The following is a 55,627-nucleotide window of genomic DNA, read 5'->3' on the forward strand; positions in this document are numbered from 1 at the left end:
GATGAGCACCGCTGCTGTGGAGGGGCAACCTGACACGGTAAGTGCTGTCGCAGAACCAGGAACCAGAATCCCCTGCCTTTAGGCAGGGGAGTATGTCAAGGCTCAGGGAAAATAATGGTTTAATGGTGGTTTGACAGCCAAAACTTCCTGGCCCAGGCCGGAACTCTCTTGGCAGGGCCCCTTGATCTTGAGTTTGGGATCCCTTCTCACCTTGTCTATGCTGAAAACCACTCGTCGCTTGGCCCTGCTAGCCCTGTTGGGGCTGGCGGTTCTTGTTCTCGCTCCCCAGAGGGGCCTCGCCAGGCCCATCATCGTCGGCTCCAAGGACTTTACCGAGCAGTTTATTCTGGGGGAAATGTACGCCTTAGCCCTGGAGGCGGCAGGGTTCACGGTGGAGCGCAAGCTCAACCTGGGGGGCACGCCGGTAGCTCATGCGGGCTTGTTGAGCGGCGAGATCGATCTCTACCCCGAGTACACCGGCACTGGCCTGCTGACAGTGCTCAAGTTGCCCACCAGCGGCGACCCGGCAGAGGTGTACGCGACGGTGGCCCGCGAGTACGAGAGCCGGTTCCGATTGATTTGGCTGGATCCCGCCCCCATGAACAACACTCAGGCCCTGGCCATGACCCGAACTAGAGCGGCTGAGCTGGGCATCGCCACCATCTCGGACATGGTGGCCAAAGCGGGCGAGCTGGTGATGATCGGGCCGCCGGAGTTTCAAGCCCGCGAAGATGGACTACCCGGGATCCAAGCAGCTTACGGCAATTTTCGGCTCAAAGCCTACAAAGCGGTGGATCCCGGCCTGCGCTACCAGGGCTTGGTCAATGGGGAAGCGGATGTGGCGGTGGCCTTTGGCACCGATGGGGAAATTGCCGCCTTTGACCTGGTGCTGCTGGAGGATGACAAGCAGCTTTTCCCCCCCTACCAGGTGGCGCCGGTGGTGCGCAAGGATACCCTGGAGGCCAACCCGGGCATTGCTGCTGCTTTGAATGCCCTCTCCCCTCTGCTGACGGATGAGGTGATGCAGCGGTTGAACTACGAGGTGAGCGGCAACCGCAAGGAGCCGGCGGAGGTGGCCAGAGCCTTCTTGGTGGAAGCCGGCATCCTGAAGAAATAATCTTGCCCTTGCACGAGGCCCTGAGGTGAGCACCGTTGAGTTCGAGCGGGTGTCGCTGCGCTTTCCCCACAGTTCCCAGCCGGCTGTGGACGAGTGCAGTTTTTCCGTGGAGTCGGGCCAGTTGGTGGTCATTTTGGGGCCTTCTGGCTGCGGCAAAACCACCCTTCTGAAAATGGTGAATCGCCTACTGGATCCCACCCAGGGGCAGATTCGCTTGGACGGGCGGGATATCCGCCAGTTTCCCGTCACGGCTCTGCGGCAGCGGATCGGCTATGTTATCCAGCAATCGGGGCTGTTTCCCCACATGACGGTGGCCCAGAATGTGGCGGTGGTGCCGCGACTTTTGGGATGGGCGAAGGAGCGCATCCGCGAGCGGGTGGACGAGCTGCTCAGCTTGGTTAATTTGCCCCCCCATGAGTACAGAAACCGCTACCCTGCTCAACTGTCGGGCGGACAACAACAGCGGGTCGGTCTGGCTCGGGCCCTGGCCGGGGATCCAGGGCTGCTGCTGATGGACGAGCCTTTTGGGGCCATCGATGCCATTACCCGCAGCAAGCTGCAAGATGAGATCCTGCGCCTGCAACGGCAATTGAAAAAAACCATCCTGTTCGTCTCCCACGATGTGGAGGAGGCGCTGCGCCTGGCGGATCGCATTTTGGTGATGCAGAAGGGGCGGGTGGCGCAGTTCGATACTCCCTTTCGGCTGCTCACCCAACCGGCTACTCCCTTTGTTAAGGAACTGCTGGGGGCAGATGACATGGTGCGGCAACTGAGTGTGCTGCGGGTGGAAACGGCGATGGCCGGGATCCCGCACAACCACAAAATCCAAGAGGGAGCGATGGTGAGGCCCCAGGCCACTTTGCGGCAAGCCTTGTCCCTGCTGTTGCGCACAGGGGCGGCAGCCCTGACGGTGTGGGAGGACGGGCGGGCCATCGGCGTTTTGACCTTGGATCACATTCGCAGCTTGGCCATGCTGGAGGGGGGATCCGCGTGAGCTATCTCCTCAGCCATCCCGGCCTGGTGTGGCAGCTCACCCAAGAGCATTTGGCGATGGTGGGGATGACCCTGGGCGTGGCGGTGGTGCTGGCGCTGCCGTTGGCCCTGCTGATCCATCAGGTGCGCTGGTTGGCCCTGCCGGTCATGGGGATCCTCAGCATCCTGTACACGGTGCCCAGCCTGGCTTTGATTATTTTGTTGGTGCCCTGGTTTGGCCTGAATGCCCGCTCGGTGGTGGTGGCGATGGTGATCTACACGCAGGTGATCTTGGTGCGCCACTTTTGCGTGGGCCTGCGCTCGGTCGAGCCTGCCATTCTGGAAGCGGCCAAGGGCATGGGGATGAACTTCTGGCAACGGTGGTGGCAGGTGCAGGTGCCGCTCATGCTGCCGATTGTCTTGGCAGGGCTGCGCTTGGCGGCGATTGTGGCCATTGCCATTGCCACCGTGGGGGCCAAGTTTGGGGCGGGAGGACTGGGCACCCTGCTGTTCGATGGCATTGCCCAGGCCGGTCGCTACGACAAGATCTGGGCCGGATCCCTGGCGGTGGGATCCCTGGCCTTGCTGGTGAACACAGCCTTGCTCAGCCTGGAATGGGCGGCCCGTCGTGGCTGAGGGGGTAGACTTAAGGACTCCGTCCCGCTGGCGCGATCGGGCAGGTTTATCCTCTAGTTGTGTGGGGCGAAACTGGGTGTAGCATGGGTGAGCAACCAGGGACTCCGTCCCGCTGGCGTAAGCGGGTGAGAGATTGGTCATCCCGCGCCGATTGGGAGCTGATGGAAGCGCTCAAGGCGGGGCAACCTGCTGCTCTGGCTGCGCTCTACGATCGCTATGCCGGCTTGGTCTATGGGCTGGCCTTCAAGATCCTGGGCCACGTGGCCGAGGCAGAAGACCTGACTCAGGAGGTGTTTGTCGAGCTGTGGCGCAAGGCCGGCTATGATCCTCGGCGGGGATCCCTGAGCAGTTTTTTATGCGTGCTGACCCGTTCGCGGGCCATTGACCGTCTGCGTTCTCAGGGCAGCCATCAACTTCTGTTGAAACGCTGGCAAACCCTTCTCAGCGCCGTTCGTGTTGACGGAACGGAGTCCCATAGCAAGATCCCGCTCCCTTTTGAGCAGGTTTCCATCGAGGAGCGGCGGCAAGCGGTGCAAGCGGCCCTCAGCCAATTGCCCGAAAACCAACGGCAGATCCTGGAGTTGCTCTATTACCAAGGGTTGAGCCAGGCGGACATTGCTCGCCAATTGGGGATCCCGTTGGGGACGGTTAAGACCCGCTCTCGCCAAGCTCTCTGCAAATTGCGGGGATCCCTGCGCGCCCTTCTGGGTTTCTGCTCGCGTTAGCGGGACGGAGTCCTAGGTTTGGAGTTGAGTTCTGGTGTCGGGATGGCCATGTCTGATTGCGTCAGCGGGACGGAGTCCTTTCGCGTCGGCGGGACGGAGTCCTTATCCACCTCGCCCCCTTTAACAGAGGAACGGGAAGAACTGGCCGGCTATCTGCTGGGGGACTTGTCTCCCGAGCAGGCGAGTGCTCTAGAGGCACGCCTAACTCAAGACCCTCGGCTGGTGGCCGAACTGCAAGCCTTGCAAGAAACCTTGGAATTGTTGCCCTACGGATTGCCAGGAGTACTCCCGCCTGCCAGCTTGCGCGATAAGGTGATGGCAGAGGTGGGGGCTATCGGCTTACGCGAGCAGGAGATGGCAGTCCCCCTTCACTCTCCACTGCCTGCTTTTGGGGTGGGGTGGCGCTGGTTGGGAGGCTTGGTGGCGGCAATTTTGGTTCTGCTCAGCTTGGACAACTGGCGACTGCGGCAAGCTCTGCAACTGGCCCAGCTAGAATCGGTGCGGGCATTATCCCATCTCTTGCAACAGCCGGGATCCCGTCTGGTGCATTTGCAGGGGGAGGCGGGGACGGCCAACGTGCTGTTTCGCCCAGGAGACTGGCAGGAGGTTATCTTGGCCGCACGGGATCTGCCCCAACCGGTGGCGGGGGAGCGCTACTCCCTCTGGCTCAAGCTGGACAATGGCGAGTTCCTCTACTGTGGCGACTTTCAGGTGGATGCCCAAGGCTCTGCCCTGGTGGCCCTACGCCCATCCCGCACGCTGCCGACAGGTGCCCGTGCCCAAGAGCTGGTGATTGCGACCGGCTCCCGTCAACTGCCCGCTCGCGCCAGCGGGACGGAGTCCTTGAAACCCCTTCTGAAGGGCAAAGTGTGAGGTGAGAGGAAAGGTTGGCCTGCAAAGGTTAGCTGTGTTGGTGGGGGTGCTGCTGGCCCTTCTGGCTTTGTGGTGGACGGATCCCACGCCAACAACCCTAAGCCACTACGTGACTTCTTTGCGGGAGCGTACCCCTTCTCAGCTCCACAACATTCGCCAAGCCGCCCAAAGCCTGGATGGGGTTTACATCATGCCTGCAGCACGCTCACGGGAACAGGCAGGAGCGATTTTTTCCTTCAACCAAGTGGTGGGGCCCCGCAGCCTGGAACGAGGCTATGTGCCCGCGCCGGTGTTTATGGTGGCCGAAACCCTGGATTCGGTTGGGGGAGGAATCTGTCAGGTGTCCTCTAGCCTTTACAATGCTGCTCTGTTGGCAGGGCTGGAGGTGGTGGAGAGGCACCCCCATTACCGGCAGGTGGAATCGGTGCCCCCTGGCCTGGATGCCACCGTTTGGTACGGCTTGGCCGACCTCAAGCTGCGCAACCCTTTCCCCTGGCCGGTGCGCTTGCGAGTTCAGATCCGCGGCCAAAATCTGATCGTGTCCGTGCTGGGACGGGGATCCCGCCGCGCCCTGAGGATCCCGCCCATCCGTGTAGAGCGGCACCGGCTGGATCCCCAGCATTTGCAGGTGAGCGTGTATCGGGGCAACGAGCGCCTCTCCCAGGATCGCTATGTCGTCGCTCCCTAGCCTCTCATCTTGCCCTCATTGGCCCCCTGCTTCCGCTTCTCAGAGGCAGCTCCCCAGCAACCTCAAGGGGGGCAGGAGGATCCATGTCAATTTCTACACCAACCCAGTTAGCGACAGGGTCGGCGACAAGCCTCAAACCCTGATTCTTCCGTTGACCCGGTCGATCCCGCTCTGGGCAAGGGTTTCAGGCCCCTCGGCGGGGAAAAACAAGGGGAAATTGCAGCCGTTCGCGCCAGCGGGACGGAGTCCTTTCGCGCCAGCGGGACGGAGTCCTTAAACGAGACCCTGTCGATCTAGGCCCCTGGATCCCGCTCTGGGTAAGGGTTATAATGGGGGGGGGTCGCTTCCCTTCGGGGAAGTGGAATTAATGGAAACGCTGTAATTAAATTTCAACCCATGAAGTTTTTTGAAAAATACCTTACCGTTTGGGTCTCGCTATGCATTGCTGCAGGCATTGGTCTTGGGAAAATACTGGGGAATTCTGTTTCGGTGCTTGAAAGCTGGCATATATATACCATCAACATTCCGGTAGCGATGTTGGTTTGGATGATGATCTACCCGATGATGGTACAGATTGATTTTTCATCGATAGGCGGTGTTTCAAAAAATTGGAAAGGGCTGGCGCTGACAGTTACTGTAAACTGGCTGATCAAACCTTTCACCATGGCATTGTTTGGATGGATTTTCTTTAAAAATCTGTATGCTACCTGGATCACTCCGGAAGATGCAGACCAGTACCTGGCAGGTGCCATTCTGCTGGGTGCCGCACCCTGCACAGCCATGGTGTTTGTGTGGAGTTATTTGGTAAAAGGCGATGCCAATTATACGTTAATACAAGTTTCAGTCAACGATCTTATTCTGCCGGTTGCATTTGTACCCATTGTAAAATGGCTGCTGGGAGTAACCAACGTACAGATACCGTATGAAGTACTGATTACTTCGGTGGTTGTTTTTGTTGTTATACCGCTAACTACGGGCTATCTGACCAATCGGATATTGCTTCAACGAAAAGGAAAGGATTGGTTTGAACAAAAATTTCTTCCGGCACTTCGTCCTGTTTCCATACTAGCATTGCTTTCAACCCTGGTTTTACTCTTTGCCTTTCAGGGCGAACACATACTGGATCATCCATACACCATTTTGTTGATAGCCATACCACTGACCATTCAAACCTACTTCATATTTTTTATAACCTGGCTGGGTGGAAAATTGCTCCGTTTATCACATCCGGTTTGTGCACCGGCTGCGATGATTGGTGCCAGTAATTTTTTTGAACTCGCAGTTGCCGTGGCCATATCACTTTTTGGTCTTAATTCAGGTGCGTCGTTAGCCACGGTGGTTGGTGTACTCATAGAAGTACCCATCATGTTATCGTTGGTAGCCATCGCTAACAGTTGGAGGTATTAAATTAAAAAATTCATAGCATGAAAAAAATCTTGGTTTTATGCACAGGTAATAGCTGCCGTAGTCAAATGGTACATGGTTATTTAGAAAATCTGTTACAAGGTAAAGCTCATATTTACAGTGCCGGTATTGAGATGCATGGCGTAAATCCGAGAGCCATACAAATCATGAAGGAAGATGGAATTGATATCAGTCATCATACCAGCAACCATGTAAATGAATACTTAAACATACCCTTTGATTACATCATCACGGTATGTGATCATGCCAGAGAAAACTGTCCGTACATACCAGGTAATTCCATTCGCATACATCATAGTTTTTCTGATCCTGCCAAAGCAACCGGAAGTGAAGAAGAAATTATGCATGCATTTCGTATGGTTCGAAATGAGATACGCACATTCTGCGAAGAATTTTCAAAGACTATCATTGCTTAATCCTAGTAAGAAAACACAAACAAAAAAGCCCCGGTTACGGGGCTTTCTGATTTATTTTACAACCATGATGCGTTGTGTTATCGCTTGTTTTCCGTCAGATATTCTAAGAAGATAAATTCCAGAAGACAATCCGTCTGTGATCAAAGTTATTTGCTGCTGAGATGGAGCAATGGTAAATTGCTGCAACACCTGACCCAGTGTTGTCATCAGTTCTCCTTTCAACGGTTCGGCAGAAGCCAATTGCAGAGCAATGGTAATCATATCAGTAGCCGGATTGGGATGCACCAAAAAGTTGGAGGTATTCATCACTTCATCCAGCGAAGAACAGTTAAGTACTGTAACCGATGCAGTGGCAGTTGCTGTACATCCGTTAGTAGCTGTGGCTGTAACGGTATAGGTAGTAGTGGATGCAGGGCTTACATTGATGGAAGCAGTATTAGCACCTGTATTCCAAGTAAAACTATTACCACCAGAAGCAGTAAGATTTACAGAGCTTCCCTGACAAATAGTACCGCCACCACTTATAGTAGGTGTAGGCAAAGGATTCATCACAATACTGGCTGTTGCCGTGTTTGTTCCGTTTAAATTGCTAGCTGTTAATGTTACAGTATATGTCCCCGCTGAATTAAATGTTACAGTAGGGCTGGCAGCCGTACTTGTTGAAGGAGTTCCGCCGGGGAAGGACCAGCTATAGGAAGTAGCATTGGTAGATGTATTGGTAAATGTAATACTTTGCCCTGCACAGATGTTAGTTGATGAAACATTAAAAGAAGCGCTTGGTGGTGTATTGGTTGCAGCACTAATGTTTATATCATCCAGATAAGTAACATTTCCCCATCCACTTCGCAATTGGAATCTGATTCTGGCGGCGGTTTGAGAAGCATACGGGCTTAAATCTATTGTCTTGGTTGCCCATTGTGATGGGGTAGGTACAAATGCAGTGGTCATATCAGGTGCTGTAGCCAATGGACTCGGGCCTGTATTATTACCATAAGATGCTAATCGTATCCAAGTATTGCCACAATCAGTGGTGATACTTACTATTAATGAATCAGTCGCTTCCCTTCGGGGAAGTGGAATTAATGGAAACAGCCATGCGTGATTGTGGATGAACAGCAGATCCACGTCGCTTCCCTTCGGGGAAGTGGAATTAATGGAAACAGACAGGCTGACAGATCGGCGTTGGGCAGCGTCGCGTTGCTTCCCTTCGGGGAAGTGGAATTAATGGAAAAATTAATGGAAACATTAATGGAAACAAACCAAGTGATCCCCTTTCACTTCCAGCCAGTGCCCACCTGGATAATCGGGGCTACGGCTGCCTCGGTCTGCTTTTAAGAGCTGGATCCCGGCTTCTACCTGTTCAAAGGTGGGGTGGTGGGGCAACACCAAAGACAAAAATTGAAACATCACCTGCCGCTGCAGAGCCAAGGGGGCAGCCCGCAAGGGATCCCGTCGCAGCCCTGGCAAAGCGGGCTCATATACCTGTGGCCATAGCTGAGCTGCTTGAGCTACCACCAGCTCATGTTCTGCTTGCAGCAGTGTGGCAGCCCGATTCAGGGCCGCTTCCAGTTGCGGGTTGAAGTGCTGTTTCAAGTAAGGCATCACCTCCAGGCGGAGACGGTTGCGGCCATGGGCCAGATCTTGGTTGCTGCGATCCGGCCAGACCGGCAATTGGTGCTGCTGGCAAAATTGCTCGGTTTCCCAACGGTATAGCTCCAGCAGGGGTCGCACCACTTGGGCAGAGGTGGGATCCCGGTCGTCTAGGTGCCGCTGCCAATCCAGGCTGCTCAGCCCGGCGGCTCCTGTTCCCCGCAACAAGTTCCACAAAAACGTCTCTGCTCGATCCGTGGCCGTATGCCCCATCACCACGGCGCTGCAATCCCAGATGCGGGCCCATTTCTCCAGTTGTTGGTAGCGCCAAGCCCTGGCCCCTGCTTCGTCTCGGCGGATGGGATCCGCAGTCTCAACAGCATGAGGTAGTCCCTGCTGCTGCAGCCACCCCTGCAAAAAGCGGGCACACTCCGTTTCATCTGCCGACCAGCGGTGATCACAATGCAGAACAAATATCTGCCAGCCCCAGCGAGGCTGTAGATCCCGCAGGATTTGGAGCAGGCAAAAAGAATCTTGCCCGCCCGAAAAAGCCACCAGCAGCCGCTGGCCAGGGTGAAGAAGTTGCCGCTGCCGAATGGCGCACTGTACCCGCAGGTGGAGAGGAGAGAGCCTGGCCACAGCTTGCTATTGCTCACGTACAACCCAGACCCTGCCTGCCTTCATGGGATCCCTTAGGCAAGAGCCCGGGTCAGATGAGAGGCCACCGCCTGCACAGCAGCAATGCTGCGTTCGTAGGCCATTCGGGTCGGCCCCAGCAAGGTGACGGTGCCCAGAGGAGCCGAGCGACGGTGGTAAGTGGAGGCGATAACCGTGCAGTGGTGCAGAGACTCCAGTGGATTCTCGCTGCCAATGTAGATGATCACCGGGATCTTGGGGGCAGGCTGTCCTGACTCTTGATCCATCTCCGTTGAGCTCGGCAGAGGAGGCAGATGCGCCAACTGCGGATCACCCCCATCGGCAAAATGGAGCCCGATCATCCCCTGCAGTTGCTTGGCTCCCTCCTCGATCAACTGCATCACCGCCTGCACCTGCCGGGCCTGGGAAAACTCCGGCTGACGCATCAACTCGGCCATGCCGGCACTGAACACCTGTCCCAGCGAGGGCTGCAGATACCGTTGCACCACCGAGCGCAGCAGTTGCTGCAGCCAATGGCTGTAGGTACGAAATTCTTCATCCAGTTTTAGCCAGCTCAGATCTTGCAGCTCGGCAAAGGTTTTGCCCCGCAGCTTCAGGGTGAGAAAGTTGCTGAGCAATTGCAGTTCATCTTCCAAATCCTCGCGGGAGTCGCTGGGCCAGTCGGGGGGGCTGACCAGAGCCGAATGGGTTTGATAAGAGTCGGTCACCACCAACACCATCACCCGCCCTGGCGCTACCGACACCAACTGCACATGATGAATGGCTACCACCGGCCCCTGAGGAGGGGTGATAAGAGCAATGCAACCGCTCAGATGGGCCAAAAGCTGGGCCACCCTTTGTAGGAGACTGTCCAAGTCATCTCCCAGCTCACGGCCAAGCTGATCCATCAACTGTTGCAGAGCGGGATGGGGATCCGGCTGAGGAGCATCGTGAGGGATCCCACCGCTGTTGGCGGAGGTCAACAAATCGTTGACATAAACCCGATAGCCAAAGTCGGAAGGAACCCGTCCGGCGGAGGTGTGAGGCTGAAACAGCAATCCCACTTGCTCAAGGGTGGCCAAGTCGTTGCGAATGGTGGCCGTGCTCACCCCAAAGTTATAGGACTGGGCCAAGGTTTTGGAACCGACAGGTTCAGCCGTCGCAATGTAGCTACGCACTGTCGCCCAGAGAATCTTCCGCTGGCGGGGAGTCAGTTCGAGTTTCATAGCCGATCAAAAGAACCCAGTCAACGCCTATCAAAGGAAACTGTTAATACAGAGCCGGTAAATTGCTCCAGGATAAACCAACTCAGAGCTGAGATAGGAATCCAGACAGACTTTTACATCTTCTAATCTATATGCATCTATTGTTACTCTTTATATAGCGGGTTGCCTAGGAAGGAAGTTGCAAAACCCGATGTCGGAAGAGGTTGAGACTGCTGCTTGTGCAGGAGAGAGTGAAATCTCTTGTAGCCTGGGCTCCCCTTTTTTGCCCAGAGGTGGTAGAAGATGAACTACGGCTAGCCACCTTGTTGCGTAGCAACAGTCCGCTGCGCCAAGACTGGGGATTTCTGCGCATGAGTTCGGTCAACTCTAGGCCAACTGGGCCTGCTGCTGTCCTCTTTGTATCCTTTTTTATCTTTGAGGTTGCCCCATGTACTTATCCCCCCAGGAGAAAGACAAGTTGTTGATCTACCTGGCTGCCCAGTTGGCTCGGGATCGGCGGCAGCGGGGCCTCAAACTCAATTACCCTGAGGCAGTGGCCTACTTGAGCGCAGCGGTTTTGGAGGGGGCGCGGGAAGGGAAAACGGTCGCCCAATTGATGAGCGAGGGGCTGACGTGGCTGACCCGCGAGGACGTAATGCCCGGGATCCCGGAGATGATCCCCGAAATCCAAGTGGAAGCCACCTTTCCCGACGGCACCAAGCTGGTTACCTTGCACCATCCCATTCGCTAGCGTCGGGGCTGCCCGCTTTCAGGGATCCCCCAGATGCTCCAAAGACCGAAAAACTTCAGGAGGTTGTCCCCATGCCCTCTGGCCGCAAATCCAAAACCACGCCTGGCGCCAACGCGGAGCCAGCCCTAATCCCAGGGGAACTGCTGCTGGCAGAGGATCCCATCCAGGCCAACGTCGGGCGGGCCACCGTGACCCTGGAGGTTACCAACCGAGGGGATCGGCCCATTCAGGTGGGATCCCATTTTCACTTTTTTGAGGTGAACCGAGCCCTGGTTTTCGATCGCGCCGCCAGCTTTGGCATGCGCCTCAACATTCCTTCCGGCAATGCGGTGCGTTTTGAGCCAGGCCAAACCCATCGGGTGACGCTGGTGGCTTTGGGGGGCAAGGGGTTGGTGCATGGCTTCAATCGGCTCACGGAGGGTACGGTACGCTCTGCCGCCCAAAAGCGGCTGGCCCTGGCCCGATTGCAGGAGTGGATGGGTCAAGCAGCCAATCCCTAGGGAGTACCGCCCCCCCCAAGTGTGCAGCTTTGGGCAGCCGTGCCAAGGTTCAACCCCATCCCCGTCTCCGCTCAGATTCAGGACAGTAGGGCTATCCTATTTCTCCCCTAGGAGCGGGCAGATGTCAGAACGCGAGACTATCTTGTGGATGTGGGTGCAAGGCTTGGGGCTAAATCTTTCTGGGTTGGCGCTGTTGGCAGCAGCAGGCACCGCCTTTGGGCCTCTCAGTTGGACAGGTGCGACGGTGGCGGTGATGTTGAAGCTCATTGGAGATGGCCAACTGCTGCGGAGCTACTGGCTCTGGCGAAGCCGGCGACAACAGAGGGGATCCCAGCCCGTCAGCTCGGCAGCGGCAGTGCTCCAGAGTCAGGCTTGAGACAATCGCCAGCCCTTGTTCGGTCTCCGACCCAATAAAGCCAACTTAACCCTCCCTAGTCTCTCTTCCGAAGGGGGGAGGGAAGCTTGAGCTCACGGCTGTCTGGAGATGATAGCCCTCGGAAACCCTGTGGATCCTTGGGGCCCGGAGCTTTATCTCGGCTTTGGATCTGATCTGGATCTGAGTCCCCTCCGGCACCGGTAAGCCTCATTGCAGGTGAGCCACGGTCACTCCAGTACCGCCGTCTTGGGGATCAGCGGCTGAAAAACGCTGAACGCGGGGGTGATTTTGCAAGTAAGCTTGTACGCCGGCCCGCAAGCGCCCTGTGCCGTGGCCGTGGATGATCCAAACCGGGCCGGGAGGAGCTTGGGCAAAGTGCTGTTCCAAAATGGCCTCAGCATCAGCAACGGTTTTCCCCCTCAGATCGAGAGTGTTCTGACTGGTGCGCAGGTTCAGGGGAGCTGTGGCTGCAGGGGAGGGAGGTGGGGCTTTGGGGCGTTGGCGCTGCTTGGCCTGGTGTTCGTCAATGGGATCCAACTGCCCCCGTGGCACTGTGAATTTGAGGATGCCGCTGCGCACTACATATACATCTCCTTCGATGGCGATCACCTCTCCCGTCTGCCCCAAGCCTCTCAGCCGCACCCGATCTCCCACCTCTGGCACAAACTCCATATCCACAGGCGGCGGTGGGGGAGAGTAGCGCTGCTGGATTTGCGCCAGCTCGGCAGTAATGCGTTGGGGATCCTCTCCCTGCTGCAATTTGCGGATGGCGGCAGCCACTTCCTGACGGGCAGCAGCCAACAGGGCTTGCAGTTCTTGGTTTTGCTTCTGCTCCAGCCGGGCTTCTCGCTCGGCGATTTGGCGGCTACGCTGTTGCATTTGTTGATGTAGGCTCTCCAGCTCTCGATGCAGGGATCCCACCTGGGCCGCCCGCTCTTCCAATTGAGCTCGCTGCGCTTCCAGCCCGGCAATCACCTGATCCACCTGGCTTTCCCCCTGCAGGTGCTGCTGGGCCCGCCGCAGAATCTCTGGATCCAACTGCAGCCGTTGAGCAATGGTCAAGGCATTGGAGCGGCCTGGGATCCCCCACAAAAGGCGATAGGTGGGGGCCAGGGTGACCTCATCAAACTCCACCGAGGCATTTTCAAAGCAGGGATGTTGGTATTTCAGGGCCTTCAACTCGCCGTAGTGGGTGGTGGCCAGGGTGAGCAGCGCCTTTTCCGAGAGATACTCCAACAGCCCAGCCGCCAGGGCAGCGCCTTCGGTGGGATCCGTGCCCGCCCCCACCTCATCCAACAGGACAAGGGCCGGCTCTGGAGTGGACTGCAGGGCCTGTACCATGCGGCTGATGCGGCGGATGTGCCCTGAAAAGGTGGAGAGATTTTGTTGCAGCGATTGTTCGTCCCCAATGTCGGCGTAAACCCTGTCGAACCAAGGCAGTTGGGGCGGATCTTGAGCCGGCAGGAAGATCCCCGCCTTGGCCATGAGCACCAACAGCCCCAGGGTTTTCAAGGCAACGGTTTTGCCGCCGGTGTTGGGGCCGGTGATGACTACGACCCGAATCGAGTCCGAGAGGGTGAAGTCGATAGGGACAACAGCAGAGCCTTGACCCTCCGAAGGGGCAGCGGCGCGAGATTGCCAGAGCAGCAGGGGGTGCTTGGCCTGACGCAGGCGCAATCCTGCCGAGACAAACTGGGGACGATTGCCGTCCAGCCAGAGGCTGTAGCGACCCCGAGCCAGAGCCACATCCAACCCCACCATCACCCCCTGCAAATGCTCCAGATCGGTGGCGACGGAGGCCACCTGAGCCGAGAGCGCGGCTAAGATCCGCTCTTCCTCCGCCTGAATCTGAACTTGGGTTTCTCGCCAGCGGTTGCCCAGTTCCACCACGGCGTAGGGCTCCACATAGAGGGTGGCCCCACTGGCAGAGCTGTCATGCACAATGCCGCGGATGAGATCCCGATGGGTGGCCTTGACCATCAGGACAAACCGTCCCTGCCGCTGGCCGATCAGGTTGTCCTGCAGCGCCTGGGGGTACTGGCTCATCAACTGTTGCAGGCGCTCCTGGATCTGGCTGCGCTGTTGCCGTTGCTGCTGGCGCAGATTGGCAAGGGCAGGGCTGGCGCTGTCCCGCACCTCGCCATGTTCCTCCAGGCAGCGGAAGATCTCCTGCTCCAGCTCCGGGTAGGTGCGCAGGGTGCTCACCCAAGTTTGCAAGCGTGGCAGATGGTCGTGGTCGTCGATCAGACGACGAATGCGGCGGGCCGCCCCCAGAGTTGTAGCAATCTGCACCAGCTCTTCCCCGCTCAGGATCCCCCCCCGTTCAGCCCGTTCCAAAGCCGGCAGCAGGTTGTGGATCCCTGCCATGGAAAGGCCCCCCGCCTGTGTGCGATCGAGGCGGATCGCTTCCTCAGTCTGATCGAGGTAGGCTTCGCTATCGGCGCGGCTCTGCCAGGGATCCAGCTCTAGGCAGGCACGACGGCCCAAGGGTGTGGCAGCAAAGGTGGCCAAGTGTTGACAGAGGCGGGGCCACTCCAACAATTCCAAGGTTTCTTGCCCTTCGTCTTGGCGGGCCGTAGGCCCTGGGGAGGGATCGGGCTTGGAAAAGACTGGCAGCGGGTGCAAGGTGGGGACGGTGGGCATTAACCATTCAGCGATGCAAAGAACCCTGGAGACGCAGTTGCTTCATCTCCTGCAAAAACTGCTGTTGATACTTGAGGAAGGCCGTGTGCCACTCGCGGAAGCGACGTTCGCCATCCCGCACCAGCATCTGGCGGTACTGCTCTGAGTTGAGACGGGGCTGAGCAAAAGATGGGTTCATAGGGATCGGGGACGCTCTCCATCCTATTGTGGCAGGCTCTGGGTCGGCTTCCACAGATAGCTTTTGGTGAGAGGGGCACGCTGATAATGGCGCCGTTGTCTCACGCGCTGCCTCTGGTGATCTTCCCAAGAAGCTGAGCTCACCGAAAAACTGGGTTCAAAGCCCCGCCTTACCGCTGTGGGGTTCGCCTTGGGTGTCCTGTGGAGGGTGGAAGTGAGCTGCATTCACGGCCAAACTGAACCTCACAAGCCTGCCATACTGAAGGAAGTTGCTGCACTCAAAACACTCAAGATCCGTGCGCAAACGAGTCACCCTCATTTTCCCCCGCCATTTGGTGAATGTGCCTCTCACCTATCGGTTGGCCAAAGACTTCGATGTGGCTGCCAATATCGTGCGCGCCAGGGTAGCCCCCAACGAAGTGGGTACTTTGGTGGTGGAGCTGTCGGGGGATATCGACCAGGTGGAAGCAGGATTGGAATGGGTACAGTCTTTGGGCATTGAGGTGACTGAACGGGCCAAGGAAATTCAAATCGACCCAGACTTGTGTGTGGACTGTGGATTGTGTACGGGAGTTTGCCCAACCGAGGCCCTGAAGATTTCTGCTCCCAGCTGGAAGCTGGAGTTCTCCCGCAACCGCTGCGTCATGTGCGAACAGTGCGTACCCACCTGCCCCGTTGGGGCGATCAGCACCAGCTTGTAGTCAGTTGGCCGAGTTACCGACTTCCTTCAGCCGACAAATCTCTTCACAATGCCGTTAACAATGCTGTTAGACTTGTTGGACACAGGTCAAATAGCTGCAGGACGCACTCGACATGGCTTCTACTCCATCGTTGATCGGGTTAACTTATGCCGGTTTGGCTGTTCTCTATCTGCTGGTGCTGCCTCTGTTGTCTCTGCTGTATGTGGACAAACGCTGGACTTCAGGCAGTGCTTGGGAAAAGGTGTTGATGTTTTTCTTGGTCTTGTTTTTCTTTCCCGGCATGGTGCTCTTGGCTCCCTTCATGACGTTCCGGCCCAAGCCCCGGTCGCTGTAAGGTCAGCCGTTTGTCGATCCACTGAGCCATGCGCAGATTGGACGTTCTTGGCATAGGCTTGGCCCTGCTGCTGGGGGGAGGGATCCTCTATGGCCTGCTGCTTTGGGCGGGCTTGGATACGGGGGCTGCGCAGCAGATATCGAGCGTGGTGCTCCTGCTGGCTTGCTTGGGGTGGACTTTTGGCTACCTGAGGCGGGTGCTGCGGGGGGAAATGACCCTGAAGGCTCAGTGGGCCAGCTTTGAGACCCAGCAACTTCAAGAGAAACTCCACTCGCTGTCTCCGGAGGAGTGGCAGGCCCTGCAAGCTGAATTGGAAAGCGAGAAAGAAGGGATCCCAGATTGAATTGAGCAAGACAAACGTTGAGGCCGTCGGACAGGCCGCACCCAGAAATGGGCTGTCGGCTGCTGGGGATCCGGATTTAATCCGGATTTAATTTGTAGAGTGTTGGGCCTAAACAGCAGCACTTGTATATCCGGTCACCATTTGCTCCTCTTAAGGATGCTACATTGCGCCTTGCACAAGATTCTGACGTATAACGGATCATCAAGTGGTGCAAGCCTTCGCCTTCCCTTCTACTCACATCTCTCCATCTACGGTGAGCAAAACCATACTGCTAGCTCAGGGCCAGCCCTCGCAAATTCATCTCTGGAAGTTGGCGCTGGAGTCTCAGGGGCACTCTGTGGTGCTGGTTTCCCCGCGTGAAGATCTGCTGGAGGTGGCAGCAAGTCAGCCTCTGGATTTGGATCTGATGGTGGTGGACATGACGACGGGGCTGTTTAACCCCTATGCCTTTTGTCGAGAGTGCCAAAGTAAGCTGCCCAACATCCCTGTGATCCTGACTCATCACCCCCGTCGCCACATCGAGCCTGCAGAGCGGCGCTGGGCAATTTATCAGGGGGCAGCAGATGTGATCCCCGGCTTGGCAGAGGCCGACGATATTCTCCACTCCCTCGAACGAATTTACGAGGCTGCCAGGTGGTTTTTGCCTATTGACACGGCGGCACTCTACAGGGCTCTGGAGCAAGCGGGCGTATGGCCTGGGGAGGTCAGCCGTACATCTTCTTCCACCACTCCCCCGCAGCCGATCGCGCACTCCCCCACCGCCCCTCCACAACCCATCACGGCGGAAGGGGATCCAGGGCAGAAAGACTTGACCCCGCAGGTGAAGTACCGATTGATGTACCGGGGTCGCCCTGTCGGTTGAGCACGTTTTCTCGCACTGTCTTGCTCTGCCAGGGTTGAACTGCTAAGAGAAGGTCAGCGCAACACTAGGGCTAGAGTAGCCCCTTGGGATCCCGTCTCGACCAACCGCAATTCCCCTCCATGGGCCTGCAGGATACGCTTGGCGATGTATAGCCCTAGACCTCCTGAGCCGGTTGGGTAGTGGTGGCCGGCAATGTGAATGGGCTGGGTCACATAGGGTTGGGCCAACTCTTCCAGAGGGGCGGGTAGGCCGGGGCCATCATCCTGCACCTGGATCTGGCGGGGGCTGACAGTGAGCACCACTGCATGGCGTGCATAGCGCAAGGCATTGTCCACCAGATTCGCCAGCGCCCGCTCCAGCTCTGCCTCATCGGCGTTGCCCCACCCTTCCCCTTCCACTCGCAGGTCGATCCCCCGTTCTTGGGCCAGGGATCCCATGCGCTCGGCCACCCTTCTGGCTAGGGATCCCAGATCGCAAGGCCGAGGATGCAGCTCGATCTCTCCCCGCTCCAGGCGGTGGGCCTCCACCATTTTCTGCACCAGCGAGAGATTGTGTTGGTTTTCCTGCAGGATGCGATCCAGCAGAGCGCGACGTTGCTCCGGATCGAGCTGTTGATCCTGTTTGAAGGCGCTCAGCAGGTGCCCAAAGGCGATGAGGGGAGTTTTCAGGTCGTGAACCAGGGTGGCGGTAAAGGCTTCTCGCCGCATTTGGTCGATCTGGATCTGGCGCAGCAACTGGGCAAAGGCCTGCCGCAAGATCAGGGCTTCCTGGGGATCCCCGGGGCGGAGCAGCAGATTCCAACGGGCAGGCTGGTTGATCAAGGTTTCCAAATGGGCCAACTCGCGGGCCAGCAGGGTGAGGGGGCGCAAAATCATGGAGGACAGAGCATAGCCCACCACCGCCGATAGCACCGCCAGCAACGGGATCCACAGCAGCAGCAGAAGGATCCCTTCAGCGCTGAACTGCGTGTCGGGCCAGATCCACTCCACTGACAGGATGAAAACCAAGTTGGGGACAAACGAAAGGCTGGCAATGACCAATGCCACCTGGGTGCGCAGGCTGTGGGGAAAGCGGCGGCGCCAAAACTCAAGTAGGCGGAGTAGTTGCTGTTTCAAACTCGGTGTGCTCGCTTTGACAAGACCTGCTTGAATAGTGAACCAACCGTAGGCAAAGAATAAACATCCCCTCACGGTCAAGGCTGAAGAGTTCTTTCCTAGGTCTTAGAATGACCGTTATGTCTTGAGCCACTTCATCCCCATGAATAAAGAAGGATGCCGTAACCCCAGCTTTTAGGATACCCAGCTACCCCATTCTTTAGAGAAGCCGCGCCGTATTCCGGTTGGCAAAGCTGTGGACATCACGGCAAAGAAAGACAGCTTGATCCCCAGGCGTAACCAACGTTGAGCAATCATAGTCGTTTCAGGTTAGGGTGAGGCGCCTGGGCCATTGAGAAAAGCCTTTGGCCGCATGCATTATTGCTCGGCAACGCTGACGCGACGACGCGACCAACGTTTTGGGTGTAGTGTCCCAGTTTGGGTCAAAGGACTACAAGTTCAACAGATCAAGATCGAGGGGCAGAGCGGAGCTCTCAAGCTCCTGAAGCATGAAAAAACCTCTGGGAGTCTGTCCGTGTTTCGACCCCAGAGGCTTCTTCTCTTCACTCCTCACCACTATTGAGCGTAGCCGCCCTTCCAAAGGCTGTCAAGCACTTTCCCATTGGGGTTGGCGTGTGGGAAATTGCGCTAGGGTGGCACTGCCGTACAGGATCATCTGCTGGGGCTGCAAGTTCACCCGGTCTACCCGCAGCTCAGTGCCTCGCAAGGCGAGCCGATCCAAATCCAGAAGCTCATTCAGGCAGCGTACCAAAGCTTGGCTCAAGGCTAGCTCCTCTTCTGTACCGCTTTCAAACACTGGATCTGTAAAGCGGATGCGACGCCGCTCCAGCACCTCAACCTGGGCGGAAAAACCGACGCAGAAAGCCCTGGCTTCTCCCTGCTGTACATTTGCCTGGAATTGCAGTCGTCGCGCCGGGGTGATGCTGATATGGACGTGATGGAAGGATAGGGGGCTATCATCCTGCTTTCCTAAGGCCAGCCTATTCAGCACAAAAGGTGTGTTAAACGATTGCGCCAGATCGTCTTCGCTCAGCACCACGCGCATTGTGGCCTGTACTGGCTGGCGCAGCTTGATCTTCCCCTGCCAAATTTGGCTGAAATCGATGGCCACCGCATTGCAGAATAGCTCCAGAGCCGAAAGCCTCAGGCCGTTGTACATCTGCAGATGCTGGCCCAACAGTTCAAAGCTGTCGATACGACCCTGCAACAATTTGGCAACAGGCTCCACTCGCACGCGCGCCTCCAGCCGCTCTGCATGCTTAAAGAGGGCGCGAATGGCTGCGCTTACCCCCCGACTGACCCAATCGACAGCCATGGGATTCTGGAGGGAAAGTTGGGGCAGGAGTCCTGTAGCCATGGGACAAGGTGAAGTTCGCCTACAGGGATCATAACCAACCATTAAGAAAAGTTACAACCTCCGCCGACGGAGAGGCTGTTCTCTCAGGAGTAGGTGCGTCCTTCCTGCATGGCCGAGCGGGCCACGGCTGCGATCCCCTGGTCAGTGGCGCGGGGCAGATGAAAGTACCGTCCGCCCGCCAATTCCGCCAGTTCGGCGCTGAAGCCGGTGGTTACAAAGCGGCTTTGGGAGTCGATCAAGAGCAGCTTCAACCCCAGGGCGCGGATGCGCAGGGCAATCTCCCGCAGCTCCTGCTTCAGGTCGATGGGATCCGTTCCCGACTGGGGTTTGCCATCGCTCCGTCCCAAAGAGCGGCTGAGGGGGATGTTGCCCCGACCATCGGTGAGGGCCACCAGCATCACCTGGCCCACGTCGCCGGCAGCACGGGCATTGACTCCCATCCGCACGGCTTGGGTGAGGGCATGGGCAAGAGGGGATCCCCCGCCGCAGGGCAGAGATTCCAAACGGCGGCGGGCCAGCTCAATGGAGCGGGTGGGGGGCAGCAGCACTTCGGCAGTTTCTCCACGAAAGGCGATGAGGGCCACCTTGTCGCGGTTCTGGTAGGCTTCTGTGAGCAGGCGCAGGGCCGCTCCTTTGGCCGCTTGCATGCGGTTGAGGGCCATGGAGCCGGAGGCATCCACCACAAAGATCACCAGGGCTCCGGCCTTGCGAACCAGCTTTTTGGCGCGGATATCGCTCGGTTCCACGACGACGGCGCGTCCCGGTTGTCGCTGGCGGCGGCTCTTCTGGTAGGGAGCAGCGGCTCGCAAGGTGGCATCGACGGCAATGCGGGGGTTGGATCCCTGGGGCAGGATGGGCTTGATGTAACGGCCCCGGTCGGCGCTGAACACCAGGCTGCGGGATCCCGTTTTCCCCTGTTGGTTGAGGGACTGGGCAAAGGCCAGCAGGCGCGGGTCGAGGGCAATGCGCTCCGGCTCGAAGAAAAACTCTTCCGGCAGACTCAGGTTTTCCGGTTGGGGATCCGTTTCCTCTCTATCTTCCCCATCCTTGTCGGGATCCGGCGGCGGGGGATCCGACTGTTGGGATGGTGGCGGGGGGGGAGGGGGGGGCTGGTCGGGGTCGTATTGGGCGCGGGGCAGCAGCACCAGTTGCACAGCCTGCTGCAGATCCTCGGCCAACAGGCGATCCCGTCCTTCCAGAGCTGCCAGGGCACAGGCGGCCCGTAGGGCAAACTGCTCTCCCCGATGGCCTTGGACATTGCCGCGGATGGCCTCTTGCACCAGGTAGTGGATCTGTTCCCGCTGGGGTTTGACCTGGGGCAGCCACTCTCGGGCCAGGACAATCTGGGTGCGGATTTCTTCCAGTTCTGCTTGGTGTTGTGCCAGAAAGGGTTCGGGGGCATCGCCGAATTGGCTGGCTCGCTGGGCAATCTCCCGCCGCTCCTCCAGGCTCAGATCCCGCTCCAGCGGCACCACCATGGCCATGCGATCCAGCAAGTGGGGGCGCAGGGATCCCTCCTCGGGGTTGTAGGTGGCCACCAGCAGGGGCCGACAGGGGTGTTGCAGGCTGATCCCTTCCCGCTCCAGGCGATTCACCCCATCGCCCACCACCGTCAGCAGCAGATCGGCAATTGAGTCATCCAGCAGGTTGATGTCGTCCACGTACAGCACACCCCGGTGGGCGGCAGCCAGCAGCCCCGGCTGAAAGACGGTTTCTCCCCGCTCCACCGAAGCTCCCACATCCACGGATCCCAGCAGCCGATCTTCGGTCACGCCCAGGGGAATCTGGACAAAGGGGGGCGATATCACTTGGGTGGGCGGCACCTCTCCGGCTGGGTAGCGAGCCTTGGCCCAGTCCGACCAGGTGTCCGGTCGCGCCGGATCGTCGTTGCAATAGGATCCCGCAATCACCTCGATGGGCGGTAGCAAGGCGTGGATCCCTCTGGCTAAAACCGACTTGGCCGTGCCACGCGGCCCCACCAGCACCACCCCCCCTAGGCTGGGATCCACCGCTGCCAACAGCAGAGCCAGCTTGGCCGCCTGCTGCCCCACCACAGCGGTGAGGGGAAAGGTACAAGGGGCGGATAGAGTTGCGGATCCCATGGGTAAAGCTTGGCGATCAAGATCCAATCGGGCCGATTCGCAGCGGACAGGGAGCTGCACACCCCAGTCTATCGCTTTAGGGAGTTCCCCGAGCGCTCCGCGCCGCTGACGCGACCACCCTAAATCCCTCTCCCAAGGGAGGTGGGCCGGAATCCAGGCCGCCAACGGCTTCACGGCGACTGGGAATGCTCCGGGTGGGCTACTGCCGTTTGGTGGTCATCTCTGCTCAAGATGGGCATTGCTTCAGCGGGTTGCAATCATCACGTGCTTGGTGATTTGGTAGTCGCGCACCGCCTCTGCCGAGAGATCTTTGCCAAATCCCGACTGCTTGAAGCCGCCATGGGGGGCCTCAGAGGCAATGGGAATATGGTCGTTGATCCAGACGGTGCCGAACTCTAGATCGGCGGCCAACTTCATCGCTCGTCCGATGTCCTGAGTCCACACAGAAGCCGCCAGCCCGTATAGGACGTCATTGCCCAGGCGTAGCGCTTCCGCTTCTTCACGAAACGAGCCGAGCGTGAGAACCGGCCCAAAAACCTCACTCTGTACGATCTCCGCCTTTTGATCAACATTGGCAATCACCGTGGGTTCATAGTAGTAGCCTTGGGCAAACTGGGAAGGGATCCGACCGCCGGTCAGCACCTTGGCTCCCTCTGCTTTGGCCCGCTCCACAAATCCCATCACCCGCTCCCGCTGGACTGCCGAGACCAAAGGCCCCATCTCCACCCCGGCCTCAAAGGGGGATCCCACCGTCACTTTGCGCATGGCCTCTACAATGGCCTCTTGTACCTGCGCCAGCTTGCTCTCTTGCACGTAGACGCGGGTGGCCGCCGTACAGTCTTGGCCGGTGTTGACGGTGGCAGCAAACGTGGCCTTGGCAGCAACGGTCTCTACGTCCGCATCCTCGAAGACAATAAACGGCGCTTTGCCCCCCAGTTCCAAATGCACCCGCTTCAGGGTCTCTGCTGCTGTCCGCATCACCTGCTTGCCGGTGGCGGTGGAGCCGGTAAGGCTGACCATTCGCACCTGCGGGTGCTCTACCAGGGCTTGGCCGGTAGCATTGCCCCCGGTAACGATGTTGACCACCCCTGGCGGGATCCCGGCCTCGGCGATCAGTTCTCCCAGCATCAGGGTGGTCAGGGGGGTGGCAGGAGCGGGCTTGAGCACCACCGTACAGCCGGCGGCCAGGGCGGGGCCGATCTTCCAGACGGCCATCATCAGCGGATAGTTCCAGGGGGTAATTTGAGCGCACACCCCCACCGGCTCTTTGCGAAAGAGGGAGGTGTAGCCCTTGGCATATTCCCCGGCGCTAAAGCCATGGATGTCGCGGGCGGCAGCGGCGAAGAAACGCAGATTATCCACCGCAAACGGCAAATCTCCCCCTAAGCTGAGGAACTCGTAGGGCTTGCCGGTGTTTTCCGATTCCACACGAGCCAGTTCTGGGGCACGAGCCTCGATCAGATCTGCCAATTTCCAGAGGGCCAGGGATCGCTCGCCGGGGGTAAGTTTCGACCAACGGCCATCGTAGAAAGCGGTCTGGGCAGCTTGCACCGCCCGATCCACATCGGCAGGGCTAGCATCCACCACCTCTGCCAGTTTCTCGCCGGTGGCCGGGTTCTCGATGGTCATCAACCCCCCCCCTTGGCTATCGACCCATTGGCCGTCGATCCAGAGTTTGTAGGCCATAGCGATGTCCTCAACAGCTTGGTGAAATGGCTCTCCCCATTGTGCCGAATCTTTTTGGCTCGGCTTGAATCATAAGCTTCAATGAACTACCCCACCGCATAGGCGGATGGGGTTTCTGATGCCCCATTCGCTTGACGGCAGGATTTTAGTCTCTTCCTCTGCCCCAGGTGCTTCATAGCCCTGAGCATCAGGACTTTGAAGTAGTGCTGAGACATCCAAGACTCACGGGGCCGGTTCCCAACCCCGGTTGCTTGTTTATTGCAACATTGTGCATCACCATCACCGAGCCCCGATCCCTGGGGATTTCAAACCCACAACCAGAGCAGACATGATAGCGGTTGCTCAAGTCCGCCCACTCCTTGTGGACTGCCCCACATTGGGGACAGCGTTGGCTCGGTTTGAGGGTCTGAGTGGGAAGCATGAGAACTAAACCCCCTTTCTGCTCGATTTTGTAGGTAATCATTCGGTTGAGGGTACCAAACCCCACCGACAGAATAGACTTGTTTAGCCCTGCCTTGCGCTTCCCACCCTTGCGGGTCATCCCTTTGACATGCAGCTTCTCCGTTACGCCGTTCGCCTATGGCGGCGCGGAGCGCTTTGTCATAACGACAAGCTATCTCTGACGTAACTTTGTGTTGCCAGTCTTTGCGCTGACGGGCAACTTTGGCTTTGAGTTGCGCTTCCCACCGGTGGATTTTCTTCCACCTTCTGGAAGCCTTTATGCCCTTTTTAGGGGCACGCTTTCTCCGCTTCAACTTGGCAAGCTTGCGTATTTTCGCCTCACTTCTCTGAGTAAAGCGAGGGTTAGTAATCTCCTGAAACTCCGCCCCATCAAACAAAGTCAGGGCGGTCTCTGTACCCAAGTCATAGGCAACGATAGATTCGTACTGCAAATCCGACTGTGAACCAAACTTAGGTTCAGGTATCGCCACCTCGACCGTGAACGAGGCAAACCACTGCCGCCGGGACGGCTTGTAGACAAGGGTCAGCGTTGTTGGCACGCCCCAATGCTTGGCTTGACCGCGCATTTTCAGGGTCATGCCCAAGTCATTGAGTGTGACCGTGCCATGCTTTCCCGTGCTGTTGACCTTCCACCCCGACCGGGCAGGATACGTCCAGCCTGAATACCGGCGAATGGACTTGAACCTCGGCTTCCTACTCAGTCCTTGGAAAAACCGTTGGTAAGCATAATCCACCCGCTTGACGGTAGCCTGCAAAGTTTGGGAGTTCAGTTGGGCAAACTCCCCCCACACCTGCTTGAATTCGGGGAGTAGGTTCTGCTGTTCCAGGTAGGTCACCGTTCGGCGGTGGAGGTGGTACTCGGTTTCCCGATGGGCAATGCAAGCATTGTAAAGATAACAATGCAGGCGACGGGCCTCGAGCAAAGCTTTTTCCTGAGCTTTGCTGGGATACAGTCGAAAGGTCTGCCTTCTGGTTGCCATATGCGTTATCCTACCCCCACCTGTCCTAGTTCTGAGTGCTCCACAAATCCAGTGGCGCTATCCATCCCCACCCTACAGAGGGTGGGGAATTCCGGGCGTTTTGTTAACTTTCGAGCGCAGAGATTTTGAGCTGGCGGGGAACCCTTTGGGATTGGAAGGGTCAAAATGGATGCTCGCGAAGCGGGCCGTAGGTCGCTGGGGATCCGGCATCTGTTAAGGTGCTTGAAGGGTGGGTTCTTCTGCACAAGCATTCTTCGTGAGGTTAGGCTCATGTCTCCCGTGCTGTGGCAAGCGATTGGGTACGCCTGTGGGATCTCGCTGGGGATCCTGGGGTTGATTGTCCTTGTCAACGTTCTCGTGGAATGGCTGGATCGGCGAGAGACCCCGGCGAAGCCGACCGAGCCGCCAGAACCCTGCAGCACACCGGAGGGATCCCAGTCGGCATGAGTGACAGGGTTCGCGTTCACGTCTGGATACGGGGGCGGGTTCAGGGCGTGGGGTTTCGAGCCCACACCGAAGCGATGGCTCTCCATGCGGGTGTTCAAGGGTGGGTGCGCAATTTGCGGGATGGTCGTGTAGAGGCTGTTTTTGAAGGATCCCCTGCCGCAGTGGAGGCGATGCTGCGCTGGTGCCAACAGGGCAGCCCCGGTTCGGTTGTGGAGGCCGTTGAGCAACGTTCTGAGCCGCCGGAAGGTCTAGCCACCTTTGAGATTCGCCCTACCGTTTGAAGGAGTTTGGCTGTTCCAAGGATTTCTTTGACCTGCAGCACTTCAGCTTCGTCCGCTGGTTCTGAGCTGCCGTCCTCAGAAACTGCCCATGAGCTGGGATCCCCCAAGGTCGCACTAGAATGGTTACACCGCAAGTTTTTCCCATCCCATGACTGTTGCTGCCCCCGCCAAAGTGCAATATGAAGCTGTGATCGGGTTGGAAGTTCACTGCCAGCTCAGCACCCGCTCCAAGATCTTTTCCAGCAGCGCGACGGCATTTGGCGCTCCCCCCAACACGAATATCGACCCGATTTGTATGGGCTTGCCCGGCACCCTGCCGGTGTTGAACGAAAAGGTGCTGGAGTACGCGGTCAAAGCCGGTTTGGCCTTGAATTGCACCATTGCCCCCTACAGCAAGTTCGACCGCAAGCAATACTTTTACCCCGACTTGCCCAAAAACTACCAAATCTCGCAATACGACCTGCCAATTGCCACCCACGGCTGGATCGAGATCCAGCTCAGCGACGGTCGCACCAAGCGCATCGGCATCACCCGTCTGCACATGGAAGAAGACGCGGGCAAACTGGTACATGCTGGCAGCGATCGCCTGTCGGGATCCAGCTATTCTTTGGTGGATTTCAACCGAGCGGGGGTTCCCCTCATCGAGATCGTCAGCGAGCCGGACATCCGCAGCGGGGAAGAAGCGGCAGAGTACGTGCAAGAGCTGCGCCGCATCCTGCGCTATGCCGGGCTGTGTGATGGCAACCTGCAGGAGGGATCCCTGCGCTGTGATGTGAACATCTCGGTACGTCCGCTGGGGTGCGAGACCTTTGGCACGAAGGTGGAAATTAAAAACATGAACTCCTTCAACGCCATCCAACGGGCCATCGAGTACGAGTTCAACCGCCAAGTCAAGGCTGTGGAGGCAGGCGAGCGGATCGTGCAAGAGACCCGCCTCTGGGAAGAAAACAGCCAGCGCACCATCAGCATGCGCAAGAAAGAGGGATCCAGCGACTATCGGTATTTCCCGGAGCCGGATCTGCCGCCGATTCGCGTTACCGAAGCGCAAAAGGCCCGCTGGAGGGCAGAGCTGCCGGAATTGCCCGGTGTGAAGCGGCGACGTTATCAGGAGGTGTACGGCCTCTCGGTGTACGATGCCCGCTACCTCAGCGATGAACGCAACACCGCCGAATACTTTGAAGCCGTGATCGCCGCCGGTGCCGACCCGAAAGCAGCCGCTAACTGGATGATGAGCGACATTGCCAGCTACCTCAACACCCACAAGCTGGACTACCCCGACATTGCCCTGAAGCCGGAAACCCTGGCCGAGCTGATCGGTCTCATCGAGCGGGGCACCATCTCCAGCAAAATCGCCAAGGAGATCCTGCCGGAACTGCTGGAAAAAGGCGGGTCGGCCCGCGCCCTGGTGGAAGCCAAAGGCATGACCCAAATCTCGGATAGCAATCTTCTGGAGCAGATAATCGCTGAGGTGTTGGCGGAGAATCCAGAGCAACTGGAGCAGTATCGGGGGGGTAAAACCAAGCTCTTCGGCTACTTTGTCGGGCAATTGATGAAAAAAACCCAGGGACGGGCGGATCCAAAGCTGGCCAACGACCTGCTCAAGCAACACCTCGACGGCTAGCTCCAAGCATCGGTGAGGGAATAGCCCAACTCCTGGATCATGCGCCGCAGCAGGGGCAAACTCAGCCCGATCACATTGCCAGGGCACCCCTCGATCCGCTCCACAAACAGGCTGCCACGACCATCGATGGCAAAACAGCCGGCACAGGCCAAAGGCTCACCGGTGGCCACATAGGCGCGGATCTCCTCGTCGCTGGGCTTGGCAAAAAACACCCGCGTCACCGCATAGTGGGTGAGGCGACGGTTCTGCTTCGTGTCAATTAAGGCATGGCCTGTGTAGAGCTCTCCCACTTCGCCCCGCATTTGCCGCAAGCGCCGTTCCGCCTCTAGGGCATTGGGCGGCTTACCTAGGATCTCGCCATTTAGGTAGAGCACAGAGTCGGCCCCCACAACCAAGACGGGCTCCCGTTGCTGGGCCGCCACCACTTCGGCTTTCGCCGAGGCCAGCTTCTGCACCAGCTCCACCGGATTAGAGCTCTGGATTTGGCTTTCGTCGAAGTAGCTGGGTTGAACGCGATGGGGGATCCCGGCAGCCTTTAACAATTGGCGGCGGGCAGGGGATTGCGAGGCCAGTACGATAGGAGGCAACATCGACTCAACACCTAATTAACACCCAAAGCCTGGACGTTTGCTTAGGGGAAGTTCGCTCTGTGAGCTAGTTTCCATTAGCTTAGTTAGTATGCGCCTGATGGGCGTTGAAAGGAAACTCTCTCGATATCTTCCCAGCTGGATCCCGTTTGTGACCACTCTCCCCACCCAAGCTGATCTCGATCTTGCCCGTTCCGGGATCCTTCAGCGCTATTGGGGGGATCAAGACACCCCGGAAAGCCGCTGGGTGAATTTGTTGGTGGCGGTGTTGGTTTTCTGTTCATCCACCTTCTTTGTGGTGGAAACCTATCCCATTCCCCCTGAGGTACGTCTTTGGCTGGAGCGGGTGGATCGCCTCATTCTCGGCTTGTTTGTGGTGGAATATCTGCTCCGACTGGCAGCGGCCCCGCAGAAGTTGCGCTATGTCGTGAGCTTGTATTCGCTCATCGATTTGCTCGCCATTTTGCCTTTTTTTGCCGGGCTAACCGATATTCGCTTCATTCGCATCTTCCGTTGGTTTCGCATTTTGCGGCTGCTGCGCCTGGTAGAGGGCAAAACCCTGTTTGGGCAAGTGATCTCCGCCGATAGCCGCATTTTGCTGCGCATTTTCTTCACCCTCTTTGCCATTGTTTTCGTCTACTCTGGGCTGATCTATCAGGTAGAACATCCAGTGAATCCTGGTGTTTTTGCCACCTTTTTGGATGCTTTCTACTTTTCCGTCGTTACCATGACCACGGTGGGGTTTGGGGATCTCACCCCCAGTTCTGAGCTGGGTCGGTTGCTGACGGTGCTGATGATCCTGACGGGGATCGCTCTAATTCCCTGGCAAGTGGGGGAGCTGATCAAACAATTGGTGAAAAGCGGCAACTCGGTGCAATGGGCCTGCCCAGGGTGCGGTTTGTCCCAACACGATGGGGATGCCCAATTCTGCAAACGCTGTGGCACACCGCTCTACCTAGGCAGTTAAGCCTATCGGGGTTGGCCCGGCATTTTCAGAAAATTTCCTGTGCCAAGGCAACAACAGGTTGACCAAGAAAACTGGGTTGCAGGCCCCGCCCTTGAGGTCGGCTTTGTGCTGTGGTGCTGAGCAAACTCCGCCAACTTGAATAGGGCGTAGTGTCAACAGAAGAAGTATCTGGGAGTTCATCCCAGTGGTTGGGGTCATGGCATCCCCCTTCATCCGTAAGGATGAGGTAGCCCAGGAAGTGGGAGTCATCCTGCGACCTGGGAAAGAACCCTTGCCCTCCGGGGCAGGGAGAATGTCAACCAATCCCGAACCTGCCGTTAGACCCAGTTGGGGAAAGCTGAGAAATCGTTTAAGATCGTTAACGGTAACCCTCTGAACAACTGGGTGGTGCTCGGCATGGCGGTGCAAGAGGAGGTTTTTTTTGAGGGTGGCCCCCACAGCGGCGATTTGGTGCTGAACTCCTTCATTGGGGCTACGCTTGTCGGCTTGCCTCTGTTTGTGGGGGCACTGGTGCGCAAGCTGTGGGTACACTATCGGATTACCAATCGTCGCATCACCGTGATCGGGGGGTGGGGCGGCAAGGAGCGCTCAGACGTGATCTACAGCGAGATCGCCAAAGTGGTCATGGTGCCACGGGGCTTGGGCGTGTGGGGAGATATGGTGCTCACCCTCAAGGATGGCAGTCGCCTGGAGATGCGGGCCTTGCCTCGCTTTCGGGAAATCTACAACTACATCAACGAGCGGATTGACGAGAAGGCCAAGCAGGTGAGCGGCCCAATTGGCAAAAAACGCCGCTCTGCCCAGTCCTGACCGTGCCTGACCCTTGGGGATCCCTTCCTGTGGCTGTCCCCACTCTTCCCAGCCGGGATCCCGCTTGGCCTGAGCGCCTGGCCCTGGTGCACGAGTACCTGATCTGGCCGGGGGGATCGGAAAAGGTTTTGCAGGAGCTGGTGGCTTTTGCCCCACAGGCCCCCCTTTACGTTAGTCTCTTCTCGGCTCACACCCTGCCGCCGAGCTGGCAGGAGCTGTCGATTCACACCTCTTTTTTGCAAGGCTGGGCCAAGTGGCTGGGGGTGTTGCGCCCTGACTATCACGCCCGCCTCAAGTATCTGCTGCCCTGGATGCCGTTGGCCTACGAGAGCTTCGACTTTTCGGGGTATGACTGTGTGATCTCCAGCAGCCACGCCTTTGCCAAAGGGATCCTGACGGGAGCCTCTACCCTGCACCTGAGCTATATCCACAGCCCCACCCGTTACCTGTGGGAGAACCGGGAGCTGTATCTGCAGCGAGAAGGGTTGGGGGGAATCGGGCCCATTCGCACAATTAGCCAATGGCTGCTGCACCGCCTGCGCCAGTGGGATTTTCTGGCAGCTCAACGTCCAGATCTGTTGATCGCCAACTCCCAGCACATTCGCCGCCGCATTGCCAAGCTCTACCGCCGCGAGGCTGTTGTTATCTACCCGCCCGTTCCGCTGCAGGGGTTTGAGCCGGTGGCGGATCCCAGTGGCGATTACGACCTGGTGGCGGGCCGATTGGTGCCCTACAAACGGGTGGATCTGGCAATTGCCGCCTGTGAACGGCTGGGTCGTCGTCTGCTGATTGTGGGAGAAGGGCCGGAGCTCCCTCGGCTCAAGCGATTGGCGGGGCCGCAGGTGGAGTTTTTGCCCCATCAACCGCAAGCCCGTCTGCAGGAGCTGTTGGCCCATTGCCGGGTGCTGCTGTTCCCGTGGGAGGAGGATTTCGGCCTGGTGCCGGTGGAGGTGCAAGCCTGTGGTCGTCCTGTGGTTGCCCTCAACCGGGGAGGTGTCCGGGAGACGGTCATCCACGGCCAAACCGGCATCCTCATCCCCGAAGCCAGTGTGGAAGCGTTGGTGGAAGGGCTGCGCCAGGCAGATCGACAGGACTGGGATCCCCGGCGGATTCGGGCCCATGCTCTGCAATTTGCCCCGGAGCGATTTCACGCCCAATTGGGATCCCTGCTGCGCTGGGCTTGGCCTCGTTTTCAAGCCGGAGAACGGTTGGATCCCCGAGAATGGAGCCCTCAGTAGGGCCGCCGCTGCACAAAAGCCGGCAACTCAATCCGGCTACGACCGCCCGTTTCCGTCCCTGCCTGTGAAGCGGCCAAAGCGGAGCGTTTCAGGAGCTTTTCCGCCCGTTCGCGCCAGCGGTGTGGAGCACTTTCTTCCCGCTCTTCCAAAGTGAGCGGCGGGATCCCTGGGGTGGGTGTTCTCCAAGTGGTGGGTCGGCTGTTGGGTGCCGCCGGGGAAGGAGCAGACTCGTCAGCCGCTGCAGGAATCCGTTCCTGGTCGCGCCAGCGGTGCGGAGCACTAGCCGGATGATTCGACCTGGGCTCGACAGCCGCTGCTTGGGGGGAAAGCGAGGCTGACTGACGCAGTGTGGCCAGTTGCTCTTCCAGTTCTTGGTTGCGCTGCTGCAGCAGAGCTACTTCCTTTTCTTGGGTTTGCGCGTAGGCGTGGGCCTGCACGCACTCGGTTTTCAAAGCCATCACCTGCTGCTGCAACTTCTCGATCTGCTTTTGGCTGACCAGATGATGGGCCTCGGCCAGTTCTCGCCCCCGCCGGGCTTCTTCCAGGCTTTCTTGGGTGCTCTGCACCTGCTGCTGAACTTCCTGCCACTGGGCAAGGGTGGGACGCTGGGCCAACTCTTGGATAAGCTGATCCCGCTCGGCTCGCAAAGCACCAAGCTCCCGAGTCAAAGCCTGCACCTGCTCCTCCAAGACCAGGATTCGCTGCGCCTGCGAGGACTCTGTCTCCCTGAGGTGGGCGGCCTGGGCTGCTTCCGCTTCCAGTTTGGCAATTTGTTGAGCTTGCTCGGCCTGCTGTCGCTGACTCTGCTGCAGCTCTTCCAGCAAGGTGGCCCGCTCGGCCTTGGCAAAAGAGGCTTGTTGGCGCAGATGATCCAACTCCGCTTGCAAGTGTGCCCATTGCTCTGGGGTAGGGCGCTCTTCCAATTCGCGAATACGTTGCCGGGCAGTGTTCAGGTCAGCTTCCATGTGCGCCTTTTCGGTTTCCAGATGGGTCTTCAAACGTTGCCATTCGGCTTCGGCTTGGCGGTGGGCAGCCTCTAGCTCTGCCCGTAGGGTTTCCAGTTCTTGGGCAGAAGGTCGAGCGGCCAACTCTTGGACTTGCGCTTGCAGTTGCGCTTTTTCCTCTTCTAGCTCTTGTATGCGGAGCTGCAATTGGGCTTGCAAAAGCTGTACCTGCGGCAGCTTGACGGCGTATTCTCCCAACTGGTTGGCCTGCTGTTTCAGTTCCAGGAGCTCCTGCTGCAGTTGGTAAAATCGGGCCGGATCGACGCGCCGCTGCAATTCCGCCTTGAGGGTTTCAATTTCCGCCTGGCTAGTTTGCAACTGCTGCTGCAGAATGTGGTAGTGCTCCAGCGTTGGACGGCGCTCCATTTCCCACAGGAGATTCTGCAGTTCTTCGATGTGCTGTTGCTGAAGCTGAAAAGCCTCTAGGGTAGGGCGCTGGGCCAGCTGCGCTTTCTCTTCTTGACAGGCTTGCAGAGCGTGATCCCGTTCTTGAATCTGTGCCTGCGCTTCCAGCAGTTGACGTTCCAGGCGATGGGTACACTCAATCTGCTGCAGCGACAGCGCTTCCGATTCTGCCAGGGATCGCTCTAAGTTGCGCACACGCGCCCGCAAAGCTTTTAGCTCTTCTTCCCCTTCCATATCCAGGCTGCTCGACAGGTTATGGGCCTTACTGTAGCAGATGGTTTGGGCAAAAATCCAGCTTGCCACTATATGTGGCGTGAATTTTTAGTTTTTCTCGAAAAGGACGCTAAGCCTGTTATCCCCACCCTCTATACTGAGAAGGTGAGTTTTCAGATTGAACCCTGTGATGAAGCTGGGATCCAAACCTTGGGGATGGGTGCTGGGCCTGCTGGGCGTGGCCTTGGTCGGTTGTGGTGCCGATGCGCTGACGGCCAGTACTCCGCCGCCGCCTTTGATCACCAGCAGCGATATCCCTTCTGTGGTACATCGGAACGGCTTTTTGGAGCTGGGGGTTTCGGTATCGGTGCCGGGCCGGATCCCGGCGGAGCTGGCGTTTCAGGTGTCGTGGTCGGGGATTGAGGTTCAGACGCTCTCGGCAGCGCAGGTGAATTGTGTGTCGGGAGAGGTGTCTTGTACAACCCGCTTCCGCATTCGTCCTCCCCTAAGCTTGGTGCCCGGCTCCTACCTAGTCAGTTTGCGGGTCTTCGACCGGTTGGGCCAAAGCGCTGTGGTGACCGGGACGGTGCTGCTCAGGGATCCCTGAGGTCGCCATATCCTTGCCCAGCCTTGAGAAAGCGGTGCGGTTCCCGTTCCCATAAGCATTGCGTAGCAGTAGGTAGCAGTATGAGGTGCCGTAGGCATAGCACCTCTGCCCAAGCTTTGAATGGGTAAGGGATCCCTTCAGCGGGGGGGAAATACTTTTTGGCGAACATCGTCGGCGAAAGCTTCCACCGCTTCTCGGATTGCCTGTCTCAAATTGGTATAGGCCTTGGCAAAAGGGGGAATCCGCTCGCTCAGCCCCAGCAGATCGTGGGTGACCAAAATCTGACCATCGCAAGCCGGCCCGGCCCCAATGCCCAAGGTTGGGATCCCCACCTGGGCTGAGATTTGGGCAGCCAATTCCGCCGGCATGTGCTCCAGAACCAGGGCAAATGCCCCTGCTTGTTCCAGGCTGAGGGCCTCTTGTCGCAGACGCTCCGCCTCCGGAGTGGTTTTTCCCTGCTGGCGATAGCCTCCCAGTTGATGTTTGGCCTGCGGAGTGAGGCCGATATGACCCAAAACCGGGATCCCTCGCTGCACCAGAAAGGCCACCGTTTCCACCATGTCGGGGTAGCCCCCCTCCAGCTTGACCCCGTTGACTCCTGCCTCCTTCATCAACCGCCCTGCTGAGAGGAGAGCTTGTTCTTTGTGGACTTGATAAGTCAAGAAGGGCAAGTCGGCCACCAAAAAGGCCCGTTCTACCCCGCGGCGCACCGCCTGGGCGTGATGGAGCATCTGTTCCAGCGTCAGGGGCAGGGTGCTGGTATACCCCAAGTGGGTCATGGCCAAGCTGTCGCCCACCAGGATCAAGTCGATCCCAGCCTGATCCAAAATCTGAGCGGTGGCGTAGTCGGCAGCCGTGAGGGCCACCAAAGGTTGACCCGCCTGTTTGGCCTGGCGAAAGTGGTGAATGGATAGAGCAGCCATATCCCTATGATCTCATCTGGGCGTTCCCGCCAGCGGTGCGGAGCACTTTCCCATCAACCGCATCCCGTGGGGGAAGCAAGCTTGGCTTTGAGGCTGGGAAGAAGCAGGAGACTCGGTTTGCCGTTAAGATGGTAAAGCCCCACAGCTGACTGGAAGGGTGACAGAGTGGTTGATTGTGACGCTCTCGAAAAGCGTTGTGACTGCAAGGTCACCGTGGGTTCGAATCCCACCCCTTCCGTCTTCAGGCATACAGTTTTAGAACGCCTTTTTAGAACGCCTTGCCCAGCTAGGGCCTCTGGGATTTTTGGGGATCCCACCCAAGCCCTTCGCATCAGCGGTGCGGTTCCCCCATAACACTTTGGCATGGAGCCAAGGTCAAGGTTGGATGGGGTTCTTGGCCTTTCTTCTAGAGTCTTATGTTCACCGCTCCTGCTCTCTCTGCCCAACTGCATCCCCTCATCCAGGGCCTATCCGAGGCAATCCTGAACGTTTGGGGATCCACCCTCACCCTAGCCCCCTATCCTCTGCCTGAAGATCTGGGCTACGTGGAAGGCCGCCTAGAGGGTGAGAAATTGCAAATTGAAAACCGCTGCTACCAAGGGGATCCCTTTCGCAAGCTGCACCTGGAGCTGGCCCAGGCCGGGCAAAGCCTGGACATTCTCCATTGCGTTATGTTTCCGCAGCCGCAGTACCCGCTGCCGCTGTTCGGTTGCGACATTGTGGTCGGTCGCGGACAGGTGAGCGCCGCCATTGTCGATCTCTCGCCGGTGACCCCCAGCTTGCCCGATCTCTATATCCAAGAGCTGGAAGCGTTGGGATCCCATCTCGTCCCTTTCCAACACCGGCGCCGGTTGCCGGAGTGGGGCACGATTTTTTCTCCCTACTGTCTGTTCGTGCGTCCTGCCGACGAAGCAGAGGCCGAGCGCTTTTTACACTTTGCCTGCCGTTTCCTGGAAATTCACTGCCGGCTGGCGCAGCAGATCCCCCCACAGACGGATCCCGGCCAGATTTTGGCCCACTACCAGGGGCAGCAGCGCTATTGCAGCCAGCAACAGCAGAACGACCGCACCCGCCGCGTTTTGGAAAAAGCTTTTGGCCCCGCCTGGGCAGAGCGCTACATGAACACCGTCCTTTTCGATCTGCCTCCCAGTCCCGTGCAGATCTAGACGGGATCCCCTTGCAGCCGCTGCTGGATGCTCAACGCCAATTTTTGCCCTAAGAACTCCGGCATGGCTGGAGTTGAATCCGGCCCTAGCAAGTAAAAAATGAAGCGCGTTTGCTTGCGGCGGAGCATCAAGTTGAGGTTAACAACGGTCAAATCCTCCTGCGCGAGGGCCGTCATCACCCGGTAAAACGCGCCCGGCTGGTTGTCCACATCCACCAAAAGTGTGGGCAAATGAAACACTGGGTCAAAATAAAAAGAAACCTGCGCCTCTTTCAGGCCGGCCTTGAGATCAAACTCCAGCGCCAAGGTTTCGTGAACGCGAAACACACCCGCCAGGCATTCGTGAATGGCCCGTTCTAGGCTGAGCTTGGTTTGGGAAGAAAGGCTGTGGCCATCGCGGGAGACAATGGTGCGGATAAACACCAGGTGCGGTGAGTAGATCTGCCCATAGAGATGAATGCCATGCACCGAGAGATTAAAAGCAGTGAACACCCCAAACAGATCGCTGAGCAGAGAAGGTCGGTTGCGGTAGGCCAGACAGACCACCGTCTTGCGACCTTCGTCCTGCACCTGTACCACCGCCTTGCGGGTCTGGTAGAGGGTGTAAGCCAAGCGCAGATTTTGGGCCTGTACCTCGCTGCTGACAAACTGGCTGTAAAAAGGCGGAAAGCTCTGATTAAAACGCCGCATCAGAGCGGATCGCGTCAGCGGGACGGAGTCCTTGCGGGTGCTGACTTTGAGCGGCTGAAGATCTTCATGGGCAGCCCTCTTCCGCGCTTCCCGATCCCCGGCAACTCCTAGAGAAGCCACCTTGGGCTGGGGAGTGCCCTGCTGTGCTGATTGCTCATCAGTTGACATCGACCTTGCCACCTGCGTTGCTCCTTCTCCATCGTTGCTCAGTACGCCCCAGCCAAACCCCATCTATCCGCAAAATCACTGAGGCTCGGAACGAATGTCGACGCTGTATCCAATTCTTGTCCAATGCTTTTCAGTTCAATTTATCTCATAGGGCTAAGCTGGGCATCTGAGGAGCCAGTGGGGGCATCCCCCAATTGGGGGGATCCTTCCCTTCTTCGCTGCTGAACCGACGCTGTGAGCCTTTCAATCCCAGAATAGCCAGAATAAGCCTAAACTATGAATTGAGCAGAGCGCTGCAATTTTTGATATAAAGTGCCGCATTGAGTGCTGGCCGGCTGGGTGACATGAAGCGCTATCTTGTTGGCCATCACTTTGGTTTTTCCCTAGGTTTGTGAAGGGATCCCTGTGAGCAGAACTGTTGCCAATCCCACTCCGTTTTCGCCCGCACAAGCGCTGGACCCCGCTGGTGCTTGGTGGGATCTCAGTCTCATCGCCTCCCCTGCCCAAGAAGACCTGATCTTTTGGCGGCTGGAGAGTTTTGGCTGTCGGGGCATGACCAGCCAAGCCTATGGCGAAGATCAGATTTGCATTCACGCCTATTTGCCTTGGCCTCACGTCAGCCTCCTGGATTTGGCAGCCCTCTCCCTGCGCCTGCAGCAAGATGCCCTCATTGCCGGTCAGCGGGTTCCGAAGCTGCGCTGGGAACGCATAGAGGCGGAAGATTGGAGCAGCAGTTGGAAGCAGCACTGGCAGCCCCAATGGGTCGGGGACAAGTTGCTCATTTGTCCGGCCTGGCTGGAGCCGCCCTCTCACCCCGGTCGTCACCTGTTGCAGCTGGATCCCGGTATGGCCTTCGGCACGGGCACTCACCCCACCACTCAGCTCTGTCTGGAGTCGCTGGAAATGCGTCTGGAGAGCTGGGGAGGGGATCCCCCGGCAGCGACGCTGGTGGATGTGGGCTGTGGATCCGGCATTTTGTCGTTGGCGGCGGCCCTGTTGGGGGTGAAGCGGGTGTTTGCGGTGGACGTCGACCCCCTGGCGGTGCAGGCCACGATGCACAACCGCGATCTCAACGGCCTGACGGATCGCATTGTGGTCGCTCAGGGCAGCCTGGAGCAGATTCCCGAAATGGTGGATGGGTTGGTGTGCAACATCCTGACAGATGTGATCCTGGATATGATCCCGGAGTTTCGGCTGGTGGTGAAGGAGGGGGGATGGCTGATCCTCAGCGGCATCCTCATCGAGCAGGCCAAGTTGGTGGCGGAGATGCTGGAGGCCAACGAATGGGTGGTGGCAGCCCTCTGGCGACGGGGGGAATGGTGTTGTCTGAACGCACGCATGACCTGAGCGCTTTGCCCCGGTTGGCGATTGACCCGGCGCAGCGGGATCCGAGTGGTGTTCTCCATTTAACCGGCCCGCAACAGCACTACTTGCAGCGGGTGCGCCGCCTCAGGCCGGGGGATCCCTTTTTGGTTCTGGATGGCTCAGGCAAGCTGTGGGCGGCCCATTGGCAGGCTCAGGGATCCCAAATTGTGGGCGAGGTGGAGACGCTGCCGCGGGAATTGCCCGTTTTTTTGCATCTGGGCTTGGCGGTGGTCAAAGGGCAGGGGTTTGACGAGGTGCTCCGCCAGGTTACCGAGCTGGGGGCGGCGCGCATTACTCCCCTGCTGACGGAGCGCACCGTGTTGGAACCGGGATCTGGGCGGCAGGAACGCTGGCAAAAAATTGTGCGGGAGGCCGCAGAACAATGTGAGCGGTTGCGCTGGCCTCAGGTCGATCCCCCTACCCCTTGGACAAGTTGGCTGGCGGAGCTACAAGCCGTTCGCGCTACTCGGACGGAGTCCTTTTGGTGGGGTATAGCCGTGGCTCGGCACAAAGCGCCCCCGCTGGTGCAGGCCCTGCCAAAGCTGCAGATCCCGGCCTTGGCCATAGCCATCGGCCCAGAAGGGGGCTGGACGGTTGCCGAACGTCGGCAGGCTGAGGAATATGGGGGAGTGTCCGTCTCCCTTGGCCCTACCATCTTGCGAGCTACCACCGCCGCTGTTGTTGCCACCAGCCAAATTGCCGCCACCTACTCCTGGTTGGACTCGAGCTTGGATCGGGGTCATTTGGCTCCGCTAGCGACGGGGAGTGTTGTCGCCGATAATCAATAACTAGGCCGTTTGCGTCAGCGGGACGGAGTCCTTTGACGAGAACAGCCATTGGCATAGCAGGCGGCCAGGCCCACCCCAGGGAGGGAGAACGAGAATGGAGATGATCCAGGCGGTGCGGGGCACCCGAGACATTTTGCCGCAGGAGGTGCGGCTCTGGCAGCAGGTGGAAGCCAGCGCCCGAGAGATCCTGGGACGGGCCAACTACCAAGAAATTCGCACCCCCATCCTGGAGTTGACGGAACTCTTTGCCCGCAGCATTGGCAGCGCCACTGACGTGGTGGGCAAGGAGATGTACTCCTTCAGCACCCGTGGCGAGCAAGAGGTGAGCCTGCGTCCCGAGAACACGGCGGGCGTGGTGCGGGCCTACATCCAGCACGGGCTGCAAACGGCTGGAGATGTGCAACGCCTCTGGTATTGTGGGCCGATGTTTCGCTATGAGCGTCCTCAGGCGGGGCGGCAACGCCAGTTCCATCAGTTGGGGGTAGAGCTGCTGGGCAGCCGGGATCCCCGCGCCGATGCGGAAGTCATCGCCTTGGCCTGGGAGCTGTTGCAAGCGGTGGGGGCGGAGAACCTGAGCTTGCGGCTCAATTCCCTGGGGGATCCGCAGGACCGGCGGGCCTATCGCCAGGCCCTGGTGGACTACCTCACCCCCTTGCGGGAAAAGCTGGATCCCGACTCCCAAGAGCGCCTCACCCGCAACCCGCTGCGCATTCTGGATAGCAAGGATCCCCGCACCCGCGAGATTGCCGAGGGGGCCCCCAAGCTGCCAGATTACCTCAGCCCAGAATCGCGGGCTTTCTTCGAGCAGGTGCAAGATCACCTGCAGATGTTGGACATTCCCTACCAGTTGGATCCCTACTTGGTGCGGGGCCTGGACTACTACACCCACACCGCCTTTGAGATCGTCTCGCCTGACTTGGGATCCCAGAGTACCGTCTGTGGGGGCGGTCGCTACGACGGCTTGGTGGAAGAGCTGGGCGGGCCTTCAACCCCAGCGGTGGGCTGGGCCATCGGCATGGAGCGGCTGGTGCTGCTGTTGCAAAAGAAGCAAGGGGAGATCCCGCCAACATCGGTCGAGGTTTACGTGATCTCCCGTGGGGCGAAGGCTGAGGCCCAATCCCTCCGGATCGCTCAAGCGCTGCGCCAAGCTGGTTTCTGCACCGAGCTGGATCTGAGTGGCAGCGCCTTTGGCAAGCAGTTCAAACGGGCCAGCCGCAGCGGCGCAACTTGGGCTGTTACGCTGGGGGATGCAGAAGCTGTGGCCGGAGAGGTACAGCTTAAGCACCTGCCTACAGGGCAACAGCAAACCCTTTTGCAAGCCGATCTGGTTAAGTATCTGGCATCCCATTCGGGTCAGCAGTGCGGAGCACCTAAGGTGATGGAGCCATGTTGAATTTTTGGGTTCGGCGCGACGGCCAGGAAGACTGGCAGCCGGTACCAGCCGAGGGCGCAGTTCTGGAAGAAGATACCTACACCATTGTTGCCCGTTCGCCTCAGCCCCACTTCACCATCACGGTGGAAGTCCGGCAGCGTCCTCTGTCGTCGCAGAATCAGGGCCCTGACACCGCCCCGACTCCCCCACAAGTCCAAACCCGTTCTGTGCGCACCAACGATGAAGGGATCGGCATTATTTTGCCTGCCAGCCGCCTCACCCCTGGGTTTTGGGAATTGCACTGCCGAGATGCCGACTTGATCGCAGAACTGTTCGGTGAAACCGAGTTGGACAATTGTCTCCGTTTTCAGGTTGTGCCTGCCCCTCTGGAGCCGGAACGAGGGATCCCTGCCCCGGTGGCTGAAGAGGCCGGGTTTGAGCCCCCCCAGAAAAAAGAGGTCGCCATCCCGCCAGAGCTGTTTTCCCTGATGCACAGCGAATTGGAGGGATCCCCGGATGAGGTGCTGGTGTTGACGGGGCGGATCGGCTGCAGCGGCGAGCTGCGGGTACGGGTTTGGCAGGAAGGCGAGGAGAGCACGGTTTTCGAGGGGCAACGGCTAATTCAATTTCCCGCTGAAGCCCGAACGGCGGTGTTCAGCATTCCCATCACCCTGCCAAGCCGCGTTTGGACCCGTCCTTTGCGGGGGGAACTGGCCCTCACTCCCTCTTCCTGGCGGGATGCAGACCGGCCTTCCCAGCCCTTGACGATTCCGTTTTCCGTCCGCTGTCGAGACCTTCGCGTCAGCGTTGCGGAGCAACAAGGCGGAGAGCTGCCTCCCGCCTCCCCTCCGCGTCAGTATTGGGGAGCAACAAACATCCCACTGGCCCGGTTGCGGGAAGACCCCCCCTTAACCTTGCTGTCTCCCGAACGCACCCTGCAAAAGCTGTTGCGCATCTGGCAACACAGCGCCCCCATTTCCGTCAGCGTTGCCGAGCAACAGCGAGAGGAGGACTCAGCTTCGCCCGTTCAGCCCGCCGAGACCCAAGCCCTCCGCTCCTTCCCGGAAAAGGATCCCCTGCCATCTGCGCCCAACCCCTCCGCTCAGCCCCTACCCGAAGCAGAGACGGCAGAGTTGCCATCGCCCATCTCCTCCCCTTCCCCACCACCCCAAGCTGAGGCCATCTTGCCAACGCAAGCGGCAGCCGGGATCCCGAGTAGCCCTGTAGCGCCCTCTGAAAACTCGCTGCTGCCCCCCGCTCCGCCTGGGGTTTGTCCAACTCCCCAACTGGTGGTGCCCGAGCAACTCCGAGCCGGAGACAATTTCGATGTGGTGTTGCGCTTGCCCCCCACGACCAACCCTGCTGCAGGCCATCAAGCCCCTTTTTGGATCAAGTTTTGGGTGAAGCACGGGCGCACTCGCTCTTTGGTGGATGGCCCCCGTTGGTTGCTGGACTTCTCCCGTGACGAGCAGGGGCAGTGGCAAGCCCTCACCCGCATGACCATCCCTCCCGGAGTCCCTGAGCTGATCTTTGAAGCTTGGGCCGTCAGCCCGGATCGTCAGCAGCAGAGTGACCGAGTTACAGAGCGCCGCTCCATACTGCCTTGAAGCCTGGCTCAGTCGCTGTCTTGGACGGAACGCACCATCAGCACGGGGCAGCCGATGTGAACCCGCACATAGTCAGAGATGGAACGCCCCAACAGCCGATCCAAATCGGGAATGCTGCGGGCAATGGTAGGTCGGCGGTCAGGGGATCCCATCACCAGCAGATCGGCGTTGCTCTCGGCGGCTAAGCGGACAATTTCTGTGCCCGGATCCCCGACGGCAGTTAACACTTGGTGGCCGATTTGCCGGTTTTTGAGGGTATCGATTGCCCGATCTAGAGCCTCATCTCTGCCTGGGTTGTCGGCATCCAACTGCACAGAGGCCAGGAAGATCTGGGCCCCTTGAATGCCGGAGATCAAGTCAAGGGCAGTGGTAAAGGCAGCTTGAGCAGCGGGGGAGCTGTTCAGGGCCACCATGACACGGCTGGGATATTTGATGTAGGCGTCGTCTTTGACCAGCAGCATGGGGCAGGAGGCAAGCTGAAACACATATTGGCTCACCGAGTTCTGCAAAATGGCCATGATGCGGTTGCGCCCCCGGGATCCCATCACAATCAGCGGATTGGGCAGGGACTCGGCCACCTGCAGCACCACCACCTTGGGATCCCCTTCCACCAGTTGCGTGCTGATCTTTAGCCCTGGGCGGGGGGGGAAAGTCTGCAGGGTTTGGGCCAGCAGTTCCTGCCCCTTTTGCCAGGCAGACCGCATCTCCTCGGCAGAGGTCTGGGAAGGCACCGCATGCAGCAATGTCACGTGGCACTGGGCAAAGGCCGGCAGAGACAGAAGGGTATGCACCATTTGCTCAGTGGGGCCGCTGCCATCGATGGCGGCAATGAGGTTCTCAAATCGAGGCATGGGATCCGTTCTCCGGGCCGTAGTTTGCCAAGACTCATCCTAGATCTGCCCCTGCAGATCCCTGTTACCGTAGGGGATGTCCTGCAACATTTTGTTGGGTTTCAGTAACTTAGCCACACATAGCCGGTAAAGCCGCCGCCGGCATTGGTGTTGCGACCGGCCAGGAACTGAAACCCCCCCAAGCCCAGCGTTAACCCTCCCTCCAGCCGCCAGTTGAGCTGGCCAGAAAGCTTGAGGTTGTCGTAGTCGGGATCCTGAACGGCCAAATCCCCGAACAACAAAGGCGCGCCGTTGCCCAACGTAAAATCCCCATCCAGGGCCAGGATGGCCTGCAGCTCAGGAGTCAGGTCTGCCCCGAAGGTCAGGTTGGCCTTGACCCGATCCCCGGGATAGCCCAAGTAATCTCGGAACGTGAGGCAGGAGTCGAAAAAGGCGGGCAGGGATCCCAACTGGGTATTGGCCGCCACCCCAACTTTGAGATCGTAGCCGAAAACACCGTACCCCAAGGGCAGGGGAATGTCTTGGGTGGCGTATCCCGGCGGGATCAAGGCCGTTAGCTGAGCCGAGAAGAAGGGATCCCCGTTTCCCCAAGAAGTATGACGTAGGCCCAGCTCCAGATCCCGTAGGCCCTGGTTGCGCTGGGTGATGGTATCGGCTCCGCTGGCAAAGCGGTTTTCCAGGAAAACATAGCTGGTGTTGAGATTGAGGGTGAGCTGATCGCTAAGGCCAGTCTCGACGAAAAGGTTGAGGCGGGTTTCTCCGTACTCCGAAAGGGCCGGCTGCAGGCGTCCCCCCTGATCAAAGCGGGTGCGAGGCCGATAGACCTCCGGCTGCAGCGAAAAAAAAGTCTTGCCGGCACCGCGGGGAAAGCCGCAGCCCGCCCAGGCCAGCTGCTCCGGCGGCATTGTGCTGACCACCAGACTCACCAGCAGGCTTGCCCATGGAAATCTAGGCTTCTTCATGGCAGGGGGATCCCGGCAGCTTCAGGGGGATTGTATCCCTAGGATCAAGATTTGGGTCAAGATCCGGGACAAAACCGGCTTTGGAACGACTGCTAACTATGAGGTGGCAGCCGGCAAGCCCACCCGGGCCCGGAATTGCCGCGCTGCCGTCAGCGCCCCATAGGGATCCCCCTTATACAGGCCGTAGTGCATGAGGGAAAAGCGCCGCAGCCCCAGTTGAGACACTTCCTGCAGCCACTCCGGCTGGCTCATGAGCTGAAAGTCTGTATGGACAGTGTCGGCCCGTCCGCCACTGGGGTGCTTGTCTTTGATGGAGGGCTCGTAGTGGGCCAACATCAGGTTGGAGTGGATAGGGGAAAACAGGCGGCAACAGAGGCGGATTTGCTCTGGGTTGCCGGGATCTGGGCCGTTCAGCTCTGGGTTAAACTCCCCTGGCCGCCGCTGGCGCATGGACTGGAAGGCGATCCCGTCCATTTGGCTCATGGTCTCGGCAAAGGGCTCCACCATGCTGCGGCCTGCCCCCTGGGAAGGGTCGTCAAAGGTGGCAATCCAGCCCCCCCAGCACAGGGCTACTTCGGCTGCCGGCAGCCGCTCCTTGATGGCTTGGCGGGCTGTGAGGACATTGCGCATTAGGGCTTGGTAGTAGAAAGCAGTGTCGGCGTTGTAGGTATCTGCTGGGATCCGCCAATAGGAAAACTCCGTGGCCAGGCTCCAATAGGTAGGGCGGCCTTGGGGGTTGGCTTGAGCGATATAGCCGGCCAATTCGGCTACATCCTGGACAAAATGCTTGGAGATGTGGTAGTCGCCGCAGGGGCGGTGGGTGTCGTCTTCCCAGGTGATGATGTGGAGGGTATAGCCCCGCTCAAACCACTGCCGCAAAAGCCCGGCCTGGTGCCAGTTGCGCCAAAAGGAGAGATCCCCCTGGCGGTGATCAAAGCTGTTCAGCCAGCCGCTCAGGAAATGGGGATCCCACCCCTGCGCCACTGCCGCCACCTGCGGATCCGACTCGATTTCCCAGAGGAAGCGACCGGGATCCTCGCCAATGCCCACCTGCCAGCGGGCCAGCAGCTCTGACAAGTTCATGCTTCCCGTCTCGGCATTTTCCGGGCTGCGACTCCCCTGCTGACTCAAAAACTCCTGGCCACAGCCGGCAACCCCATAGGCAGCCAGCAGCGCTCCGCCCGCTTGCAGCACCTGTCGCCGCTGCCAGGATCGTCTCCTTTTCATCTCCTCTCCTCCTGCGGTTCCTCTTGGTGTTGGCGAGCCCACAGCCGCACTTGGGGGGAGCTATAAACCTCCCTGAAGCCCGGCAGCCCCTCAAAATTGAGCTCAGGCCAAAATTGCAGGATGCGATCGGCGCTCCGCAAGGGATCCGCCAGCCCCGCTACCAAGAGGTAGTCCACCCTTTCCTGGGGATGCTGAAGGGCCAGGGCAAACTCGTACTGGTGAGGAGTAAGGAAAGAGCGGGGATCCCTTGCCCAAAAGATAGCCTCAAAGTGGATGTCGTCGTCCACCAGCACTTTTTGTCCGGGCAACAGGTGGCGATAGAGATACTGCCCAACCTGCCGCTTTTCTTGCCGCAGCCTCCGCCAGTCCTCTAGGGCTTGCCCAGCAGAGGTTACTTCATACAGGTTTTGGGCAGCTTCCAACTCGCCACTAAGGGGCACTACCCCTGCCACCAGCCGCTCCCAGAGATCCCGCTCCTCGGCCACCAGGGGCATGAGGAAACCCGGCTCTTGGCTCACCCCATAACCGGCAGTGAGGCAGTTCAACCCCAAGAGGGCAGTGATCAACAGGCGCTTAGCCCAGCCGGGGCCGGCTCCGCGACACAAGTAGGCGCCCATCAGCAAAGGCAGCGGCACCCAGAAAAGGCCAAAGCGGCTCAGCTCCCGCAAAAACAGCCCCTGCCCTAGAGAAGCCAGCAGGATGACCAGCGGCATCCCCCAGACCAGAGCCCATACCCAGCGACCCGGGCCTCGGCCCAGCAGGGATCCCAGCCCCAACAGCAGATAGGCAGGGTCCAGCACCGCCAGCCATTTCCCAGCCTCCAGCACCCCCCGCCAGCCACCCGCCTGCTGTAAGTCTTCCCGTAATTGCGGCAGCCGCAGACCGCTGCCCACCTGGTAGGTGAAAGCCCAGGGATCCCCTGCCGACAGCCAGTTCACGTACAGCCAGCTCAACATCAGGGCCAGGCTGATAAACCCTGCCACCAGCAGCGAAGCCAGCCGAAAACCCCAGGACTGTTTGCGAAAAGCCAACAGCAGCACCCCTGCCACCCAGGGCAGCAGCCACCCACTTTCCCAACGCAGCACCATCAGGGGCCCCAGCGCCAGCCCAATGAGCAGTAGCCGTAGCGCAATGGGCAGCTCGCCAGAATCCGCCCCAGTCTCTGCCCTGGCCTGCTCCTCTTTACTCAAGGGAAACAGCAGGGCCATGTTCACCCCCACCAACCCTGCTGTGGCTGTCCAAACAGGGCTGCGCAGCAGCATCAAGATCAAAGTCGGCTGCACCACCATCAACAAACCCCACAGCCAGCGCCATCCCACTTCCATCGGCAAGCCGCGCAACTGCCGCCACGTCCAGCCCAGCAGCAAAGAGCCCAAGATGGTCTGCAGCAACAGCGGGGATCGTCCCAGAATGGCCGTGGCCAGCACCAGCGAAGGGGGAAAAGTGGTGCCCACGACGGGCAGGCGGGGATCCGGCCCCAAGGCCGCCACGGATCCCTTATAGCCAAGAAACTGCATCTCCAAGCTCACCCAGCTCCAGCCTTCCTTCAAACCCCACAGAAGGCTAGCCAGCAGCAGAAACAGGATCCCGGTAGACCCGAAGAGCCGCAAGAAAGCCCTGAGCCTGTTGAGAAACATGGGTTACTTCAGTAGCTTCAAGAATTTAGAATTAATTGGAGATTAATTGGAGGGTAACTGGTTAAATCGCCAATCGAGCCTCAAGAGCTATTTAGTGTTAATGAGAACATGTCTCAAGTAGGGCGTGGGGATGGGCTGACGTGTCTAGGCACTGGACACAGGGATAGACTAGCATTCCCTGTCTTGAGAGTCTTTTTCTACGAGTTTTGGCGTAGGCCAATTCAGCCAGATTGTCGATGAGGGGTTCTCGGATTCTGAGAGAGGATGGGGACGACTTTGCAAGGACATGATCTTATGTTGCAGGCTGTGCGGGGCGTGAATGATGCAGCAGTTCCAGCGCTTGAGCTGGTACCCTCTCAAGCAGAAACCCGTCCTTGGGGATCCTTCTGGGTTTTGGATGAAGGCCCGATGTACAAGATCAAGCGCATCGAGGTGAAGCCTGGCCATCGGCTCAGCCTGCAGATGCACTACCACCGCAGCGAGCACTGGATCGTGGTCAGGGGCACAGCGAAGGTTACCCGTGGAGAAGAGGTGATGCTGCTGAGCTCCAACGAGTCCACCTACATTCCCCCCTGCACCAAGCACCGCCTGGAAAACCCCGGCACCCTTCCCTTGGTGTTGATCGAGGTGCAAAACGGGGAATACCTCGGGGAAGACGACATCGTGCGCTTTGAGGACGACTACGCCCGCCAGTAGAGGGATCCCCTGGGCATCCGAATCCACGATTTGTGCGTACAGACCCCGAAAGCTTACAGATTTCTGCATGTCGGGCAAACCTGGGTCAGGTAGGCCAAGGGGCTTGCCTGCACTAGACAAGTGAGGGATAAGCAAGAGGGGGTCAAGGTGACGCAGAAGGCAAGGCAGTGGGCTTTGTGGGTTGCCGGTTTGCTTTGGTGTTGCGGGCCGACGGCTGTCCACGCAGCGGAAGTCATTTCTCTGCAAAGGCTGGGCTACGACCGCTCGGTGCTGCTGCAGGGATCCAACCCGCGCCTGGATGTTACTGTCCCTGCCCCCCTCAACGGCCTTGACCCCGAGGCCAGCTTTGTGCAGTTGCGCCTGGATCCCTCGCCGGTGCTCAAGCCCACGTCCACGGTGCGGGTGCTGATCAACGAGGAGCTAATGGGCCTTTTTCTGGTGCGGGACCTGCGGCAGGAGCCGGTGGTGCGGGTGCCCATCCCCAGCTTGGCCGCTGGCGAGCGCTTCATCACCCTATCGGTGCAGCCTTTTTTGAGCATTACCGACGACATCTGTGCCGACTTGAATACCGGCAATTTGCTGCTGACGGTAGGGCGGGATAGTTTCTTTGAGCTGGTGCCCCGCGCTCCCGATGCCACAGTGGCCGGTTTTCTGCGTCGGCTGTACCCTCAGCTTACTCTGGTGGTGCCGGCTGACCTCACTCCTGAAGCGGCGGAAGCAGCCCTTTGGCTCTACAGCTTGCTTTCTCATCTGTTTCCGCAAACGCCTATCCTGTGGAGCAATCGTCCGGCGCAAGGGCCACAGGTGATCTTGGAGCCGGCGGACTTCACCCCCCACTTGCAGCATCAAATTACCCCAGAGGGATACCGCCTGCGAGTGGCCGCCCGCCGGGAAGCTATTCTTGCTCTCTATGAAGAATGGAAGCGGGCGGGGTTGGTCAGCCGCGGCATCCAGGTGACAAGGGTGGCGGATCTGGAGAGAGCGCTCAGGGCCAACCGCCTTAGCTTGCGGGAGTTGGGTATTGTGGATCCGCTGCTGCGGGGGTTTGGCAGCCAGTCTTTGGTCTTCAACTTCAACCTGTCCCAATTAGGGGGACGACCGCGGGATCTGGCGGCGCAACTAGACGTCATTATGAACCCGGTGGATGGCCGAGTGGGGGATCGTCTCACCGGCTACGTGTTCTTGAATGGGGCGATGCTGCGCACCTACAACCTAACGGGCCGCACCCAGCTCAACGAAACTGTGACCCTGCCCACCCGCCTGCTGCGCCGCTTTAATCAACTGGAGCTCCGCTTTGACTATGGCGCCAGCCCCGGTAATTGCCAGGGATCCCTGACTCCGCTGACCCTACAAGTGCGCTCGGATAGCTCTGGCTTTATCTGGAGCGGCTACCAAGCCCCCACTGGCGAGCTGCAGGAGATCCCGGCGGTGCTTCGAGGATCCGGCCAAGTGTGGGTAGGGGATCCCCAGTTGCTGCCAGCTACTGCTTATCTCTTGGGTGCCCTTGGTCGTCTGTCGGCACAGCCCTTGTTGCCCACCCTCCAGTTTTTGCCGGAGGGGAAATCCCAACTCCAAGCAGAGAACTTTGCCTGGCAGGTGATCGTAGCTGGGCCGGAGCAGGTGGAGCTCAACAGCCCCATCCGGTTGGGATCCCAGTTTGAAATCATCAATCCCCTCAACCAGCAGGTGGCCTTGGCCGCTCAGCCTCAAGAAAACCTCGGCCTTTTGCAGTACTTTCTCCTGAAAGGTAAGCCGAACCTTTGGCTTTCCTGGTGGGGATCTGACCCGGCTTTGGCAGAGCGCCTCAGCCGCGGCCTTGCCGATCCGCGCACCCGCCTGGCCAACCAACTACAGGGAAACGTGCTCACCGCCTATGCCGCTGCCCCCGATCTCACCCAAGTACAGAGCTGGGATCTCACGCCGGCAGGCTATCGAGTGCGCTACCCCGGTCGCTTCAGTTGGCAGCTTTTGTTGTGGCAATACCGCTATTGGTTAGTGCTGCTGCTGGCCCTTTTGCTGGCAGTAGGAGCCTGGAATACCTACCAACGCTTGGCCCGCCGCCCTGAGTCGCCCACCCTTTCCTAGGGGGGTTGGCAGAGGACTTCCGGTTAAACCAGACTTGAGCCAAGCAAGGACTCCGTCCCACTTGCGCGAATAGGGTTCCACCGTCGCGCAAGGATCCGCCCAAAAGCAGAACCTCCGTCCCACTTGCGCGAATAGGGTTTCCAGCCATGCTCCAGTCCCTCAAATCCTCGCTTTTGCGCACGGGCTACCTTACCCGGCAGCAATTGGCTAAGGCTGAGGAGTATCGCGAAGCAGCTAGTTGCTCCTTGCCTAGGGCTCTTTGGAGCTTGCGAGTCATGCACCCGGGCAAGTTTGTCAACTTGTGTCGCCAGATTCTGGACCGGCCTAGGCTGAGAGACTGGCTGCTCGAGCATCCCCTCGACCTAGAGCTGCCTTGGCTGATCGAGCCTATCGATCTGGTGCCGGTGCGCTTTCTGCCCTGTGGCTGGCTCGACCCGCGAACTGTAGTGGTTGCTACCGAGGAGCCGGGCTTCCCCGCCATTTGGCAGTCTGTGAAACACCTGTGCCCGGAAGCAGAAAAACTCTGGGAGATCCCAGCCACTGAAAAGCAGATCCTGACGGTCATCCTTGAGCGCAAGCTGGCCGCCGAGCTGCTGGGCAGCCGTCTTACCTTAGAGCAGTGGCAGCAGGCTTTGGACATCCGCCGCCGCACTGGATCCAACCTGGGGCAAGTGCTGACCCGTCTGAGCTATCTCTCGACTCCCGAGTATCTCAGCATCCTGGCCCATCTGCTGGGCTATCCTTCCGTCTCGGAGCTGATGGGGACAGGGCTGCTTTACCGCGACGAGAGCTTGAGCCGCCAGTTCGATCCCGAGCTGATGATGCGCCACCTCTTCTACCCCTTGAGCTGGACGGATGAGCACACCCTTACAGTGATGGTCAATGACCCCCTGGACTGGGCGGTGGATGAGCTGCTCTACAGCTGGCGGCCAGGCTTGCGGATTGAAAAGGTGCTGGGCACCGAGCAGGATATCACGCAACTGCTCAGCCAAGACCAGGGATCCCGCTTCAGCCAAGAGGCGGTGTACAAGCTGATGGCCCGCCTGCCGGAGGAATCGGCCTCGCGGGTGTTTACTCCTTCTCAGATTGCAGTGGTCTACGGCCTGCTGCTGCTATTTCTATTGGGGTTGGCCACTGCTCCCTGGACGACTCTAACGATCTTGGTGCTGCTGATCAATCTTTTTTACGTCGCTTCGATCCTGTTCAAACTGCTGCTCAGCCTGGTGGGATCCGCCGATCGCTTCCACCAGATTACCGATGAGGAAGTAGCCGCTTTGGATGATCGCGACTTGCCTATCTATACCATCCTGGTGCCGGTCTACAAAGAACCAGAAGTGATGCCAATTTTGATCAAGTCTCTCTCTAAGCTGGATTACCCCCACGAGCGGTTGGATGTGCTTATTCTGTTGGAGGAAAACGACCGAGACACCATTGAGGCAGCTCGAGCTGCCAAGCCCCCCCGCTACGTGCGCCTGCTGTTGGTGCCCGACAGCAAACCCAAGACCAAGCCCAAAGCCTGTAACTATGGACTGGCCTTTGCCCGCGGCGAATACTTGACCATCTACGACGCCGAAGATATCCCCGACCCCGATCAACTGAAAAAGGCGGTTGTGGCCTTCCAGAAAGGGGATCCCAGCTTGGTTTGCGTCCAGGCTGCCCTTAACTACTTCAACCGCAACGAGAACTTCCTCACCCGCATGTTCACCCTGGAGTATTCCTATTGGTTTGATTACCTTCTGCCGGGTTTGGAAACTCTCAGAATGCCGATCCCCTTGGGTGGCACCAGCAACCACTTTCGCACTGACCGCCTGCGGGAGCTGCAGGGATGGGATCCGTTCAACGTCACTGAAGACGCCGACTTGGGCATCCGCGCCAGCCAGCACGGCTATACCGTGGGCGTGATCAACTCCACCACTTATGAAGAGGCCAACTGCGCTGTTAAAAACTGGATCCGGCAGCGCTCCCGCTGGATCAAAGGCTACATGCAAACTTGGCTGGTCCACAACCGCAACCCCCTGCGCTCCTTGCGCAAGCTGGGCCTCAAAAACTGGCTATCCTACCAATTTTTTATCGGGGGCAGCTTCTTTACCTTTCTCACCAGCCCCATCATGTGGCTGCTGTTTATTTACTGGCTGCTCACCCGCGCCCATTGGCTGCAAAACCTATTTCCCAGTTGGCTGGTTTATCTGGGCTTGTTTAACCTCCTGGTGGGCAACGCCATTGGGATTTACCTGAACCTGGTCGCGGTCTTCCGCCGCGGGTACTACGATCTGGCTTTCTATGCTCTGCTCAACCCCATCTACTGGCAACTGCACTCTATGGCAGCTTACATGGCTCTGTGGCAGCTTTTCACCAAGCCCTTCTACTGGGAAAAGACCATCCACGGCCTGAGCAAGTTTACCCACGCCAAAGTCCAGGAAGCTGCTCATAAAGCAGCCTAGGCTACTGAATCGGTTTCCCAAGCAGTGGCGACGAAGTGAGGCCAGCCAGCACCCCTCAGAAGCTGTAGTCCGAATCTACGATCACAGCACAACCACGGGGGTGGAGACAGCTAGCCATAATCACCTTGACGGAAAAGTTGCCCTCGTAGGGCGCCTGCACGATGGGGAAATCGTCCAACAGTTCATCTGCAGCCACCACCCGACCGCTGGTATCGTAAAGCACTAGATCCACATCGAAGCAATCCTGGTCGCACTGCGCCCAGATGTTTTCACCTCGGTAGAAATAGCCTGTAACTACGGTCGATTGTCCATTAAGAAGCCACAAACTACGGCTCTGAGCCCAAGCGGCAGCGCCCCCAACAACCGTGGCTGCCCCTATTAAGCTTGCCATCAACCAGCCCCGCATCGAAGCCATAAGACTGCCCTCCCTACTGAAAAACGGAGAAAGAATAGATTTTCTACAGGGATCCACCTCAACGCCCACACTCTAGCACCCAGATCCGTTTCTCCCGAATGATTCAGATCACGTTAAGGATCTTAAGAATCTCATGCTGAAAAAAAGGGATCCCGAGTAGAGCAGGGATCCCTCAATTCTGACCAGAAATCCGGCGAAGCTCCCGCATCGGTCTGGCCGACTTCTCATTGCGGCAAATTCAGTTCCCCCCTTCGCCCTAAGGGATCCGTCAAAACACTGCCGGTAGGACCTTTGATTTGAATGGTGCAGCGGCTGCCGGACACTTCAATAACGTTGTAGTTGGGCACCGCCAGCTCCAAAAAGCGCAAGTTGCCCGTCGTTACCCCTGGGATCCCGCTCACCTGGGGATTGGCCGGGTTCACCGGTGCCAAAAAGCCGTTCACAATTAGGAAAGGGAGGCTCGTTGGCACAACTGACTTCCTCGCAACTCCCAGCGAGCTAGAGTTTTCAACGTAAGTCAAACGTATTCATGCCCAGCGTAGTTTAGTGTTCCCTTGATTAGGGTCTCGCCCGGGATCCAAAGTTGGTCCTGGGGTAATCCCTACTTTGAGTCCTCCCCTCTTGACAAGCTAGAGAGGCTAGTCTGCCGCTCATCCCGAGGAAGCTCCACCAAAATGACAGGGATGGAGCTGGTTTCCAACACCGCCTGGGAGGTGGATCCCACCAAAACCTGCTCCCAGCCGCGGTGGCCCCGCTTGCCCATGACGATGTCGGTTACCTGCCGCTCCTGAGCTAGGGTTACGATGGTCTCTGCCAAGGGCCCCGAGGCCAAGCAAAACTGGTGGCGAATGTCCGCCAAAAGACGCTGGGTGAGTTGCCGCAACAGTTCTACCCCTTTCCCCTGCGGCTCATCGGTAACATGCAACACAATCACTTCCCCATCCACCCGCCGCGCCAAATCGGCCACCTTGCGCAGCACGGCTTCGGCCAAAGGGGAGGTGTCCACCGCTGCCAAAAAGCTCACCTTGCCCTGGCTGCCTACCTTGGTGGGATCCACCTCTCCTTTTTCCAAAAGCCGGGGAGCACACACCTGGGTCAGCCAAGCACCCAGGGGGGCCGTGACCAAAATCGACAGAGCCGCCAAAGCCAAAATGATCTCCCCACCGGGGATCCCTTGGGCCAAAGGGATCCCACCAATAGCCGCCTGCACCGTCGCCTTGGCCATGTTGCCCGGTAGCAAAAACAGCCGCTCCCGCCCGTTCCAATTGCTTCCCAGAGTGGAAAGCCACCAACCCAGGCCCCGCCCCAGCAGCAGACTCAAGGTCAAGAGCAGCAAGCCCGGCCAAAACACGGATCCCAGCACCCCCAGATCCAGCGACGCTCCCAGTAGCACAAACAACACGATCTCCGCCACCGTCCAGAGGGCATCGAACCCACCCCGCAGCCGCCGCGCCAAAGGGGCATCCAGCTCAATCAGAAAAAACCCCATGGCCATCACCGCCAGATAGCCGGAAAAATAGGGCCACACCTGCGGCGCCAGCACCAGCCCCAGGGCCATACAGGCAGCCAGCAGCACTTCCTGCACGCTGTTGCGAGTCCAGTTTTGTTGGGTTAGCAGCGACACCAGAACCCGCGCCCCCAGGTAGCCTATGGCTATGCCCAGCAGGATCTCCATCCCCACTTGGAACGGCAGCCACTGCAGCGGCGATAGCTCCAGCCCCAGCAGGCGAACGCTCTCTGCAGAGCCCTGGCCCAAAAAGCTGAGCAACAGGCTAAACCCTAAGAGCAGCAGCACATCGGAAAGGGCGCTGCCGGTCAAAATAGCATCCGGGATCCCCTTGGCCACCCCCCAGCCCAAACTCTTGAGGCGCAACATCCCCGGCACGATCACAGCCGGCGACTCTGCCCCGATCACACAGCCCAGCAGCAAACCGGTAGGCCAGTCCAACCCCAGGATCCCAGTGCTCAACAGGGCCACTGCCACCGCCTCGCAGGCTGCCGGCAAAAACCCCAGCCGCAGGGCTACAGACCCTTGCTGGGCCAGCTTCTCCCGATCCAGCCCCAGGCCCGCCTTCATCAAAATGATCATCACCGCCACCAGCCGCAGATCCCCCGCCGCTGCCAGCACCTCCGGGGATAGGACATCTCCCAGCAAGATCCCCACGAGGATCATCCCCAGCAGGGGGGGCATCCCCAGCCGACCCACGATTTGGCCGACAAAAAAGCCCATCACCAAGATCCACAGCCAACTGCCCAGCATCACCAGATCCTCATCTCCTTGTCGTCAGGGTGTTGAAGGGCAGCCCAGGGAGAAAAAGCCATCCGCGTCAGGAGTGGGAGCACCATCGCGTCCGCAGGGTGGGGCCTCAAACAAAGCCAAAGACCCCTACCCCCTGGACTTGCCCAGAAGTGTAGGAGTCATCAGCCTCAGCTTTTGAGGTTAGAACCCTCTTCCTCTATAGAAAAATTCCAAGTGAGGCGGTTGCGGCGAACTCCATCGCCGGTTGCCGGAGCACTACTCGAAAGCTGACCGGCAACTTACTTGGCACCTAAGATATCACGCTTTGTCTTCCACTGCAATTAAGCGATAGGGGTGATCGGGACACCCAATAGAGCGATAGAAATCGCTGCACACATTGTGGGTGAGGCGGTCACTCATACCCCGGGTTACCTGCTGCACCACTTGATGGGCCACCCGATAAACCAACTTGCGGGGCAGAACCTGCAAAAACCTGGGCAAAGCCAGCCAGATCTCCAGATGAAGAGCCCAGTGAACACGGGTGGTGGGCAGGTCTTTCAGGGATCCCTGTAGCTCCTCCAGCTGGAAATCGGCTTGGCAGCTGACCCGGTAAGGCATTCCTTCATCGCCGGGCAACTCAATCGAGGTCAGACAAAACCGGTAATCTTTATCCGGCCAGATCTTGACCCCAAAACTGGGCTCCAGCTCAAACCCCAGCCCGCCCATGCGGAAAAACTGCAACCTGTAAGTCTCGGCAGACAAAGCTTCCACCTGCAATGGCCTGAAGCACCGCTGGATCCACTGGGCGTGGCCTCTCAGGTAACGGGCCAAGGTCTCCCGATCCGTCTCCAGATCCACTTGTCCACACCGCGTGGCTCGCAAATCCAGGTGGGCTTTGTCCAGAGAGGGATCCAGAAGATCAGGGGCGCCGCCTTCGGAGGACACGGCCCTTTCACTTGGCGGAACGGCGGGCTTGGAGCTGGCGATAGACATCCTTAATATCCACCTGATAATGAGCAAGAGCCACGAGGCAGTGGTACCAGAGATCGGCCATCTCACGGGCCAAAGCCACGCGGTCTTGATCCTTAGCCGCCATCACCACCTCAGCCGTCTCCTCGCCAAGTTTCTTCAAAATGGCATTTTCCCCCTTGGCTAGCAAGCTGCTGGTGTAGGAATCGGGACGGGGATCCGCCTGGCGGGCCTTCACCACAGCAAACACCTGAGACAGAGTATCTGCTGCCGGGATGGGATCCCTTTGATCCCCTGGCAGTGGGCGGAAGAAGCAACTGCGCGCCCCCGTGTGGCAAGCCGCATCTCCCACCTGCTCCACCAAGATCACCAGCGCGTCGCCGTCGCAGTCGTAGCGGATTTGCTTGACCCACTGCACATGACCGGAAGTTTCCCCCTTAGGCCACAGGGCCTGGCGAGACCGGCTCCAGAACCAGGTGCGGCCCGTTTCCAAAGTTTTCTGCAGCGACTCCCGGTTCATCCAGGCCACCATCAGCACCGTCCCATCCAGGTAGTCCTGCACAATGGCCGGGATCAGGCCCTGTTCGTTGTAGCTGAGGCTGCCCAGCCAGGTGATCTCCTCGGGCAGAAGCGATCGAGGGGGATCCGAGGAAGGGTTGAAGGCCAGAGCAGCAACCATAGAGCAGCGACCTGAAAAACCGCATTGAGAACAGGATAACAGAACCAGCCCTCGCCAAGATATCCTTGACAACCTCAGCCAAGGGGTACCAGTTCCCGTGCCGCCAGGGACAGGACCACCTCTTCTCCCTCACCGGCCAGAGTCACCAGCCAGCGGTCGCGGTTTTCACGGGTGAGGACGATCCCCAGCCTCCCCTTAACAGAAGGAGGATACAACAGCCGTACCCACATGCCCGGCTCGAGCTGGACAGCCGACCGCAGGGGATCAGCCGGGTTGCCGAGAATCCGCTTCTCCATTACCCAGGTCGCCCCAGGGTTCTCGGCCCCCCCTTCAGCAGCAGATGTCATGACCTCCCTCAGCACACCTCTCCTAAGCACCACCGGCAGGGTAAACAGCAAACTTAGCCCCCAGGGCTAGAGGCAAGCCGGACTTCTTCGGCCAGGATAGACCCTCTGTTGCGGAATGGCTGTATCGCAGATTACCGACTTAACCCGGA

At 58.7% G+C, this 55,627-nt stretch carries 55 protein-coding genes, 1 tRNA gene, 1 pseudogene and 1 riboswitch (1 of these 58 cut by a window edge); of the genes and pseudogenes, 31 read left to right on the top strand and 26 right to left on the bottom strand.

Going from position 1 to position 55,627, the window contains the following annotated elements; translation table 11 throughout:
• The first annotated feature begins 217 nt into the window (after window positions 1-217).
• From ACVWYZ_RS02850 to ACVWYZ_RS02885, 8 genes are all read left to right on the top strand, one after another.
• Window positions 218-1,117 (top strand): glycine betaine ABC transporter substrate-binding protein, encoded by a 900-nt coding sequence (locus ACVWYZ_RS02850; protein ID WP_457466062.1) that lies wholly within the window; start codon window positions 218-220, stop codon window positions 1,115-1,117.
• 25 nt (window positions 1,118-1,142) lie between these two features.
• Window positions 1,143-2,111, top strand: a complete 969-nt coding sequence (locus ACVWYZ_RS02855; RefSeq protein WP_457465925.1) for an ABC transporter ATP-binding protein — start codon at window positions 1,143-1,145, stop codon at window positions 2,109-2,111.
• Window positions 2,108-2,725, top strand: coding sequence for an ABC transporter permease (locus ACVWYZ_RS02860; RefSeq protein ID WP_457465927.1), 618 nt, complete (start codon window positions 2,108-2,110; stop codon window positions 2,723-2,725). The genes ACVWYZ_RS02855 and ACVWYZ_RS02860 overlap by 4 nt, the downstream gene beginning before the upstream one ends.
• Window positions 2,726-2,808: 83 nt before the next feature.
• Window positions 2,809-3,450, top strand: a complete 642-nt coding sequence (locus ACVWYZ_RS02865) for a sigma-70 family RNA polymerase sigma factor (protein WP_457465929.1) — start codon at window positions 2,809-2,811, stop codon at window positions 3,448-3,450.
• Between the two features lie 48 nt (window positions 3,451-3,498).
• Window positions 3,499-4,323, top strand: a complete 825-nt coding sequence (locus tag ACVWYZ_RS02870) for an anti-sigma factor domain-containing protein (RefSeq protein ID WP_457465930.1) — start codon at window positions 3,499-3,501, stop codon at window positions 4,321-4,323.
• Window position 4,324: 1 nt separating this feature from the next.
• A complete protein-coding gene (locus ACVWYZ_RS02875; protein WP_457465932.1) occupies window positions 4,325-5,011 on the top strand; it encodes a VanW family protein in 687 nt (228 codons plus the stop codon).
• 396 nt (window positions 5,012-5,407) lie between these two features.
• Window positions 5,408-6,418, top strand: coding sequence for an ACR3 family arsenite efflux transporter (arsB, locus tag ACVWYZ_RS02880; protein WP_457465934.1), 1,011 nt, complete (start codon window positions 5,408-5,410; stop codon window positions 6,416-6,418).
• A 17-nt stretch (window positions 6,419-6,435) separates the two neighbouring features.
• Window positions 6,436-6,852 (top strand): arsenate reductase ArsC, encoded by a 417-nt coding sequence (locus ACVWYZ_RS02885; RefSeq protein WP_414357575.1) that lies wholly within the window; start codon window positions 6,436-6,438, stop codon window positions 6,850-6,852.
• A gap of 51 nt (window positions 6,853-6,903) precedes the next feature.
• On the opposite strand, the gene ACVWYZ_RS02890 is transcribed toward ACVWYZ_RS02885, so the two are convergent.
• The 3 genes from ACVWYZ_RS02890 to ACVWYZ_RS02900 all read right to left on the bottom strand — a co-directional run bounded on the left by ACVWYZ_RS02890 (window position 6,904) and on the right by ACVWYZ_RS02900 (window position 10,304).
• Complete coding sequence (locus ACVWYZ_RS02890; protein ID WP_457465936.1) at window positions 6,904-7,977, bottom strand: PKD domain-containing protein; 1,074 nt, start codon at window positions 7,975-7,977, stop codon at window positions 6,904-6,906.
• 120 nt (window positions 7,978-8,097) lie between these two features.
• Window positions 8,098-9,081, bottom strand: a complete 984-nt coding sequence (gene tilS, locus ACVWYZ_RS02895; protein ID WP_457465937.1) for a tRNA lysidine(34) synthetase TilS — start codon at window positions 9,079-9,081, stop codon at window positions 8,098-8,100.
• A gap of 53 nt (window positions 9,082-9,134) precedes the next feature.
• Window positions 9,135-10,304, bottom strand: a complete 1,170-nt coding sequence (locus ACVWYZ_RS02900) for an HrcA family transcriptional regulator (protein ID WP_457465939.1) — start codon at window positions 10,302-10,304, stop codon at window positions 9,135-9,137.
• A gap of 427 nt (window positions 10,305-10,731) precedes the next feature.
• Here ACVWYZ_RS02900 and ACVWYZ_RS02905 point away from each other — a divergent pair, with 427 nt between their 5' ends.
• The 3 genes from ACVWYZ_RS02905 (at window position 10,732) to ACVWYZ_RS02915 (ending at window position 11,910) form a co-directional block, all read left to right on the top strand.
• Entirely contained in the window at window positions 10,732-11,034 is a 303-nt protein-coding gene (locus tag ACVWYZ_RS02905; protein WP_011433938.1) for an urease subunit gamma, read from the top strand.
• A gap of 71 nt (window positions 11,035-11,105) precedes the next feature.
• Entirely contained in the window at window positions 11,106-11,534 is a 429-nt protein-coding gene (locus tag ACVWYZ_RS02910; RefSeq protein ID WP_414383119.1) for an urease subunit beta, read from the top strand.
• A 121-nt stretch (window positions 11,535-11,655) separates the two neighbouring features.
• The gene (locus ACVWYZ_RS02915) at window positions 11,656-11,910 is read left to right on the top strand and encodes a hypothetical protein (protein WP_414357571.1); all 255 of its coding nucleotides are present in this window, start codon (window positions 11,656-11,658) and stop codon (window positions 11,908-11,910) included.
• 207 nt (window positions 11,911-12,117) lie between these two features.
• On the opposite strand, the gene ACVWYZ_RS02920 is transcribed toward ACVWYZ_RS02915, so the two are convergent.
• On the bottom strand, window positions 12,118-14,553 hold the full coding sequence (locus ACVWYZ_RS02920; RefSeq protein ID WP_457465942.1) for an endonuclease MutS2: 2,436 nt from the start codon (window positions 14,551-14,553) through the stop codon (window positions 12,118-12,120).
• 7 nt (window positions 14,554-14,560) lie between these two features.
• Window positions 14,561-14,731, bottom strand: coding sequence for a hypothetical protein (locus ACVWYZ_RS02925; RefSeq protein ID WP_187147233.1), 171 nt, complete (start codon window positions 14,729-14,731; stop codon window positions 14,561-14,563).
• Between the two features lie 295 nt (window positions 14,732-15,026).
• Here ACVWYZ_RS02925 and ACVWYZ_RS02930 point away from each other — a divergent pair, with 295 nt between their 5' ends.
• The 4 genes from ACVWYZ_RS02930 (at window position 15,027) to ACVWYZ_RS02945 (ending at window position 16,970) form a co-directional block, all read left to right on the top strand.
• Window positions 15,027-15,431: an NIL domain-containing protein gene (locus tag ACVWYZ_RS02930; RefSeq protein WP_414331905.1), complete on the top strand. Its 405-nt coding sequence runs from the start codon at window positions 15,027-15,029 to the stop codon at window positions 15,429-15,431.
• A gap of 112 nt (window positions 15,432-15,543) precedes the next feature.
• Window positions 15,544-15,765, top strand: coding sequence for an NAD(P)H-quinone oxidoreductase subunit L (gene ndhL, locus ACVWYZ_RS02935; RefSeq protein ID WP_011433942.1), 222 nt, complete (start codon window positions 15,544-15,546; stop codon window positions 15,763-15,765).
• A 28-nt stretch (window positions 15,766-15,793) separates the two neighbouring features.
• Window positions 15,794-16,108, top strand: coding sequence for a DUF3007 family protein (locus ACVWYZ_RS02940; protein WP_414399663.1), 315 nt, complete (start codon window positions 15,794-15,796; stop codon window positions 16,106-16,108).
• 253 nt (window positions 16,109-16,361) lie between these two features.
• Entirely contained in the window at window positions 16,362-16,970 is a 609-nt protein-coding gene (locus tag ACVWYZ_RS02945; protein WP_414357567.1) for a DNA-binding transcriptional response regulator, read from the top strand.
• Window positions 16,971-17,023: 53 nt separating this feature from the next.
• On the opposite strand, the gene ACVWYZ_RS02950 is transcribed toward ACVWYZ_RS02945, so the two are convergent.
• The 6 genes and pseudogenes from ACVWYZ_RS02950 to ACVWYZ_RS02975 form a co-directional block, all read right to left on the bottom strand.
• Window positions 17,024-18,085: a sensor histidine kinase gene (locus ACVWYZ_RS02950; RefSeq protein WP_457465944.1), complete on the bottom strand. Its 1,062-nt coding sequence runs from the start codon at window positions 18,083-18,085 to the stop codon at window positions 17,024-17,026.
• Between the two features lie 586 nt (window positions 18,086-18,671).
• Window positions 18,672-19,400 carry an LmeA family phospholipid-binding protein gene (locus ACVWYZ_RS02955; protein ID WP_414358462.1) on the bottom strand — a complete coding sequence of 243 codons (729 nt, stop codon included), beginning with the start codon at window positions 19,398-19,400 and terminating at the stop codon, window positions 18,672-18,674.
• Between the two features lie 125 nt (window positions 19,401-19,525).
• The gene (gene bchD, locus ACVWYZ_RS02960) at window positions 19,526-21,544 is read right to left on the bottom strand and encodes a magnesium chelatase ATPase subunit D (protein WP_457465946.1); all 2,019 of its coding nucleotides are present in this window, start codon (window positions 21,542-21,544) and stop codon (window positions 19,526-19,528) included.
• 243 nt (window positions 21,545-21,787) lie between these two features.
• The gene (locus ACVWYZ_RS02965; protein WP_414358449.1) at window positions 21,788-23,230 is read right to left on the bottom strand and encodes a gamma-aminobutyraldehyde dehydrogenase; all 1,443 of its coding nucleotides are present in this window, start codon (window positions 23,228-23,230) and stop codon (window positions 21,788-21,790) included.
• 187 nt (window positions 23,231-23,417) lie between these two features.
• Window positions 23,418-23,771: a zinc ribbon domain-containing protein gene (locus ACVWYZ_RS02970; protein WP_457465948.1), complete on the bottom strand. Its 354-nt coding sequence runs from the start codon at window positions 23,769-23,771 to the stop codon at window positions 23,418-23,420.
• A gap of 115 nt (window positions 23,772-23,886) precedes the next feature.
• Window positions 23,887-24,672: pseudogene (locus ACVWYZ_RS02975) on the bottom strand (RNA-guided endonuclease InsQ/TnpB family protein); the annotation flags it as partial.
• 270 nt (window positions 24,673-24,942) lie between these two features.
• Here ACVWYZ_RS02975 and ACVWYZ_RS02980 point away from each other — a divergent pair.
• The 3 genes from ACVWYZ_RS02980 to gatB all read left to right on the top strand — a co-directional run bounded on the left by ACVWYZ_RS02980 (window position 24,943) and on the right by gatB (window position 27,021).
• Window positions 24,943-25,119: a hypothetical protein gene (locus ACVWYZ_RS02980; protein ID WP_414358468.1), complete on the top strand. Its 177-nt coding sequence runs from the start codon at window positions 24,943-24,945 to the stop codon at window positions 25,117-25,119.
• Window positions 25,116-25,400: an acylphosphatase gene (locus ACVWYZ_RS02985; protein ID WP_414358470.1), complete on the top strand. Its 285-nt coding sequence runs from the start codon at window positions 25,116-25,118 to the stop codon at window positions 25,398-25,400. The genes ACVWYZ_RS02980 and ACVWYZ_RS02985 overlap by 4 nt, the downstream gene beginning before the upstream one ends.
• A gap of 148 nt (window positions 25,401-25,548) precedes the next feature.
• The gene (gene gatB, locus ACVWYZ_RS02990; RefSeq protein WP_457465950.1) at window positions 25,549-27,021 is read left to right on the top strand and encodes an Asp-tRNA(Asn)/Glu-tRNA(Gln) amidotransferase subunit GatB; all 1,473 of its coding nucleotides are present in this window, start codon (window positions 25,549-25,551) and stop codon (window positions 27,019-27,021) included.
• On the opposite strand, the gene ACVWYZ_RS02995 is transcribed toward gatB, so the two are convergent.
• Window positions 27,018-27,611: a Maf family protein gene (locus tag ACVWYZ_RS02995; protein WP_457445320.1), complete on the bottom strand. Its 594-nt coding sequence runs from the start codon at window positions 27,609-27,611 to the stop codon at window positions 27,018-27,020. The genes gatB and ACVWYZ_RS02995 overlap by 4 nt on opposite strands.
• Before the next feature lie 148 nt (window positions 27,612-27,759).
• Here ACVWYZ_RS02995 and ACVWYZ_RS03000 point away from each other — a divergent pair, with 148 nt between their 5' ends.
• From ACVWYZ_RS03000 to ACVWYZ_RS03010, 3 genes are all read left to right on the top strand, one after another.
• Window positions 27,760-28,575 carry an ion transporter gene (locus tag ACVWYZ_RS03000; protein ID WP_457465952.1) on the top strand — a complete coding sequence of 272 codons (816 nt, stop codon included), beginning with the start codon at window positions 27,760-27,762 and terminating at the stop codon, window positions 28,573-28,575.
• A gap of 396 nt (window positions 28,576-28,971) precedes the next feature.
• Window positions 28,972-29,385 carry a PH domain-containing protein gene (locus tag ACVWYZ_RS03005; RefSeq protein WP_414407948.1) on the top strand — a complete coding sequence of 138 codons (414 nt, stop codon included), beginning with the start codon at window positions 28,972-28,974 and terminating at the stop codon, window positions 29,383-29,385.
• 29 nt (window positions 29,386-29,414) lie between these two features.
• The gene (locus ACVWYZ_RS03010) at window positions 29,415-30,623 is read left to right on the top strand and encodes a glycosyltransferase (protein WP_414331921.1); all 1,209 of its coding nucleotides are present in this window, start codon (window positions 29,415-29,417) and stop codon (window positions 30,621-30,623) included.
• Here the strand turns inward: ACVWYZ_RS03010 and ACVWYZ_RS03015 are convergent.
• The gene (locus ACVWYZ_RS03015; RefSeq protein ID WP_457465954.1) at window positions 30,617-32,335 is read right to left on the bottom strand and encodes a hypothetical protein; all 1,719 of its coding nucleotides are present in this window, start codon (window positions 32,333-32,335) and stop codon (window positions 30,617-30,619) included. The genes ACVWYZ_RS03010 and ACVWYZ_RS03015 overlap by 7 nt on opposite strands.
• Before the next feature lie 97 nt (window positions 32,336-32,432).
• Here ACVWYZ_RS03015 and ACVWYZ_RS03020 point away from each other — a divergent pair, with 97 nt between their 5' ends.
• Window positions 32,433-32,852, top strand: a complete 420-nt coding sequence (locus tag ACVWYZ_RS03020) for a hypothetical protein (protein ID WP_457466064.1) — start codon at window positions 32,433-32,435, stop codon at window positions 32,850-32,852.
• A 137-nt stretch (window positions 32,853-32,989) separates the two neighbouring features.
• Here ACVWYZ_RS03020 and panB read toward each other — a convergent pair whose 3' ends face one another.
• A complete protein-coding gene (gene panB, locus ACVWYZ_RS03025; protein ID WP_414332197.1) occupies window positions 32,990-33,775 on the bottom strand; it encodes a 3-methyl-2-oxobutanoate hydroxymethyltransferase in 786 nt (261 codons plus the stop codon).
• Between the two features lie 151 nt (window positions 33,776-33,926).
• Here panB and ACVWYZ_RS03030 point away from each other — a divergent pair.
• Window positions 33,927-34,013 (top strand) — tRNA-Ser (locus tag ACVWYZ_RS03030).
• 178 nt (window positions 34,014-34,191) lie between these two features.
• Complete coding sequence (locus ACVWYZ_RS03035) at window positions 34,192-34,941, top strand: phycocyanobilin:ferredoxin oxidoreductase (RefSeq protein ID WP_414344751.1); 750 nt, start codon at window positions 34,192-34,194, stop codon at window positions 34,939-34,941.
• On the opposite strand, the gene ACVWYZ_RS03040 is transcribed toward ACVWYZ_RS03035, so the two are convergent.
• Window positions 34,938-35,798: a hypothetical protein gene (locus ACVWYZ_RS03040; RefSeq protein WP_457465956.1), complete on the bottom strand. Its 861-nt coding sequence runs from the start codon at window positions 35,796-35,798 to the stop codon at window positions 34,938-34,940. The two genes, ACVWYZ_RS03035 and ACVWYZ_RS03040, sit on opposite strands and share 4 nt — an antisense overlap.
• Window positions 35,799-36,203: 405 nt before the next feature.
• Between ACVWYZ_RS03040 and prmA the strand changes: the two genes are divergently transcribed.
• The 4 genes from prmA (at window position 36,204) to ACVWYZ_RS03060 (ending at window position 40,930) form a co-directional block, all read left to right on the top strand.
• The gene (prmA, locus tag ACVWYZ_RS03045) at window positions 36,204-37,145 is read left to right on the top strand and encodes a 50S ribosomal protein L11 methyltransferase (RefSeq protein WP_457465958.1); all 942 of its coding nucleotides are present in this window, start codon (window positions 36,204-36,206) and stop codon (window positions 37,143-37,145) included.
• The gene (locus tag ACVWYZ_RS03050) at window positions 37,115-37,951 is read left to right on the top strand and encodes a 16S rRNA (uracil(1498)-N(3))-methyltransferase (protein WP_457465960.1); all 837 of its coding nucleotides are present in this window, start codon (window positions 37,115-37,117) and stop codon (window positions 37,949-37,951) included. Before prmA ends, ACVWYZ_RS03050 begins: the two co-directional genes overlap by 31 nt.
• A 94-nt stretch (window positions 37,952-38,045) precedes the next feature.
• Window positions 38,046-39,344, top strand: coding sequence for a histidine--tRNA ligase (gene hisS / locus ACVWYZ_RS03055; protein WP_457465962.1), 1,299 nt, complete (start codon window positions 38,046-38,048; stop codon window positions 39,342-39,344).
• Window positions 39,338-40,930: a hypothetical protein gene (locus ACVWYZ_RS03060; protein WP_457465964.1), complete on the top strand. Its 1,593-nt coding sequence runs from the start codon at window positions 39,338-39,340 to the stop codon at window positions 40,928-40,930. Before hisS ends, ACVWYZ_RS03060 begins: the two co-directional genes overlap by 7 nt.
• 8 nt (window positions 40,931-40,938) lie before the next feature.
• Here the strand turns inward: ACVWYZ_RS03060 and ACVWYZ_RS03065 are convergent, their stop codons facing one another.
• The 4 genes from ACVWYZ_RS03065 to ACVWYZ_RS03080 all read right to left on the bottom strand — a co-directional run bounded on the left by ACVWYZ_RS03065 (window position 40,939) and on the right by ACVWYZ_RS03080 (window position 45,607).
• Window positions 40,939-41,781 carry a universal stress protein gene (locus tag ACVWYZ_RS03065; protein ID WP_457465965.1) on the bottom strand — a complete coding sequence of 281 codons (843 nt, stop codon included), beginning with the start codon at window positions 41,779-41,781 and terminating at the stop codon, window positions 40,939-40,941.
• 101 nt (window positions 41,782-41,882) lie between these two features.
• Entirely contained in the window at window positions 41,883-42,743 is an 861-nt protein-coding gene (locus ACVWYZ_RS03070) for a hypothetical protein (protein ID WP_457465966.1), read from the bottom strand.
• A 96-nt stretch (window positions 42,744-42,839) separates the two neighbouring features.
• Window positions 42,840-43,970 carry a hypothetical protein gene (locus ACVWYZ_RS03075; protein ID WP_457465968.1) on the bottom strand — a complete coding sequence of 377 codons (1,131 nt, stop codon included), beginning with the start codon at window positions 43,968-43,970 and terminating at the stop codon, window positions 42,840-42,842.
• Window positions 43,967-45,607 (bottom strand): hypothetical protein, encoded by a 1,641-nt coding sequence (locus tag ACVWYZ_RS03080; protein WP_457465970.1) that lies wholly within the window; start codon window positions 45,605-45,607, stop codon window positions 43,967-43,969. The genes ACVWYZ_RS03075 and ACVWYZ_RS03080 overlap by 4 nt, the downstream gene beginning before the upstream one ends.
• A 294-nt stretch (window positions 45,608-45,901) precedes the next feature.
• On the opposite strand from ACVWYZ_RS03080, the gene ACVWYZ_RS03085 reads away from it, so the two are divergent.
• The 3 genes from ACVWYZ_RS03085 to ACVWYZ_RS03095 all read left to right on the top strand — a co-directional run bounded on the left by ACVWYZ_RS03085 (window position 45,902) and on the right by ACVWYZ_RS03095 (window position 50,829).
• Window positions 45,902-46,303 (top strand): cupin domain-containing protein, encoded by a 402-nt coding sequence (locus tag ACVWYZ_RS03085; RefSeq protein WP_414356659.1) that lies wholly within the window; start codon window positions 45,902-45,904, stop codon window positions 46,301-46,303.
• A gap of 147 nt (window positions 46,304-46,450) precedes the next feature.
• A complete protein-coding gene (locus ACVWYZ_RS03090) occupies window positions 46,451-48,388 on the top strand; it encodes a cellulose biosynthesis cyclic di-GMP-binding regulatory protein BcsB (RefSeq protein WP_457465972.1) in 1,938 nt (645 codons plus the stop codon).
• A 146-nt stretch (window positions 48,389-48,534) separates the two neighbouring features.
• Window positions 48,535-50,829: a glycosyltransferase family 2 protein gene (locus tag ACVWYZ_RS03095; RefSeq protein WP_457465974.1), complete on the top strand. Its 2,295-nt coding sequence runs from the start codon at window positions 48,535-48,537 to the stop codon at window positions 50,827-50,829.
• Window positions 50,830-50,884: 55 nt separating this feature from the next.
• Here ACVWYZ_RS03095 and ACVWYZ_RS03100 read toward each other — a convergent pair whose 3' ends face one another.
• The 7 genes from ACVWYZ_RS03100 to ACVWYZ_RS03130 all read right to left on the bottom strand — a co-directional run.
• A complete protein-coding gene (locus ACVWYZ_RS03100; protein WP_457465975.1) occupies window positions 50,885-51,244 on the bottom strand; it encodes a hypothetical protein in 360 nt (119 codons plus the stop codon).
• Between the two features lie 224 nt (window positions 51,245-51,468).
• Window positions 51,469-51,714: a hypothetical protein gene (locus tag ACVWYZ_RS03105; protein WP_457465977.1), complete on the bottom strand. Its 246-nt coding sequence runs from the start codon at window positions 51,712-51,714 to the stop codon at window positions 51,469-51,471.
• A gap of 131 nt (window positions 51,715-51,845) precedes the next feature.
• Window positions 51,846-53,504: a cation:proton antiporter domain-containing protein gene (locus ACVWYZ_RS03110; RefSeq protein WP_457465978.1), complete on the bottom strand. Its 1,659-nt coding sequence runs from the start codon at window positions 53,502-53,504 to the stop codon at window positions 51,846-51,848.
• A 145-nt stretch (window positions 53,505-53,649) separates the two neighbouring features.
• Window positions 53,650-53,755, bottom strand: a riboswitch (Fluoride riboswitch).
• 46 nt (window positions 53,756-53,801) lie between these two features.
• Window positions 53,802-54,476: a DUF1997 domain-containing protein gene (locus ACVWYZ_RS03115; protein WP_457465980.1), complete on the bottom strand. Its 675-nt coding sequence runs from the start codon at window positions 54,474-54,476 to the stop codon at window positions 53,802-53,804.
• Window positions 54,436-55,131 carry a bifunctional phosphoribosyl-AMP cyclohydrolase/phosphoribosyl-ATP diphosphatase HisIE gene (gene hisIE, locus ACVWYZ_RS03120; RefSeq protein WP_457465981.1) on the bottom strand — a complete coding sequence of 232 codons (696 nt, stop codon included), beginning with the start codon at window positions 55,129-55,131 and terminating at the stop codon, window positions 54,436-54,438. Before hisIE ends, ACVWYZ_RS03115 begins: the two co-directional genes overlap by 41 nt.
• 74 nt (window positions 55,132-55,205) lie before the next feature.
• A complete protein-coding gene (locus ACVWYZ_RS03125) occupies window positions 55,206-55,478 on the bottom strand; it encodes a hypothetical protein (protein WP_457465983.1) in 273 nt (90 codons plus the stop codon).
• Window positions 55,479-55,609: 131 nt separating this feature from the next.
• Window positions 55,610-55,627, bottom strand: the 3' end of a protein-coding gene (locus ACVWYZ_RS03130; protein ID WP_457465984.1) for a polysaccharide deacetylase family protein. The gene runs 2,385 nt beyond the window's last position; 18 of the gene's 2,403 nt are visible here — the last part of the coding sequence; its start codon lies beyond the right edge, outside the window — the gene reads right to left on this strand; the stop codon is at window positions 55,610-55,612.

This window comes from Thermostichus sp. MS-CIW-37 (assembly GCF_054060065.1).

Bases quoted from the DNA above. Each gene is read 5' to 3' on its own strand.
- ACVWYZ_RS02850 (WP_457466062.1), top strand. From the start codon at position 218: ATGCTGAAAACCACTCGTCGCTTGGCCCTGCTAGCCCTGTTGGGGCTG.
- ACVWYZ_RS02865 (WP_457465929.1), top strand. From the start codon at position 2,809: ATGGGTGAGCAACCAGGGACTCCGTCCCGCTGGCGTAAGCGGGTGAGA.
- ACVWYZ_RS02870 (WP_457465930.1), top strand. From the start codon at position 3,499: ATGTCTGATTGCGTCAGCGGGACGGAGTCCTTTCGCGTCGGCGGGACG.
- arsB (WP_457465934.1), top strand. From the start codon at position 5,408: ATGAAGTTTTTTGAAAAATACCTTACCGTTTGGGTCTCGCTATGCATT.
- ACVWYZ_RS02885 (WP_414357575.1), top strand. From the start codon at position 6,436: ATGAAAAAAATCTTGGTTTTATGCACAGGTAATAGCTGCCGTAGTCAA.
- ACVWYZ_RS02900 (WP_457465939.1), bottom strand. From the start codon at position 10,304: ATGAAACTCGAACTGACTCCCCGCCAGCGGAAGATTCTCTGGGCGACA.
- ACVWYZ_RS02905 (WP_011433938.1), top strand. From the start codon at position 10,732: ATGTACTTATCCCCCCAGGAGAAAGACAAGTTGTTGATCTACCTGGCT.
- ACVWYZ_RS02910 (WP_414383119.1), top strand. From the start codon at position 11,106: ATGCCCTCTGGCCGCAAATCCAAAACCACGCCTGGCGCCAACGCGGAG.
- ACVWYZ_RS02915 (WP_414357571.1), top strand. From the start codon at position 11,656: ATGTCAGAACGCGAGACTATCTTGTGGATGTGGGTGCAAGGCTTGGGG.
- ACVWYZ_RS02920 (WP_457465942.1), bottom strand. From the start codon at position 14,553: ATGCCCACCGTCCCCACCTTGCACCCGCTGCCAGTCTTTTCCAAGCCC.
- ACVWYZ_RS02925 (WP_187147233.1), bottom strand. From the start codon at position 14,731: ATGAACCCATCTTTTGCTCAGCCCCGTCTCAACTCAGAGCAGTACCGC.
- ndhL (WP_011433942.1), top strand. From the start codon at position 15,544: ATGGCTTCTACTCCATCGTTGATCGGGTTAACTTATGCCGGTTTGGCT.
- ACVWYZ_RS02940 (WP_414399663.1), top strand. From the start codon at position 15,794: ATGCGCAGATTGGACGTTCTTGGCATAGGCTTGGCCCTGCTGCTGGGG.
- ACVWYZ_RS02955 (WP_414358462.1), bottom strand. From the start codon at position 19,400: ATGGCTGTCGATTGGGTCAGTCGGGGGGTAAGCGCAGCCATTCGCGCC.
- bchD (WP_457465946.1), bottom strand. From the start codon at position 21,544: ATGGGATCCGCAACTCTATCCGCCCCTTGTACCTTTCCCCTCACCGCT.
- ACVWYZ_RS02965 (WP_414358449.1), bottom strand. From the start codon at position 23,230: ATGGCCTACAAACTCTGGATCGACGGCCAATGGGTCGATAGCCAAGGG.
- ACVWYZ_RS02970 (WP_457465948.1), bottom strand. From the start codon at position 23,771: ATGACCCGCAAGGGTGGGAAGCGCAAGGCAGGGCTAAACAAGTCTATT.
- ACVWYZ_RS02980 (WP_414358468.1), top strand. From the start codon at position 24,943: ATGTCTCCCGTGCTGTGGCAAGCGATTGGGTACGCCTGTGGGATCTCG.
- ACVWYZ_RS02985 (WP_414358470.1), top strand. From the start codon at position 25,116: ATGAGTGACAGGGTTCGCGTTCACGTCTGGATACGGGGGCGGGTTCAG.
- gatB (WP_457465950.1), top strand. From the start codon at position 25,549: ATGACTGTTGCTGCCCCCGCCAAAGTGCAATATGAAGCTGTGATCGGG.
- ACVWYZ_RS02995 (WP_457445320.1), bottom strand. From the start codon at position 27,611: ATGTTGCCTCCTATCGTACTGGCCTCGCAATCCCCTGCCCGCCGCCAA.
- ACVWYZ_RS03005 (WP_414407948.1), top strand. From the start codon at position 28,972: ATGGCGGTGCAAGAGGAGGTTTTTTTTGAGGGTGGCCCCCACAGCGGC.
- panB (WP_414332197.1), bottom strand. From the start codon at position 33,775: ATGGCTGCTCTATCCATTCACCACTTTCGCCAGGCCAAACAGGCGGGT.
- ACVWYZ_RS03035 (WP_414344751.1), top strand. From the start codon at position 34,192: ATGTTCACCGCTCCTGCTCTCTCTGCCCAACTGCATCCCCTCATCCAG.
- ACVWYZ_RS03040 (WP_457465956.1), bottom strand. From the start codon at position 35,798: ATGTCAACTGATGAGCAATCAGCACAGCAGGGCACTCCCCAGCCCAAG.
- ACVWYZ_RS03050 (WP_457465960.1), top strand. From the start codon at position 37,115: ATGGTGTTGTCTGAACGCACGCATGACCTGAGCGCTTTGCCCCGGTTG.
- hisS (WP_457465962.1), top strand. From the start codon at position 38,046: ATGGAGATGATCCAGGCGGTGCGGGGCACCCGAGACATTTTGCCGCAG.
- ACVWYZ_RS03060 (WP_457465964.1), top strand. From the start codon at position 39,338: ATGTTGAATTTTTGGGTTCGGCGCGACGGCCAGGAAGACTGGCAGCCG.
- ACVWYZ_RS03065 (WP_457465965.1), bottom strand. From the start codon at position 41,781: ATGCCTCGATTTGAGAACCTCATTGCCGCCATCGATGGCAGCGGCCCC.
- ACVWYZ_RS03070 (WP_457465966.1), bottom strand. From the start codon at position 42,743: ATGAAGAAGCCTAGATTTCCATGGGCAAGCCTGCTGGTGAGTCTGGTG.
- ACVWYZ_RS03075 (WP_457465968.1), bottom strand. From the start codon at position 43,970: ATGAAAAGGAGACGATCCTGGCAGCGGCGACAGGTGCTGCAAGCGGGC.
- ACVWYZ_RS03080 (WP_457465970.1), bottom strand. From the start codon at position 45,607: ATGTTTCTCAACAGGCTCAGGGCTTTCTTGCGGCTCTTCGGGTCTACC.
- ACVWYZ_RS03085 (WP_414356659.1), top strand. From the start codon at position 45,902: ATGTTGCAGGCTGTGCGGGGCGTGAATGATGCAGCAGTTCCAGCGCTT.
- ACVWYZ_RS03095 (WP_457465974.1), top strand. From the start codon at position 48,535: ATGCTCCAGTCCCTCAAATCCTCGCTTTTGCGCACGGGCTACCTTACC.
- ACVWYZ_RS03100 (WP_457465975.1), bottom strand. From the start codon at position 51,244: ATGGCTTCGATGCGGGGCTGGTTGATGGCAAGCTTAATAGGGGCAGCC.
- ACVWYZ_RS03110 (WP_457465978.1), bottom strand. From the start codon at position 53,504: ATGCTGGGCAGTTGGCTGTGGATCTTGGTGATGGGCTTTTTTGTCGGC.
- ACVWYZ_RS03115 (WP_457465980.1), bottom strand. From the start codon at position 54,476: ATGTCTATCGCCAGCTCCAAGCCCGCCGTTCCGCCAAGTGAAAGGGCC.
- hisIE (WP_457465981.1), bottom strand. From the start codon at position 55,131: ATGGTTGCTGCTCTGGCCTTCAACCCTTCCTCGGATCCCCCTCGATCG.
- ACVWYZ_RS03125 (WP_457465983.1), bottom strand. From the start codon at position 55,478: ATGACATCTGCTGCTGAAGGGGGGGCCGAGAACCCTGGGGCGACCTGG.